The 55,771-nt window shown below is 70.1% G+C and carries 54 protein-coding genes and 3 tRNA genes (1 of these 57 cut by a window edge); 26 read left to right on the top strand and 31 right to left on the bottom strand.

Features of this window, described 5'->3' with window-relative positions:
- The 4 genes in view from pstC to phoU are tightly spaced (at most 55 nt apart) and all read left to right on the top strand, a layout consistent with a single transcriptional unit that may run on beyond the window.
- Positions 1-105, top strand: the 3' end of a protein-coding gene (gene pstC, locus ACOZ90_RS00285; RefSeq protein WP_422891635.1) for a phosphate ABC transporter permease subunit PstC. 864 nt of this gene lie to the left of the window's left edge; only the last 105 of its 969 coding nucleotides appear in the window; its start codon lies beyond the left edge, outside the window; the stop codon is at positions 103-105.
- Entirely contained in the window at positions 105-971 is an 867-nt protein-coding gene (gene pstA / locus ACOZ90_RS00280; protein ID WP_422891634.1) for a phosphate ABC transporter permease PstA, read from the top strand. Before pstC ends, pstA begins: the two co-directional genes overlap by 1 nt.
- Positions 972-1,026: 55 nt before the next feature.
- A complete protein-coding gene (gene pstB / locus ACOZ90_RS00275) occupies positions 1,027-1,815 on the top strand; it encodes a phosphate ABC transporter ATP-binding protein PstB (protein ID WP_422891989.1) in 789 nt (262 codons plus the stop codon).
- A gap of 21 nt (positions 1,816-1,836) precedes the next feature.
- Positions 1,837-2,541 carry a phosphate signaling complex protein PhoU gene (phoU, locus tag ACOZ90_RS00270; RefSeq protein ID WP_422891633.1) on the top strand — a complete coding sequence of 235 codons (705 nt, stop codon included), beginning with the start codon at positions 1,837-1,839 and terminating at the stop codon, positions 2,539-2,541.
- Positions 2,542-2,576: 35 nt separating this feature from the next.
- Here phoU and ACOZ90_RS00265 read toward each other — a convergent pair whose 3' ends face one another.
- Positions 2,577-3,131 (bottom strand): NUDIX hydrolase, encoded by a 555-nt coding sequence (locus ACOZ90_RS00265; protein ID WP_422891632.1) that lies wholly within the window; start codon positions 3,129-3,131, stop codon positions 2,577-2,579.
- Between the two features lie 177 nt (positions 3,132-3,308).
- Between ACOZ90_RS00265 and nhaC the strand changes: the two genes are divergently transcribed.
- The 5 genes from nhaC (at position 3,309) to ACOZ90_RS00240 (ending at position 7,717) form a co-directional block, all read left to right on the top strand.
- The gene (nhaC, locus tag ACOZ90_RS00260) at positions 3,309-4,796 is read left to right on the top strand and encodes a Na+/H+ antiporter NhaC (protein WP_422891631.1); all 1,488 of its coding nucleotides are present in this window, start codon (positions 3,309-3,311) and stop codon (positions 4,794-4,796) included.
- Positions 4,797-4,821: 25 nt separating this feature from the next.
- Positions 4,822-5,463, top strand: a complete 642-nt coding sequence (locus tag ACOZ90_RS00255) for a methylthioribulose 1-phosphate dehydratase (protein ID WP_422891630.1) — start codon at positions 4,822-4,824, stop codon at positions 5,461-5,463.
- Positions 5,464-5,552: 89 nt separating this feature from the next.
- On the top strand, positions 5,553-6,101 hold the full coding sequence (locus tag ACOZ90_RS00250) for a 1,2-dihydroxy-3-keto-5-methylthiopentene dioxygenase (protein WP_422891629.1): 549 nt from the start codon (positions 5,553-5,555) through the stop codon (positions 6,099-6,101).
- A 16-nt stretch (positions 6,102-6,117) separates the two neighbouring features.
- Entirely contained in the window at positions 6,118-6,810 is a 693-nt protein-coding gene (gene mtnC, locus ACOZ90_RS00245) for an acireductone synthase (RefSeq protein ID WP_422891628.1), read from the top strand.
- On the top strand, positions 6,794-7,717 hold the full coding sequence (locus tag ACOZ90_RS00240; RefSeq protein WP_422891627.1) for a C13 family peptidase: 924 nt from the start codon (positions 6,794-6,796) through the stop codon (positions 7,715-7,717). The genes mtnC and ACOZ90_RS00240 overlap by 17 nt, the downstream gene beginning before the upstream one ends.
- Before the next feature lie 39 nt (positions 7,718-7,756).
- Here the strand turns inward: ACOZ90_RS00240 and ACOZ90_RS00235 are convergent, their stop codons facing one another.
- Positions 7,757-9,298, bottom strand: a complete 1,542-nt coding sequence (locus ACOZ90_RS00235) for a calcineurin-like phosphoesterase C-terminal domain-containing protein (RefSeq protein WP_422891626.1) — start codon at positions 9,296-9,298, stop codon at positions 7,757-7,759.
- 166 nt (positions 9,299-9,464) lie between these two features.
- On the opposite strand from ACOZ90_RS00235, the gene ACOZ90_RS00230 reads away from it, so the two are divergent.
- Positions 9,465-11,246, top strand: coding sequence for a diguanylate cyclase (locus tag ACOZ90_RS00230; RefSeq protein WP_422891625.1), 1,782 nt, complete (start codon positions 9,465-9,467; stop codon positions 11,244-11,246).
- 8 nt (positions 11,247-11,254) lie between these two features.
- Here ACOZ90_RS00230 and hisIE read toward each other — a convergent pair whose 3' ends face one another.
- The 19 genes from hisIE to ACOZ90_RS00135 form a co-directional block, all read right to left on the bottom strand.
- Positions 11,255-11,872: a bifunctional phosphoribosyl-AMP cyclohydrolase/phosphoribosyl-ATP diphosphatase HisIE gene (hisIE, locus tag ACOZ90_RS00225; RefSeq protein WP_422891624.1), complete on the bottom strand. Its 618-nt coding sequence runs from the start codon at positions 11,870-11,872 to the stop codon at positions 11,255-11,257.
- Complete coding sequence (hisF, locus tag ACOZ90_RS00220) at positions 11,865-12,638, bottom strand: imidazole glycerol phosphate synthase subunit HisF (protein ID WP_422891623.1); 774 nt, start codon at positions 12,636-12,638, stop codon at positions 11,865-11,867. Before hisF ends, hisIE begins: the two co-directional genes overlap by 8 nt.
- Entirely contained in the window at positions 12,632-13,381 is a 750-nt protein-coding gene (gene hisA / locus ACOZ90_RS00215; protein WP_422891622.1) for a 1-(5-phosphoribosyl)-5-[(5-phosphoribosylamino)methylideneamino]imidazole-4-carboxamide isomerase, read from the bottom strand. The genes hisF and hisA overlap by 7 nt, the downstream gene beginning before the upstream one ends.
- On the bottom strand, positions 13,378-13,977 hold the full coding sequence (hisH, locus tag ACOZ90_RS00210; RefSeq protein ID WP_422891621.1) for an imidazole glycerol phosphate synthase subunit HisH: 600 nt from the start codon (positions 13,975-13,977) through the stop codon (positions 13,378-13,380). Before hisH ends, hisA begins: the two co-directional genes overlap by 4 nt.
- Positions 13,974-15,050, bottom strand: a complete 1,077-nt coding sequence (hisB, locus tag ACOZ90_RS00205) for a bifunctional histidinol-phosphatase/imidazoleglycerol-phosphate dehydratase HisB (protein WP_422891620.1) — start codon at positions 15,048-15,050, stop codon at positions 13,974-13,976. Before hisB ends, hisH begins: the two co-directional genes overlap by 4 nt.
- Positions 15,047-16,132 carry a histidinol-phosphate transaminase gene (gene hisC, locus ACOZ90_RS00200; protein ID WP_422891619.1) on the bottom strand — a complete coding sequence of 362 codons (1,086 nt, stop codon included), beginning with the start codon at positions 16,130-16,132 and terminating at the stop codon, positions 15,047-15,049. Before hisC ends, hisB begins: the two co-directional genes overlap by 4 nt.
- Positions 16,129-17,457, bottom strand: coding sequence for a histidinol dehydrogenase (gene hisD, locus ACOZ90_RS00195; RefSeq protein ID WP_422891618.1), 1,329 nt, complete (start codon positions 17,455-17,457; stop codon positions 16,129-16,131). Before hisD ends, hisC begins: the two co-directional genes overlap by 4 nt.
- Positions 17,454-18,368, bottom strand: a complete 915-nt coding sequence (gene hisG, locus ACOZ90_RS00190; protein ID WP_422891617.1) for an ATP phosphoribosyltransferase — start codon at positions 18,366-18,368, stop codon at positions 17,454-17,456. The genes hisD and hisG overlap by 4 nt, the downstream gene beginning before the upstream one ends.
- A gap of 10 nt (positions 18,369-18,378) precedes the next feature.
- Entirely contained in the window at positions 18,379-18,702 is a 324-nt protein-coding gene (locus ACOZ90_RS00185) for a YerC/YecD family TrpR-related protein (RefSeq protein WP_422891616.1), read from the bottom strand.
- Between the two features lie 113 nt (positions 18,703-18,815).
- Positions 18,816-20,723, bottom strand: a complete 1,908-nt coding sequence (locus ACOZ90_RS00180) for an HAL/PAL/TAL family ammonia-lyase (protein WP_422891615.1) — start codon at positions 20,721-20,723, stop codon at positions 18,816-18,818.
- Positions 20,720-22,132 (bottom strand): histidine--tRNA ligase, encoded by a 1,413-nt coding sequence (gene hisS / locus ACOZ90_RS00175; RefSeq protein ID WP_422891614.1) that lies wholly within the window; start codon positions 22,130-22,132, stop codon positions 20,720-20,722. The genes ACOZ90_RS00180 and hisS overlap by 4 nt, the downstream gene beginning before the upstream one ends.
- A gap of 123 nt (positions 22,133-22,255) precedes the next feature.
- Positions 22,256-22,332: transfer RNA gene (locus tag ACOZ90_RS00170), tRNA-Pro, on the bottom strand.
- A gap of 71 nt (positions 22,333-22,403) precedes the next feature.
- Entirely contained in the window at positions 22,404-23,702 is a 1,299-nt protein-coding gene (argH, locus tag ACOZ90_RS00165) for an argininosuccinate lyase (RefSeq protein ID WP_422891613.1), read from the bottom strand.
- A 51-nt stretch (positions 23,703-23,753) separates the two neighbouring features.
- Complete coding sequence (argC, locus tag ACOZ90_RS00160; RefSeq protein ID WP_422891612.1) at positions 23,754-24,710, bottom strand: N-acetyl-gamma-glutamyl-phosphate reductase; 957 nt, start codon at positions 24,708-24,710, stop codon at positions 23,754-23,756.
- Positions 24,707-26,032 (bottom strand): acetylglutamate kinase, encoded by a 1,326-nt coding sequence (locus ACOZ90_RS00155; RefSeq protein ID WP_422891611.1) that lies wholly within the window; start codon positions 26,030-26,032, stop codon positions 24,707-24,709. Before ACOZ90_RS00155 ends, argC begins: the two co-directional genes overlap by 4 nt.
- 3 nt (positions 26,033-26,035) lie before the next feature.
- Positions 26,036-27,139, bottom strand: coding sequence for an acetylornithine deacetylase (locus ACOZ90_RS00150; protein ID WP_422891610.1), 1,104 nt, complete (start codon positions 27,137-27,139; stop codon positions 26,036-26,038).
- Entirely contained in the window at positions 27,136-28,338 is a 1,203-nt protein-coding gene (locus ACOZ90_RS00145; RefSeq protein ID WP_422891609.1) for an argininosuccinate synthase, read from the bottom strand. The genes ACOZ90_RS00150 and ACOZ90_RS00145 overlap by 4 nt, the downstream gene beginning before the upstream one ends.
- A gap of 20 nt (positions 28,339-28,358) precedes the next feature.
- Positions 28,359-29,378: an N-acetylornithine carbamoyltransferase gene (locus ACOZ90_RS00140; RefSeq protein WP_422891608.1), complete on the bottom strand. Its 1,020-nt coding sequence runs from the start codon at positions 29,376-29,378 to the stop codon at positions 28,359-28,361.
- A gap of 233 nt (positions 29,379-29,611) precedes the next feature.
- The gene (locus ACOZ90_RS00135; protein ID WP_422891607.1) at positions 29,612-30,127 is read right to left on the bottom strand and encodes a hypothetical protein; all 516 of its coding nucleotides are present in this window, start codon (positions 30,125-30,127) and stop codon (positions 29,612-29,614) included.
- Between the two features lie 131 nt (positions 30,128-30,258).
- Here ACOZ90_RS00135 and cysS point away from each other — a divergent pair, with 131 nt between their 5' ends.
- The 3 genes from cysS (at position 30,259) to ACOZ90_RS00120 (ending at position 33,392) form a co-directional block, all read left to right on the top strand.
- The gene (cysS, locus tag ACOZ90_RS00130) at positions 30,259-31,632 is read left to right on the top strand and encodes a cysteine--tRNA ligase (RefSeq protein WP_422891606.1); all 1,374 of its coding nucleotides are present in this window, start codon (positions 30,259-30,261) and stop codon (positions 31,630-31,632) included.
- Between the two features lie 84 nt (positions 31,633-31,716).
- On the top strand, positions 31,717-32,160 hold the full coding sequence (locus ACOZ90_RS00125; RefSeq protein ID WP_422891605.1) for a SufE family protein: 444 nt from the start codon (positions 31,717-31,719) through the stop codon (positions 32,158-32,160).
- Complete coding sequence (locus ACOZ90_RS00120) at positions 32,157-33,392, top strand: MFS transporter (RefSeq protein WP_422891604.1); 1,236 nt, start codon at positions 32,157-32,159, stop codon at positions 33,390-33,392. Before ACOZ90_RS00125 ends, ACOZ90_RS00120 begins: the two co-directional genes overlap by 4 nt.
- A 402-nt stretch (positions 33,393-33,794) precedes the next feature.
- Here the strand turns inward: ACOZ90_RS00120 and dksA are convergent, their stop codons facing one another.
- Positions 33,795-34,826, bottom strand: a complete 1,032-nt coding sequence (gene dksA / locus ACOZ90_RS00115) for an RNA polymerase-binding protein DksA (RefSeq protein WP_422891603.1) — start codon at positions 34,824-34,826, stop codon at positions 33,795-33,797.
- A 109-nt stretch (positions 34,827-34,935) separates the two neighbouring features.
- Between dksA and yidD the strand changes: the two genes are divergently transcribed.
- The 3 genes from yidD to ACOZ90_RS00100 are packed head-to-tail and all read left to right on the top strand — an operon-like array spanning position 34,936 to position 37,408.
- Positions 34,936-35,187: a membrane protein insertion efficiency factor YidD gene (gene yidD / locus ACOZ90_RS00110; protein ID WP_422891602.1), complete on the top strand. Its 252-nt coding sequence runs from the start codon at positions 34,936-34,938 to the stop codon at positions 35,185-35,187.
- Positions 35,184-36,533 carry a dihydroorotase gene (locus ACOZ90_RS00105; RefSeq protein WP_422891601.1) on the top strand — a complete coding sequence of 450 codons (1,350 nt, stop codon included), beginning with the start codon at positions 35,184-35,186 and terminating at the stop codon, positions 36,531-36,533. The genes yidD and ACOZ90_RS00105 overlap by 4 nt, the downstream gene beginning before the upstream one ends.
- Positions 36,533-37,408: a M23 family metallopeptidase gene (locus ACOZ90_RS00100; RefSeq protein WP_422891600.1), complete on the top strand. Its 876-nt coding sequence runs from the start codon at positions 36,533-36,535 to the stop codon at positions 37,406-37,408. Before ACOZ90_RS00105 ends, ACOZ90_RS00100 begins: the two co-directional genes overlap by 1 nt.
- 21 nt (positions 37,409-37,429) lie before the next feature.
- Here the strand turns inward: ACOZ90_RS00100 and folE2 are convergent, their stop codons facing one another.
- The 6 genes from folE2 to efp form a co-directional block, all read right to left on the bottom strand.
- Positions 37,430-38,341 carry a GTP cyclohydrolase FolE2 gene (gene folE2, locus ACOZ90_RS00095; RefSeq protein WP_422891599.1) on the bottom strand — a complete coding sequence of 304 codons (912 nt, stop codon included), beginning with the start codon at positions 38,339-38,341 and terminating at the stop codon, positions 37,430-37,432.
- A gap of 99 nt (positions 38,342-38,440) precedes the next feature.
- Positions 38,441-39,118, bottom strand: a complete 678-nt coding sequence (locus tag ACOZ90_RS00090) for an isoprenoid biosynthesis enzyme family protein (protein ID WP_422891598.1) — start codon at positions 39,116-39,118, stop codon at positions 38,441-38,443.
- Positions 39,115-39,813, bottom strand: coding sequence for a phosphoglycolate phosphatase (locus ACOZ90_RS00085; protein ID WP_422891597.1), 699 nt, complete (start codon positions 39,811-39,813; stop codon positions 39,115-39,117). Before ACOZ90_RS00085 ends, ACOZ90_RS00090 begins: the two co-directional genes overlap by 4 nt.
- Positions 39,803-40,522: a bifunctional 2-polyprenyl-6-hydroxyphenol methylase/3-demethylubiquinol 3-O-methyltransferase UbiG gene (gene ubiG / locus ACOZ90_RS00080; protein WP_422891596.1), complete on the bottom strand. Its 720-nt coding sequence runs from the start codon at positions 40,520-40,522 to the stop codon at positions 39,803-39,805. Before ubiG ends, ACOZ90_RS00085 begins: the two co-directional genes overlap by 11 nt.
- Positions 40,519-41,859, bottom strand: a complete 1,341-nt coding sequence (locus tag ACOZ90_RS00075) for a TRZ/ATZ family hydrolase (protein ID WP_422891988.1) — start codon at positions 41,857-41,859, stop codon at positions 40,519-40,521. Before ACOZ90_RS00075 ends, ubiG begins: the two co-directional genes overlap by 4 nt.
- A 26-nt stretch (positions 41,860-41,885) precedes the next feature.
- Complete coding sequence (efp, locus tag ACOZ90_RS00070) at positions 41,886-42,452, bottom strand: elongation factor P (protein WP_422891595.1); 567 nt, start codon at positions 42,450-42,452, stop codon at positions 41,886-41,888.
- Between the two features lie 90 nt (positions 42,453-42,542).
- On the opposite strand from efp, the gene epmB reads away from it, so the two are divergent.
- The gene (gene epmB / locus ACOZ90_RS00065) at positions 42,543-43,547 is read left to right on the top strand and encodes an EF-P beta-lysylation protein EpmB (protein ID WP_422891594.1); all 1,005 of its coding nucleotides are present in this window, start codon (positions 42,543-42,545) and stop codon (positions 43,545-43,547) included.
- Between the two features lie 64 nt (positions 43,548-43,611).
- A complete protein-coding gene (locus ACOZ90_RS00060) occupies positions 43,612-45,690 on the top strand; it encodes an EAL domain-containing response regulator (RefSeq protein WP_422891593.1) in 2,079 nt (692 codons plus the stop codon).
- Positions 45,691-45,744: 54 nt separating this feature from the next.
- On the opposite strand, the gene htpX is transcribed toward ACOZ90_RS00060, so the two are convergent.
- Positions 45,745-46,638, bottom strand: a complete 894-nt coding sequence (gene htpX, locus ACOZ90_RS00055) for a protease HtpX (protein WP_422891592.1) — start codon at positions 46,636-46,638, stop codon at positions 45,745-45,747.
- Between the two features lie 104 nt (positions 46,639-46,742).
- Here htpX and gluQRS point away from each other — a divergent pair, with 104 nt between their 5' ends.
- The 4 genes from gluQRS to phbB (ACOZ90_RS00035) all read left to right on the top strand — a co-directional run bounded on the left by gluQRS (position 46,743) and on the right by phbB (ACOZ90_RS00035) (position 49,807).
- Positions 46,743-47,654 (top strand): tRNA glutamyl-Q(34) synthetase GluQRS, encoded by a 912-nt coding sequence (gene gluQRS, locus ACOZ90_RS00050; RefSeq protein WP_422891591.1) that lies wholly within the window; start codon positions 46,743-46,745, stop codon positions 47,652-47,654.
- Between the two features lie 57 nt (positions 47,655-47,711).
- Positions 47,712-48,452, top strand: coding sequence for a beta-ketoacyl-ACP reductase (gene phbB, locus ACOZ90_RS00045; protein WP_422891590.1), 741 nt, complete (start codon positions 47,712-47,714; stop codon positions 48,450-48,452).
- Positions 48,453-48,573: 121 nt separating this feature from the next.
- On the top strand, positions 48,574-49,053 hold the full coding sequence (gene phaR / locus ACOZ90_RS00040; RefSeq protein ID WP_422891589.1) for a polyhydroxyalkanoate synthesis repressor PhaR: 480 nt from the start codon (positions 48,574-48,576) through the stop codon (positions 49,051-49,053).
- A gap of 13 nt (positions 49,054-49,066) precedes the next feature.
- On the top strand, positions 49,067-49,807 hold the full coding sequence (gene phbB / locus ACOZ90_RS00035; RefSeq protein WP_422891588.1) for an acetoacetyl-CoA reductase: 741 nt from the start codon (positions 49,067-49,069) through the stop codon (positions 49,805-49,807).
- A 26-nt stretch (positions 49,808-49,833) separates the two neighbouring features.
- On the opposite strand, the gene ACOZ90_RS00030 is transcribed toward phbB (ACOZ90_RS00035), so the two are convergent.
- Together ACOZ90_RS00030 and ACOZ90_RS00025 are read right to left on the bottom strand one after the other, a co-directional pair.
- Complete coding sequence (locus ACOZ90_RS00030) at positions 49,834-50,724, bottom strand: M48 family metallopeptidase (protein WP_422891587.1); 891 nt, start codon at positions 50,722-50,724, stop codon at positions 49,834-49,836.
- 42 nt (positions 50,725-50,766) lie between these two features.
- Positions 50,767-52,614, bottom strand: coding sequence for an SUMF1/EgtB/PvdO family nonheme iron enzyme (locus ACOZ90_RS00025; protein ID WP_422891586.1), 1,848 nt, complete (start codon positions 52,612-52,614; stop codon positions 50,767-50,769).
- Positions 52,615-52,725: 111 nt separating this feature from the next.
- Here ACOZ90_RS00025 and rnd point away from each other — a divergent pair, with 111 nt between their 5' ends.
- From rnd to amaB, 4 genes are all read left to right on the top strand, one after another.
- Positions 52,726-53,808, top strand: coding sequence for a ribonuclease D (gene rnd, locus ACOZ90_RS00020; protein WP_422891585.1), 1,083 nt, complete (start codon positions 52,726-52,728; stop codon positions 53,806-53,808).
- A 50-nt stretch (positions 53,809-53,858) separates the two neighbouring features.
- Positions 53,859-53,934 (top strand) — tRNA-Ala (locus ACOZ90_RS00015).
- 106 nt (positions 53,935-54,040) lie between these two features.
- A tRNA-Arg gene (locus ACOZ90_RS00010) sits at positions 54,041-54,117 on the top strand.
- Between the two features lie 109 nt (positions 54,118-54,226).
- Entirely contained in the window at positions 54,227-55,759 is a 1,533-nt protein-coding gene (gene amaB, locus ACOZ90_RS00005) for an L-piperidine-6-carboxylate dehydrogenase (protein ID WP_422891584.1), read from the top strand.
- Positions 55,760-55,771 lie beyond the last annotated feature (12 nt).

The raw sequence follows: 55,771 nt of genomic DNA, 5'->3' as shown, positions 1-55,771 counted from the left end.
TCGGCGCTGCTGCTGCTGGGCTTCGTGCTGTTCGTGGTGACCTTCGTGGTGCTGGCCATCGCCCGGCTGATGCTGATGCGGCTGGCGCGCAAGGAGGGCAACTGATGTCCGCCACGGCCGACAGCCTGTACCGCCGGCGCCGCTTCGGCAACGCGTTCGCGATCATCATTTCCTGCCTGGCCGCCGGGTTCGGGCTGTTCTTCCTGGGCTGGATCCTGTGGACGCTGGTGAGCAAGGCCGCCGGCGGCATCAACCTCGACCTGTTCACCCAGATGACGCCGCCGCCGATGCAGGAAGGCGGCGGCCTGCTCAACGCCTTCTTCGGCAGCGCGGTGATGTGCGCGATGGCGATCGCCATCGGCACCCCGCTGGGCGTGGCCGCAGGCACCTGGCTGTCGGAGTACGGCCACGCGCGCAAGGCGGGCACGGTGGTGCGCTTCATCAACGACATCCTGCTGTCGGCACCGTCGATCGTGCTGGGCCTGTTCGTGTACACCCTGATCGTGATGCAGACCGGCGGCAACTTCTCGGCCCTGGCGGGCGCGATCGCGCTGGCCTTCATCGTGCTGCCGGTGGTGGTGCGCACCACCGACGAGATGCTGCGGCTGGTACCGGTGCAGATGCGCGAGGCGGCGCTGTCGCTGGGCGTGCCGCAGTGGAAGGTGATCGTGCAGGTGCTCTACCGCAGCGCCTCGGCGGGCATCGTCACCGGCATCCTGCTGGCGCTGGCACGCATCTCCGGCGAGACCGCCCCGCTGCTGTTCACCGCGTTCGGCAACCAGTACTGGAACACCGATATCATGCAGCCGATGGCCAGCGTGCCGGTGGTGATGTACCAGTACGCGGGCAGCCCCTACGAGTCCTGGCAGCAACTGGCCTGGGCCGGCGCCCTGGTGCTGACCACCTTCGTGCTGATCGTGAGCATCGGCGCGCGCGCCCTGCTGCTGCGCAACAAGATCTCCCATGACTGATTCGCTTCTGGAACCGGCAATGACCGACACCTCCGACAACCCTGCGCCGCGACGGATGGCCACGAGCGACCGTGACGTGCTGCCGCAGGCGCCGGTCAAGGTCTCCACGCGCAACCTGGACTTCCACTACGACAGCTTCCATGCGCTCAAGGGGATCAACCTCGACATCCCGGAAAAGCGGGTCACCGCGCTGATCGGCCCCTCCGGCTGCGGCAAGTCGACCCTGCTGCGGGTCTACAACCGGATCTACGCCCTGTATCCCAAGCAGGTGGCCAGCGGCGAGGTGCTGCTGGACGGCGAGAACATCCTCGCCCCCAAGTACCCGATGAACCGCCTGCGCAGCAAGGTCGGCATGGTGTTCCAGAAGCCGGTGCCGTTCCCGATGACGATCTACGAGAACATCGCCTACGCCATCCGCCACCACGAGAAGCTCTCGAAGAAGAAGATGGACGAGCGGGTCGAGCTGGCGCTAGGCCAGGCCGCGCTGTGGAACGAGGTGAAGGACAAGCTGGGCCAGAGCGCGCTGGGACTGTCCGGCGGCCAGCAGCAGCGCCTGTGCATCGCCCGCGCGGTGGCCCTGCGCCCGGACGTGCTGCTGCTCGACGAGCCGACCTCGGCGCTGGATCCGATCTCCACCAGCCGCATCGAGCAGCTGATCGAGGAGCTCAAGAACGACTACACCATCGTCATCGTCACCCACAACATGCAGCAGGCCGCGCGCGTGTCGGACTACACCGCATTCATGTACTTGGGCGACCTGATCGAGCACGATGAGACCCGCACCATCTTCTCCAATCCATCCCAGCAGCAGACCGAGGACTACATCACCGGCAGATTCGGTTGATGAGCCAGACAGGACAGGAACATGCCCAACCAGCCCCATGACCACATCGTGCGCAGCTACGACGAGGAGCGCACGCGCCTGAGGGACGAGATCCTGCGCATGGGCACGATGGCCGCCGCCCAGCTGGAGGCCGCGCTGGACGTCGTGGAACGCCGCGACGACGGCGCCGCCCGGCGGGTGATCGACAACGACGTGGCCATCGACGCGCTGGAAAAGGAAATCAGCGAAGACGTGATGAAGCTGGCCCTGCGCGGGCCGCTGGCGCGCGACCTGCGCGAGATCCTGGCCGCGCTGAGGGTGTCGTCCGACATCGAGCGCATCGGTGACTATGCCGCCAACGTGGCCAAGCGCTCGATCGCGCTCAACCAGTCCCCGGCGCTGCCGATCACCCGCGGCCTGAAGGGCCTGGTGCGCATCGCCACCCGCCAGCTGCGCGAGGTGCTGGTGGCCTATCGCGAGGGAGATGCCGAAGCCGCCCAGCAGATCCGCGAGGGCGACGCCGAGCTGGACCAGATGTACACCGGCCTGTTCCGCGAGCTGCTGACCTACATGATGGAGGACGCGCGCGCGATCACCCCGTGCACCCACCTGCTGTTCATGGCCAAGAACATCGAGCGCATCGGCGACCATGTGACCAACATCGCCGAGAACATCTGGTTCCTGGAGCACGGCGAGGAAGAGCTGCCGCCGCGCGAGAAGCGCGACGAGACCAACACCGTCGGCTGAAGGCCGCTCGCGGGGCGCAGGCTGTTTCCCGCCGCCTACCGGGCGAGCCACTTGCGCGCCATGCGGCGCAAGGAGGCGTCCATCGCCTGGTCTTCCGCGACACCGGCGATATCGCGCCATGCCAGGGCGTGCGATTCCTCGCTGACGATGGAGCGCTCATCCGTGCCCGCGCGCACCACGTAGCGCACGTCGTAGTGCCAGTGCGCCGGCACCCCCTTGTGTTCGGGGATCCAGTGCCGATCCAGGTCGAACACCACCGGCTCCAGCACCAGTCCCGACAGCCCGGTCTCCTCCTCCGCCTCGCGCAGCGCCACCCGCCCCAGGTCGCGGTCGCCGTCGGCATGGCCGCCCGGCTGCAGCCACAGGCCGAGCTTGCGGTGGTGGGTCAGCAGGGTGCGCCCGCCATCGGCGCTGACCAGCAGCGAGGAGGCGGTGAGGTGGCCTGCCAGGCGCTCGCGCACGTAGGGATCCTCGCGGGACTGCGTGAGCTCGATGAAATGGCCCACGCAGCCTGATTCGTCCGGCCAGCGGGCCCGGTAATCCAGCAGCGTGTCGATGAGCTGCTGGTGCGGGCTGACGGTGTGCTGCATGCCTTGGCGAGGCCTCGGAAGCCAGGGGAGCACCCATTATCGCCCCGCCGGTCAAGTGCCGGTCGCCGCTTGTGATCGCAGGCCCCCTTTGGCAAGGTACAGCGCTCTACCGCGAGGGGGAATTGGCATGCACTACGGGTTTGGCCGGGCCGGCCTCGGCGGACGGAAGCACCGCGCGTGAACCAGGCAAGCCGTCGGGATCCCAGCCTGCTGCAGGCACTCACCCCGCTGCTGTTCCTGGTGGTGGCGCTGGCCTGCGCCGTCTACCTGTACGCCGACGACGCCTCCTTCGGCGCCAACCAGGTCGGACTGATCCTGGCCACCGGCGTGGCCGCGCTGGTCGGCCTGCGCAACCACATCCCGTGGGAAGAGATCCAGGACAGCCTGGTGCACGGGGTGTCGGTGGCCGTGGTGCCGATCTTCATCCTGCTCTCGGTCGGCGCGCTGATCGGCACCTGGATCCTCAGCGGAACGGTGCCGATGCTGATCGTGTACGGCATGCAGCTGATGCACCCGGCTTACTTCTACCCGGCCACGTGCATCGTCTGCGCGATCGTGGCGCTGTCGATCGGCAGCTCCTGGACGGTCGCCGGCACCTTGGGCGTGGCCCTGATCGGGGTGGCCCAGGGCATGGACATGTCGCTGCCGATCACCGCCGGGGCGATCATCTCCGGCGCCTACTTCGGCGACAAGATGTCGCCGATCTCCGATACCACCATCATCGCCCCGGCCGCCGCAGGGGCCGAGCTGTTCGCCCACATCCGCCACCTGACCTGGACGACCTTCCCCAGCATGGCCATCGCGCTGGTGCTGTTCACGGTCATCGGCCTGAGCCAGGGCAGCGGCGGCAGCGCGGAGTTCGGCGGGCTGGCCGGCCAGCTGGCCACCCACTACACCCTGGGCTGGTACCTGCTGATCCCGATGGTGGTGGTGTTCGCGCTGGCGGTGCTGCGTTTCCCGGCCTATCCGACGATCATGATCGGGGCGCTGCTGGGCGGGGTGTTCGCGGTCGTGTTCCAGCCGGAGCTGGTGGTCGAACTGGCCGGCAACCCCGAGCTGTCCCGGCCGATGGCGCTGCTGTCCGGGGCCTGGATGGCGCTGTTCGAGGGCTACCAGTCGCAGACCGGCAATGCGGTGGTGGACGACCTGCTCACCCGCGGCGGCATGATCAGCATGCTCAATACGGTGTGGCTGATCATCTGCGCGCTGGGCTTCGGCGCGGTGATGGAGCGTACCGGGCTGCTGGAACGCATGGTGCGCAGCCTGCTGGCGAGGGTGAAGAGCACCGGCTCGCTGCTGGCCTCGACCATCACCACCGCCCTGGGCGCCAACATCGTGGCCGCCGACCAGTACATGGCGGTCGTGCTGCCCGGCCGCCTGTACCGGCCCGAGTTCAAGCGCCGGGGGCTGGATCCGGTGAACCTGTCGCGCGCGCTGGAGGACGGCGCCACCATCACCTCCCCGCTGGTGCCGTGGAACACCTGCGGCGCGTACATGGCCGCGACCCTGGGCGTGGCCACCTGGGACTACCTGCCCTATGCGTTCTTCAACCTGGCCGGGCCCGTGGTGGCGCTGATCATGGCCTATACCGGCTTCAAGGTGCTGCGGCTCAAGCCGGGCGACGGCAAGTCCGGGCAGCGCACGCCCGCGGCCGCCGCCGAGTGAGCCGCGCGGCGTTAGACTTGTGGCCATGAGCGCCCCTCCCTATGACACCCGGCTGCTGCGCGAGCGCACCGGCGAACTCATCGTCAACGTGCGCGAGCTGGCCGCGCAGGGCTGGACGCCGGCCACCAGCAGCAACTTCTCCCAGCGCCTGGACGAACGCCACGCCGCGATCACCGTCTCCGGCCGCGACAAGGGCAGGCTGAGCGAAAACGACATCATGGTCGTGGACTTCGACGGCAAGGCCGTCGGCAGCGACCACCGCCCCTCGGCCGAGACCCTGCTGCATACCCAGCTGTACCGCCGGCTGCCGGACGTGGGCTGTGTGCTGCATACCCATTCGCGCACCCAGACGGTGGCCTCACGCCTGTTCGCGGGCGCCGGCCAGGTGCGCCTGGCCGGATTCGAACTGCTCAAGGCCTTCAGCGGCAACACTACCCACGAGGCCGAAGTGATCGTGCCGGTACTGCCCAACAGCCAGGACATGCCGGTGCTTGCGGCCCGGGTCGACGCGCTGCTCGATGAGGGCCCGATGTGGGGCTACCTGATCGACGGCCACGGCCTGTACGCCTGGGGCCGGGATATGGCCGAGGCGCGCCGGCACCTGGACGCGTTCGATTTCCTGCTGGGCTGCGAGCTGGATCTGCGGCGGCTCACCGCCGGACGCTGAGGCAGCCGGACATTCAGCGGGCCGCATGTGCCGGGCGCGGGCATGCCTGATAATGTTGGGCTATCCACGCAGTCCCATGAGGCCAGGCCATGAGCCGACTTCGCATTTTCAACAACGACGCGCCCGATGCGCCCCTGCTGGTCAGCCATGACGGCGACGAGATCGCCCGCGAGCTGGAGCGCATCGGCGTCACCTTCGAGCGCTGGCAGGCCAGCGCGCCAATCGCCGCCGGTGCCAGCCAGGAGGAAGTGCTGGCGGCCTACCGCGCGGACGTGGACAGGCTCACGGCCGAGCGCGGCTTCACCACGGTCGACGTGATCAGCATTGCGCCGGACAACCCCCAGCGCGCGGAAATGCGGCGCAAGTTCCTCGACGAGCACTACCACAAGGAGGACGAGGTGCGCTTCTTCGTCGCCGGCTCGGGGCTGTTCACCCTGCACGTGGACGGCAAGGTGTACGAGATCGAGTGCGTCAAGGACGACCTGATCGCGGTGCCCGACGGCACCACCCACTGGTTCGACATGGGGCCGGAGCCGGACTTCGTCGCGATCCGGTTCTTCCAGCAGCCCGACGGCTGGGTCGGCCACTTCACCGGCTCGGACATCGCCCAGCGCTTCCCGCGCTACGGCGAGGCCTGAGCACGCGGAGGACGCAATGGCGCGCACGATCCTGACCGACATCGAAGGCACCACCAGCCCGGTCGCCTTCGTCAAGCAGGTGCTGTTTCCCTACGCCCGCCAGGAGATGCCCCGCTTCGTGCGCGTGCGCGGGCACGAGCCGGAGGTGCGCCGCTGGCTGGACGAAGTGGCCACCGAGCTCGGCGGCGTGTGCCAGGACGGAATGATCGCCGAGACCTTGCAGGGCTGGATCGAGCAGGATCTCAAGCACACCGCGCTCAAGGCCCTGCAGGGCATGCTGTGGGCCGACGGCTACCGCAACGGCGACTTCACCGCGCCGGTGTACCCGGATGTCGTCCGCCGCCTGCAGCAGTGGCACGAGCAGGGCCATCCGCTGGCGGTGTATTCGTCCGGCTCGGTGCCGTCGCAGGTGCTGTTCTTCACCCACTCCGACGCCGGCGACCTGAGCCCGCTGTTCTCGGCCTGGTTCGACACCGAAACCGGCGGCAAGCGCGAGTCGGCAAGCTATGCGCGCATCGCCCGGCGCCTGGACGTGGCGCCGGCGCAGGTGCTGTTCCTGTCCGACGTGGTGGCCGAACTGGACGCGGCGCGCGAGGCCGGCATGGGCACGGTGCTGCTGGATCGGCGCGGGGATTACCCGCAGCCGCGCACCGGCGAGGCCGCCGGCGGCCACCCGCGGGTCGAGTCCTTCGATGAAATCGATCCTTAGCTTCGGTCGCGCCTGGGGCGGGAGCCTCGTCCTCGCCGCCGCCGTGCTGTTCAGCAGTGCCGCGTCGGCCGAGGAAGAGACCGTTCCCGAGCGCGACCGGCGCCTGATCAGCCAGGCACTGGAGGCGATGCCGGCGCAGCGCCCCGGCCAGCCCGACCTGTACGTGGTCGGCTTTGCCGGTGACGGCAACGAGGACGTGTTCCGCAACGAGGTGCTGTACCTGGAGCAGCTGGTCAATACGCGCTTCCAGGCGCAGGGGCGGGTGATCGGCCTGGTCAACCACTTCGACAGCCTCGACGAGGAGGCGCCGCGGCCGCTGGCCACCCTCGACAACCTGGATCAGACGCTGGCCGGCATCGGCGAGGCGATGGATCCGGACGAGGATCTGCTGCTGCTGTTCATCACCACCCACGGCAGCGAGGATCACGAGCTGTACGTGGAGCTGCCGCCGCTGCTGGATGAAACCATCACCCCCGGGGCGCTTGCCGGCGCGCTCGAGGCATCGGGGATCCGCAACCGGGTGGTGGTGGTCTCGGCCTGTTTTTCGGGCGGGTTCCTTCCTGCCCTGCGCAGCCCGGACGCGCTGGTAATCACCGCCGCGCGCAAGGATCGCACCTCGTTCGGCTGCGGCGCCGCCTCGCATGTGACCTGGTTCGGCCAGGCCTGGCTGGTCGAAGCCCTCAACCACCACGACGATTTCATCCGCGCCTTCGGCGACGCCAAGCAGGAGGTCACCCGGCGCGAGCAGGCGGACGGCTACGACGCCTCCCACCCGCAGATGCACGTGGGCGAGCGGATCGGGCCGGTGCTGGATGCCTGGCGGTCCTCGATCGAGCCCGGCCCGGCGGTGGCCTATCCCTACCAGGCCCCGGCCGTGCCCGCTTCGGACGCTGCCGACGGGCCGTAGACCGGGCGCACGCGGCGTTTGCGGGGGCTTTGCCCCGTCCTACGGTTCGACTTTCGCCTCGATCAGCCGGTAGCGGGTCGACGCCCGCTGCTCGCCCTGCCAGAGGTCGAACGCGCGCACCTCGATCCGGTGCTCGCCTTCCTCCAGGCCGGTCGGCAGCGCGCCGCGCCACAGGTGGGTGGACGGCACCGCCTCGGGCGAGCGGTCGAAGCCGCGCAGCTCCGTGGCGAGGTCGTCGCGCACGTTTTCCACCACCAGCCGCGGATCCGGCGCCGCCACCTTGCGCATCGGCCGCCACTCGCCCTCCCCGACCCGGAATTCGACCCGGGTGTCTTCCAGCCCCATGTACACGTTGGCGTAGATGCCCCAGGCCGGGTACGCGCCGCGCCTGAGCGACCGCGGCGCATGCAGCGACATCGCATCGGTGAACCCGGGGTCGTCATCGCCGTGGTGGCCGGCGCGGTGCCAGGACAGCCGGTAGGCGCCGTCACCGTCGATCACCAGCCGGGCATGGCCGTTGGGCGTGCCATCCGACATGGTCGCGTCGGGAATGCCGTCGTCGCCCGCCGCGCCTGACCAGAACGCCCCGCTGGCCGCGCCGACGTTGAACTCATGCAGCGGCGCTTCGCCATGCCAGCCGCTGTCGGGCCCATGGAACACATGCTGGAGCTGGTGGCGGTGCCCGCTGAGCACCAGCACCTTGGGGAATCGCTGCAGCAGCCGGAACAGCCGCTCTCGATCAGCCGCGCGGAAGGTCTCGCGCTCCGCGGAGGTGTTGAACAGCGGGATATGCACCATCACCACGACCAGCCGGTCCGCGGACAGCGTCGGCAGCCAGGCTTCGAGGAATTCGAACTGGTCCTCGCGCAGGCCGCCCGTGTAGCCGCTGCCCCCGTCCGGGCGGTACACCACGTTGTCCAGTCCAACGAAGACCGCCTGGTCCTCCTCCCACGCAAACGTATCCGGCCCGTAGGCCTGGTGGAACGACCGCAGCGAATCACGGTCGGAGCCAGCGTCGAAATCCAGGTCGTGGTTGCCGGCCACGTGCAGCCACGGCACGTCCAGCGTGGTGGTCGCCTCTATGAGTGCCGGATACAGCGACGGGTCGTCGTTGGTGATGTCGCCCAGGCTCAGGCCCAGCCGTGCGCCGTGGCTGCCTGCGAGCGGCGCCACGATCGCGTCCCGGTAGTAACCGACCTCACGCATGTCGGCGGTCTGGGAGTCGCTGAACACCAGGACTTCCAGCGGCCCGTCCGCGTTGCCGGCGGCTGCCTCCAGCTCAAAATCGCAGCCGCGCCCGTCCGTGCCCGGGCGCCAGAAGTCGGGCAGCCCGTCCTCCCGCATCGGCACGCCGTGGCCGGCGGGCTTGATCATGAATACGGGGCCGGCGAGCGGCGATTGCAGCGTCCAGCGGCCGTCCAGGCCGGAAGTCGCCAGCTGCCGGCCATCGGAGATCCCGACGCCCTGCAAGGGATGAACGCCGCCGGCGTCCCGGACGCCCACGGAGCCTTGCAGGCATTGCGCGGCACCCGTGGCGGGGACTGCGAGCAGGAACAGCAACAACGGCCATGCGCGGCGCATACGGACGATCCAGGTTCGGGACTGGCCGCTGATTATGCCGGCCCATCATGCAAACACGGTTGCACTGGTCTATCTTTCGCGATTGGGGCGGCGTTCGCCCCGACCTGGGGGGGCGATGGACGGGAATCCAGCCGCGCAAGCACGCGCATGCATTGCCTGGATCGGCATGCTGGTGCTGCTGCTGTGCCCGGGCGCCCTCCACGCCCGGCCGGTGGAACTGCCCCCCGGCGCCGACCGCCTGACCCTCACCCCACACCTTCATTACCGCCAGGACAGCGAATCGGCCGGACGCATGCAGGACGCGTTCGTCCACGTGCGCGAGGGCCGGTTCAAGCCGGTTCCGGGCGGCAACGCCGCTTTTGGTTTCCAGCGCGGCGCGTTCTGGTTCCACGCCACGGTGGTCAACCGCAACCAGGACGAACAGCGCTGGCTGCTGGTGCAGGAATATCCGCTCAGCGACCGGCTCGATGTCTGGGTCCGGCACGCCGATGGGCGCATCCTGCACCAGGCCGGCGGTGACCACCTACCCTTCGACGTGCGCAGCGTGCGCTACCGGCACCCCAACTTCCGTCTCGACCTGCCGCCCGACGAGCCGGTGGACCTGCTGGTGCGGGTGGAAAGCGAAAGCTCGATGCAGGTGCCGCTGGAGTTGTACACCCCGGCGGCGTTCACCGAGCTCTCGCGCGACGCCCAGCTCGCCATCGGCCTGTACTACGGGATCCTGCTGGCACTGTTCTTCTACAACCTGGTGCTGTGGATCTCGCTGCGCGATCCCAGCTACTTCTGGTACCTGTTCCACATCACCGCGTTCGGCCTGGTGCTGTTCACCCTCAACGGGCTGGGTTTCGAGTACCTGTGGCCGAACTGGCCATGGCTTGCGGACAGGTCGGTGCCGCTGTCGATCTGCCTGGCGCTGATCGGCATGAACCAGTTCACCCGTACCTTCCTGGAGCTGCCGCAACGCTGGCCGGCCGGCAACGTCGCCAGCCTGACGGTGATCGGCTTTTTCGTATTCTTCGGCATCGCCTCGCTTTGGCTCCCCTACCGGATCGCAACGCCGATCGCATCGCTGGCGGTGCTGGTGGGGATCGCCTGGATCGTGGCTGCAACCGTTCGCGTGGTGCGCCTGGGTTACCGTCCGGCGCAGCTGCTGCTGCTGGCCTGGGGGATGTTCCTGCTCGGCACCGCCGTGTTCACCCTGCTCGCCTTCGGCGTGCTGCCCAAGAACTTCTTCACCGAGTACGGCGTGCAGATCGGCTCGGCGCTGGAGATGCTGCTGCTGTCGATTGCACTGGGCTACCGCTACGCATCGCTGCGCAACGAGAACGAGCGCATTGCCGGCGAAGCCAACGTCATGCTCGAGCGCAAAGTGGCCCAGCGCACGCAGGAAGTGCGCAACGCCCTGATGCAGCTGGAGGAGGCGCACGGGCGCCTGCGTGAATCCAGCCGCCGCGACGGCCTGACCGGGCTGTACAACCGCACCTGGTTCCATGAAGCGTTCGACCGCATGGTCGCTGACAGCCGGCAAAGCCGCCGCCCGGTGTCGTTGCTCATCGTGGACCTGGACCATTTCAAGGCCATCAACGACCGCCATGGCCACCTGGTCGGCGATGAAGCGCTGCGCTGGGCGGCGCGCCGGATCGACAGCGCGATGGACGAGCACGCGCTGCTGGCGCGATTCGGCGGCGAGGAGTTCGTGATCGCCCTGCCGGGCCATGACCTGTCCGCCGCCGTCGCCGTGGCCGAAGCGGTTCGCCAGGCCTTGGTCAGCGAACCGTGCCTGGCCCACGACCACGAGATCCGCATCAGCGCCAGCATCGGCGTGCATACCATCAATGCCGATGACATCGACGCCGTCGACGACGCCCTGGAGGTCGCCGACCGCGCCATGTATGCCGCCAAGGCCAACGGTCGCAACTGCGTGCGCACCTCGATCAGCGCCGCCTGAGCGGATCGTCAGCTTCGCCGTCCGGCCAGGGTGTCTTCAAGCTCGGCCAGGCCCAGGCCGCGCGCGCGCAGCAACACCAGCATGTGGTAGGCCAGGTCCGCTGCCTCCCCCAGCAACTGGGAGTCGTCTCCCGCGACGGCCGCCAGGGCGGTCTCCACGCCCTCCTCGCCCACCTTCTGGGCGACGCGCTGCACGCCCTGCTCGAACAGCCGCGTGGTGTAGCTTCCAGCCGGACGGCTGGCGTGGCGGCCGGCGACCAGGATGTCCAGCGCGGCAAGTCCGCTGGCGGGCGCCCCGGGGAAACAGCTGTCCGTGCCCAGATGGCAGGTCGGCCCGCGCGGCCGCGCCAGGACCAGCAGTGCGTCCGCATCGCAATCGGCGCGGATGCCTGCCAGCTCCAGCGCGTTGCCCGATGTCTCGCCCTTGGTCCACAGGCGCTGCCTGGAGCGGCTGAAGAAGGTCACCAGGCCAGTCTCCAGCGTGGTCGCCAGTGCGGCGCGGTCCATGTAGCCAAGCATCAGCACCCGGAGGGTGGCGGCGTCCTGGACCACCGCCGGCAGCAGGCCGCCCGCCTTCTCCCAGTCCAGTTTGGCGGTCCCGATGGCCCGCACGTCGTCGTCATTCATCCCGCACCTCGATGCCCCGCCCGTGCAAAACCTGCTTGAGCCCGCCGATGGACAGCGCCCCGCTGTGGAAGACGCTCGCGGCCAGCGCCCCGTCCACGTCGGCCTGTTCGAACACGTCGACGAAGTGCGTGGCCTCGCCTGCGCCGCCGGACGCCACCAGCGGCACCCGGCACACGTCCCGCACCGCCTTCAGCTGCGCGATGTCGTAGCCGTTGCGCACGCCGTCGCTGTCCATGCAGTTGAGGACGATCTCGCCCGCGCCCAGTTCCTGAGCGCGCACGACCCAGTCGAGGGTGCGCAGCGCCAGTTCGCGGGTAGCCGACGGATCCCCGGTATGGCTGCGCACCCGCCACTGGCCGTCGGCCTCGCGGATCGAATCGATGCCGACCACCACGCACTGCACGCCAAAGGCATCCGCCAGCTCCGACACCAGATGGGGGCGCTCCAGCGCCGGGGTGTTGATCGACACCTTGTCCGCCCCGGCGTGCAGCACCGCGCGCGCGGTGGCAACGTCGAGGATGCCGCCGGCGACGCAGAACGGGATATCGATCAGCGCCGACACCCGCTCCACCCAGCGATGGTCCACCGCCCGCCCTTCGGGGCTGGCGCCAATGTCGTAGAACACGAGCTCGTCGGCGCCCTGGTCCCGGTAGCGCAGCGCCAGCTCGGCAATGGCACCCATGTCCACGTGGTCCCGGAAGCGCACGCCCTTGACCACGCGGCCGCCGCGCACGTCCAGGCAGGGGATGATCCGCCGGGTCAGCATGCGCCGGCTCCCAGGGCCTCTGCCAGGTCCAGGCGCCCTTCCAGCAGTGCGCGCCCGAGCACGATGCCGGCGCAGCCTGCGGCGCGGGCCCTGGAAACATCGGCCCGGTCGGCGACGCCACCGGACGCCTGCACCTCCAGCCGGGGGGCGAGCACGCGCAGGTGTCCATAGAGTGCGAGGTTGGGGCCGGCCAGCATGCCGTCGCGATCTATGTCCGTGCTCAGCAGGTGGCACAGGCCGGCGTCGGCATAGCGGCGCACCATGTCATCCAGGCGCTGGCTGCCGGTTTCCGTCCAGCCGTGCACGGGCAGCCGCCAGACGCCTTCGCCGTCCAGCCGCGCATCCAGCGCCACGGTGATGCGATCGGCTCCGAAATGGCTGATCCAGGTGATGACGGCGTCGGGTTCGCGCACCGCCAGCGAGCCGACCACCACCCTGTCCGCCCCGGCTTCCAGGAGGCGCGCGACGTCGTCGCGCCCGCGCACGCCGCCGCCGGTCTGCACCTGCAGGCGGCCATCGCGGCGCAACTCCCGCAGCAGCGGCGCCAGCGTGTAGCCACCCTCGCGTGCGGCATCCAGGTCCACCAGGTGCAGCCAGCGGGCGCCCTGGTCGGCGTAGCGTCGCGCCAGCTCCAGGGGATCGCCGTCATAACGGGTTTCGCGCCCATAGTCGCCCTGCGCGAGCCTCACCACCCGGCCGCCGCGCACGTCGATGGCGGGATAGACCGTGAATGCGCCGCTCACGGCCCGGCCTCGATGAAGTTGCGCAGCAGGCGTGCACCGACCGCGCCGGAGCGCTCGGGGTGGAACTGGGCGCCGGCCACCCGGCCGCGCCGGACCACCGCCGCGAAGTTCGCGCCGTGCCGGCACGCCAGGTCGCAGTCGGCGGTGACCGGAGCCGCATAGCCGTGTACGAAGTACGCGAACGCGCCATCGGTGATGCCGCGGCCGAGCGCCGAGTCGCGCACGCGGTGGAGCCGGTTCCAGCCCATGTGGGGGACCCGCACGCCAGGCGCAGGCGCAAGCGGGCGCACCCGGCCCGGGAGCAGGCCAAGGCACGGCGTATCCCCTTCGGCGGAATGCTCGAACAGCACCTGCATGCCAACGCACACGCCCAGCAGCGGGGCCTGCAGCGTCCGCAACACGTCGGCCAGGCCGAGCTCGCCCAGCCGCCGCATCACGTTGGCCGCGGTGCTCACCCCCGGCAGGATCACCCGGTCCGCGGCGCGGATCACCCCGGCGTCGGCGCTCAGCACCGGCTCCACATCGAGCCGCAGCAATGCCTGGCGCAGCGAGCCAAGGTTGGCCCCGCCCGCGTCCACCAGCACCACCTTCATCACAGCGCTCCCTTGGTGCTGGGCAGCTCGACGCCTTCGCGACGGATCGCCTGGCGCAGCGCGCGCGCCAGCGCCTTGAACGACGCTTCCACCTTGTGGTGGTCGTTGTCGCCCCGCACCTGCAGGTGCAGGTTGAGTCCGGCGGCGTCGCACAGCGAGCGGAAGAAGTGCGGCACCATTTCGGTCGGCAGGTCTCCGACCCGCTCGCGCCTGAAGTCGCCCTCGAACACCAGCCAGGGCCGGCCGCTGAAATCCAGCGCGGCGCTGGCCAGTGCATCGTCCATCGGCAGGGTAAAGCCGTAGCGGTGGATGCCGCGCTTGTCGCCCAGCGCCTCGCGCAGTGCCTGGCCGAGCGCCAGCGCGGTGTCCTCGATGGTGTGGTGCTCGTCCACCTCGAGGTCGCCCCGGGTCTCCACCTCAAGCGCGAAACCGCCGTGCTTGCCGATCTGTTCGAGCATGTGGTCGAAGAACGGCAGCCCGGTGCGGATGCGCGGCTCGGCGGTACGGTCCAGGTCGACTTCCACCCTGACCCGGGTTTCGCGGGTATCGCGGCGCACGCTGGCCCGGCGCGGCGCGTCCGCCAGTTCATGCGCCACGCCGCTCCAGTCCCACTCCCCGCCGAATTGCGCGGTCTTCAGCTGAAACCCGCGGATCCCCATGTTGGCGGCGAACCCGATGTCGGTCGGCCGGTCGCCCACCATGGCCGAGCGCTCCAGGTCGATGCCGCGGTCACGAAGATAGTGCAATGCCAGGCCGATGCCGGGCTTGCGCGTGGGCAGGCTGGCCTCCGGCAGGCTGGTGTCGATGAGCACTTCGCGGAACCGGATGCCCTGGCTTTCGAACACCTGCATCATCAGCGCGTGCGGGCCATCGAAGGCCGACTGCGGGTAGAGACGGGTGCCGAGCCCGTCCTGGTTGCTGACGATGACGAATTCGTAGCCGGCATCGCGCAGCTTCAGCATCGCCGGGATCACGCCCTCGACGAACCGCAGCTTGTCGTACGAGTCGACCTGGAAATCCTCCGGCTCCTGGATCAGGGTGCCGTCGCGATCGACGAACAGGATGGGCGTGCTCATGCGTCCTCCCCGACCCGGGCCTGCAGCGTCTGCAGCACGCGGTCGTTCTGCTCCGGCGTGCCGATGGTGATCCGCAGCGCGTCGGCCAGGCCCGGCGTCGAACGCTGGTCGCGCACCACGATGCCGGCGCAACGCAGGCGCTCGAACGCGGCGGCGGCATCCTCCAGGCGCACCAGCAGGAAGTTGCCTTCCGATGGATACACGCGCTTCACGCCCCGCACTCCGGACAGCTGCGCCGCCATCCGCTCGCGCTCGCGTAGCACCTGCCCGATGTTGCCGGCGGTGCGCGCCAGTGCTTCTGGTTGCAGCGCCGCCAGGGCCATCTGCACGCACGGCGCGGGGACCGGGTACGGCGCCTGGCAGCGCCGCAGCACCGCTGCAAGCGCGGCACTGGCGATCACCGCCCCGATGCGCGCGCCCGCCAGCGCGTGCGCCTTGGACAGCGTGCGCAGGACCGCGATGTTCTCGTGTGCGTGCAGCAGCGTGGCGGCCGACGGCACGCGGGAGAATTCACCATAGGCCTCGTCCACCACCACCAGCGCCCGGCCCCGCAGCCGGCTGGCCAGCGTGGCGATGTCCTCGAGCGCCAGCGCGTTGCCGCTCGGGTTGCCGGGCGAACACAGGAACACCAGCCGGGCGCCACCTTCCAGCGCGGCCTGCGCCAGGCGGTCGAAGTCGACGGAGAAGCCGGCATCATCCTCCACCAGCGGCACCTCGCGCAGCGGCGCGCCCTGCAGCCGCGCCGCCACCGCGTACATGCCGAACACCGGCGGCGTGATCGCGACCGCGTCGCGGCCGGGCACGCACAGCGCCCGCACCAGCAGGTCGATCGCTTCGTCACTGCCGCGCCCGACCAGCAGTTGCTCCGGGGCGCAGCCATACAGCCCGGCCAGCGCCTCCACCAGCGCCCGGGGCTGAGGCTCCGGATAGCGGGTGCACAGCCCTTCGGGGTCGGCCGCTGAACGCCACGGCGACTCGTTGGCGTTGAGCCAGGTGTCAGCCTGCAGCGCCTGACTGCGCGCGGAGGCGTAGCCGGCGAAGCCGCGCAGGTCTTCACGCACCAGATCCAGGATCGCGTTCATGCGGTCTGCTCCAGGCGCAGCCGCACCGCGTTGGCATGCGCCTGCAGCCCCTCGGCTTCGGCGAGCGTGACCGCGCACGGCCCGATGCCGCCAATGCCCTGGGGCGTGGCCTCCTGCACGCTGATGAAGGTGCGGAAGCTGTCCACTCCCAAACCGCTCCAGGCGCGCGCCGCACCGTTGGTGGGCAGCACGTGGTTGGTGCCGCTGCAATAGTCACCCAGCGCCTCGGGGGTGTGGTCACCCAGGAACACCGAGCCGGCCGCCGCCACGCGCGGCAGCCAGGCGCGCGGATCGCGAACGGCCAGGATCAGGTGTTCGGGCGCGTAGGCGTTGCTGATCGTGAACGCATCCTGCAGCCCCTGGACCTTGACCAAGCGGGAGTTCGCCAGCGCTTGCGCTGCCACCTGTGCGCGCGGCAGCCGCGCGAGCTGGCGTGCAAGCTCATCCTCCACCGCATCCAGCAGCCCCTCGCTGTCGGACAGAAGCAGCACCTGCGAATCAGGCCCGTGCTCGGCCTGCGACAACAGGTCGGCGGCCACGAAAGCCGGGTTGGCACCGGCATCGGCGATCACCAGTACTTCGGATGGCCCGGCGGGCATGTCGATGGCAGCCACGCCGGTCCGTGCCAGCTGCTGCTTGGCCTCGGTGACCCATGCGTTGCCGGGACCGAACAGCTTGTCGCAGGCCGGCACTTCCGCCGTGCCCAGGGCCATGGCGGCGATCGCCTGGGCGCCGCCCAGTTTGAATATCCGGTCGACCCCGGCGAGCCGGGCGGCGACCAGCACGGCCGGATCGGCACTGCCGTCCGCACGTGGGGGCGTGCACATCACCACCTGCCCGCAGTCGGCCAGCCGCGCTGGCACGCCGAGCATCAGGGCGGTGGACGGCAGCGGTGCGCTACCGGCCGGCACGTAAAGGCCCACCCGCGCGATCGGCCGCACCATCCGTTCGCACCGCACCCCGGGGGCGGTTTCCACCGCATACGGCTGCGCCATGCCGGCCACGTGGAAGGCCTCGATGCGGGCCGCCGCTTCTGCCATCGCCGCGTGCAACGCCGGCGACACGGCGGCTTCGGCCTGGGCAAACTCATCCTCGCCAACCTCAAGGCGCGTCAGCGCAACGCCGTCCAGGCGCCGGGTGATGTCCCGCAGGGCGTCGTCGCCGCCGCGCCGCACTTCTTCCACCAGCCCGGCCACGGTGGCGCCCACGGCATCGGCCACGGCCTGCACCGGCCTGGCCAGCGCCCGCCCGCGCGCGGCCGGGTCCAGCCGGGCCCAGTCCAGGCGCTGTACCCGCGTCCCGCGCTCCTGCACCGGCGCGGTCATGCCAGGCTCCGTTCGACGGGAAGCACCATCAGGCCTCGCGCGCCGGCCTGGCGCAGGTCTTCCAGCCGCTGCCAGGTCATCGCTCCCCGGCAAAGCGTCTGCAGTGCCAGCGCATCGCGGCCATCCAGCTGCATCATCGTGGGCGGATCGGCGTCGGGCAGCAGCTTGAGTACTGCATCCAGCTGGCCCCTGTCCGCCTGGAACATCAGCAGGCGGCTGTCCTTGAGCCGCAGCACGCCCTGCATGCGCTGCAGCAGCTGATGCTGCAGGCGGCCGCGCACGCCGGCCGGCGGCTCGACCGGGCCGGCCAGGACCGATTCGCTCTCCAGCACCGACAGCACCGGCTTGAGCTGGTTGGCGGCCAGGGTGGCACCGCTGGACACGAGGTCGCACACCAGGTCCGCCTGCCCCAGCCGGGGGGCGATCTCCACGGATCCGGACAGCACCACCACCTCGGCTTCGATGCCCTGCCCTTGCAGCCACTCCCGCAGCAGCCAGGGATAGCTGGTGGCGATGCGCTTGCCCTGCAGCTGCCGCGGGCCCTGCCAGTCCCATGATTCGGGCACCGCGATCTCCAGCCTGCAGCCACCGAAGTCCAGCGCCAGCAGCTCGCGCGCGGCCTGCGGCTGGTCGCCGGCCTTGCGCCCGGCTGCCTGCTCGGCCAGCACGTTGCGGCCGACGATGCCCAGGTCGCAGACGCCCTCGGCCAGCAGGCCGGGAATGTCGTCGTCGCGAACCAACAGCAGGTCGATCGGCAGCGATTCGCCGTAGCAAAACAGGCGATCGCGGCTTTCGCGCCAGTCGAGCCCGCAGGATGCGAGCAGGGCGCGGGACGGCTCGCCGAGGCGGCCGCTTTTCTGGATGGCAATGCGCAAACGGTCGCGCACCGCCGCGGGGGCGGGTGGGCTCATGGCGAAAGGGTCAATGGGAGGGGACGAGGTGGGGCTGCAGGCGCACGGCCGCCGCATAGCCTCCAGCGCCGTACTCGATGGTCCGCGCGACGCGCCCGACGGTGGTCACGCTCACCCCGGTGCGCTCGTGGATCTCGCGATAGGGAATGTCCTGCAGCAGCAGCGGCACCACCCGCCAGCGGTCTGCCATCGCCTCCAGCTCGGCCGGCGTGCACAGGTCGCGCAGGAACGCTTCCATTTCGGCGGGGCTGTCGATGCTGGCAAACGCCTTGGCGAGCGCCTTCAACGAGGCGTTCGCATCCTGGGTCGGCCGGGGGTTGGGGCGCTGCTTCATTGCGACAATGTAATAACGCGCTATTACATTGTCAAGCGCCAATGCACGCATTCGCGCCCCCCTGCGGGGGCACGGGTACCTGCATGCAAAAAGGCCGGGTTGCCGGCCCCGGATCAGCCGCGCTCGCCTGCCTCTGCGCGGCGCGCCGCTTCCAGCAGCGTGCCCTGGGCCACGAGCCTGACCGCCTCGGCAACCTCGCCGTCCATCGCCCGGTCCCGATCCAGGAAGGCAATGCGCTCCCGCAGGGCCTGGTGGGCTGCCGACACCGCTGCACCGGGATGGAACGGTTCGGCGGCCGCGAGCTCGGCCCGCAACGCCTCCACTTCGTCCAGGAATCGCTGGCGGTCGCTGTGACCCTCGGGGGGGGCGCCCTGGACCTTGGCGGCGAAACCCGCCGCGTCGGTGTGGCGGGCCAGGTCGCGCGCGGCATTGATCATGTCGCGCCGCAGGTCCAGTGCCTGGGCCGCGGTGTACAACTCCAGCCCCAGCACCTTGCCCAGGTCGGCGACCATCGACAGCACGTGGCGCGCTTCATTGGCGCCCATGGACACGTGGTCCTCGGCGTTGGCGCTGGTCGGCACGGAATAGACGCTGGCCGGATGCGCGCGGGTGGCCAGGTCGTTGACGATGGCCGCGGCGGTGTACTGGACGATCATGTGGCCCGACTCGGTGCCATCCTCGTTGCCGATCAGGAACGGCGGCAGGCCGTCGCTGGTGGCCGGGTCCACGAGCTTGTTGAGCCGGCGCTCGGAGATCGAAGCCAGTACCGGGATCGCGGCCTTCACATAGCTCAGCGCCAGGGCCAGCGGCATGCCGTGGAAATGGCCGGCGGAGATCACCTGCTCCTCGACGTGCTCTGCCTGGCGGTCCGGGAACACCAGCGGGTTGTCGGTGACCGCGTTGAGTTCGATGTCGAGCACCCGGCGCGCCTGCGCGACCGCATCACGCACGGCGCCGTGCACTTGCGGGATGCAGCGCAGCGAATAGCTGTCCTGGGGCTGGTGCTTCTTGCCGCCGCGGAACGGCTTGAAGCGCTGGTAGAACTTCTCGCGCCCGTGGCGCTGGCTGGCCGGCACCCATTGCCAGCCGATGTCGAAGTTGAGGGCCTGGGCTTCGGGGGTGTCCCAGCTTTCCGGCAGCCACGGCAGGAATCTCGGGACCAGGTGGTAAGGAATGTCGGCCAGGGTGGAGCCTTCCAGCAACGCGCGCAGGCGCGCGGCGACCTCGACCTGCCCCGGGTGCGGGCGCAGCGCGTGCACCTGCCCGTCGAAGGCGCCCAGGCGGCCGGCGAAGGCGTCGATGGTCATCGCCGCGGCAAGGTCCGCCGTTTCGAGCAACCGCTCCAGCCGGTCCAGCGCAAGCACGCCCATGGCGAGCATCTGTGCGGTGCCGTTGTTGAGCGCCAGGCCCTCCTTGTACGACAGCTCGATGGGCTCGAGCCCGGCGTGACGCAGCGCGTCGGCGCCCGCCATGCGGCGGCCTTCCACGAACGCCTCGCCCCCACCCAGCAGCACGATCGCCAGGTGCGACAGCGGCGCCAGGTCTCCCGAGGCCCCCACCGACCCCAATTCGGGCACTACCGGCACCACGCCGGCGTTGAGCATCGCCGCCAGCGCCTGGAGCGTCTGCACGCGTATCCCCGAGTGGCCCTTGAGCAGTGTGTTGATGCGGATGCACAGCATCGCCCGCACCACCTCCGGCGCCATCGGCTCGCCAACGCACACCGCGTGGGTGAGGATCAGGTTCTGCTGCAGCTCGGCGTGAAGCGCGCGGCCCGAGGGCGTGGCGCCGGGCAGTTCGTCGCGCAGCGGGTGCGCGCCCAGCAGCTTGTCGGCGTTGCTGCCAAAGCCGGTGGAGACACCGTAGATCGGCTCTTCGAGGCGCACCTGCTCGGCCAGGAAGTCGGCCGCGCGCGCCACGAGTTCCAGTGCCCCGGGGTCAAGTTCGACCGAAGCACCGTTGGCGATGATCACCAGCTGCTCGCCGGTCAGTGAGGTGCCGTCAAGGCGGATGTGCTTCATGTCGCGGATCCGTTCGGGGAAGTGGAGGTCACCGGCCTTGCGCGCTGCACCCGGAGCTGCTCGCGCTCGACCTGCAGCGCGCTGGCCAGTTCGTCCTCGGCCAGTTCGAACTGCTCGCCACGACGCAGGTCCTTCACCGCCACCACGCCGCGGGCGGCTTCGTCGCCGCCGCGGATCACCACGAACCGGATCCCGGCGCGATCGGCGTATTGGAACTGGCGGGCCAGCTTGCGCGGCTCCAGCTGGGTCTCCACGTTCAATCCCGCGGCGCGCAGCTTCTGCGAGAGCGCCAGCGCGTGGTCCAGGCCCTCATCGTCGATCAGGGTCACCAGCACGTCGACCGAACTGTCCGCAAGCTCGACCAGCCCCGCCTCGCGCAGTTGCCAGAACAGCCGGGTGAGGCCAATCGAGATTCCCACGCCGGGCAGCTTCGACTTCGTGTAGTGGCTGGCCAGGTCGTCGTAGCGCCCGCCCGAGCAGATCGAGCCGATCTGCGAGTACTCGTCCAGGGTGGTCTCGTAGACCATGCCGGTGTAGTAGTCCAGGCCGCGGGCGATCGACAGGTTGATCGCGTAGTCGGTCTCCGGCACGCCCATCGCCCGGAGGCGTTCAAGCACGGCGCGCAGCTCATCGCGGCCCTCCTCGAACAGCGGCGAACCTGGCCCAAGCGCCTCCAGCTTCGCCAGCGCGTCATCGTGCCCGTTCGAGCGCACCTGCGAGAAAGCCATCAGCTTTTCCACCGCGTCGGCCGGCAGTTCGAAGCCTTCCCCGAGCAGGGTCTCGCGCACCGCGTCGGCGCCGCGCTTGTCCAGCTTGTCCAGCTCGCGCAGCACCAGCAGCTGGCGCTCGCCTTCGATACCCAGCCCTTCGAAATACCCGCGCAGCAGCTTGCGGTGGTTCATCCAGATGGTGAACCCGCCCAGCCCCAGCGCCTTGAACACCGCGTGGATCACCGCCGGGATCTCGGCGTCGTGGCGCGGCGAAAGCGAATCCTTGCCGATCACGTCGATGTCGCACTGGTAGAACTCGCGAAAGCGCCCGCGCTGGGCGCGCTCGCCGCGGTACACCCGCTGCATCTGGTAGCGGCGGAACGGGAACGCCAGGTCGTGCTCGTGCTCGGCCACGTAGCGTGCCAGCGGCACCGTCAGGTCGAAGCGCAGCGCCATGTCCGGCCGTCCACCGTCGGCTTTTTCCAGCGCACCGGTGGACTGCACGAAATACACCTGGCGCTCGGTCTCGCCGCCGGACTTGGTCAGCAGCACGTCCGACAGTTCGAACACCGGCGTCTCCACCGGCAGGAAGCCGAAGCCCTCGAAACTGCGGCGGATGGTGTCCAGCATGCGCTGGAAGGCGATCTGCTCGCGCGGCAGCAGTTCCATCACCCCGGGCGGGGTACGCGGCTTGATCAAGACAGGCTCCGAAGATACGGCGGAATGGGCCATTTTAGCCGTTCAGGCACCGCTCCCGCCCGTCTGCCCGGGCGACGGACAACAAAAAACCGGCCAGGGGCCGGTTCTTCGGTTCACCGCGATTGGTCGGGGAGACAGGATTCGAACCTGCGACCTCTACGTCCCGAACGTAGCGCTCTACCAGGCTGAGCTACACCCCGACGCGGGAAGCCGCACATTGTAATGGCGACGACTTCGGTGGGCAAGAGCCCCGGCATCCATCCGGGCAAGTTCAAGCATCCAGCGACGCCAGCCGCGCACGCAACACGTCCAGCCTCAGGTCTGCGGCGGCCCCCGGCGAAACCCGCGCCTCCAGGCTGCCGCGCGGAGTGCGTCCGGTGCCGGCGCTTTCCACCGACTGCGCCGCGGCGCGATAGGCGTCGCGGAACGGCACCCCCGCCGCGGCCTGCTCCACCGCCACGTCGGTGGCGTACATGCCGGCATCGACGGCGGCGGCCATCCGCTCCTGGTTCCAGTCCAGGTTACCGAGCAGCGCGGGCAGCAGCTCCAGCGCCGCCAGGCCGCGGCCGAAGCCGTGGAAGATCGCGCCCTTGCTGGCCTGCAGGTCGCGGTGGTAGCCCGAGGGCAGCGACAGCAGCTGCTCGATCTCGGTGCGTGCGGCCGCCACGCTCGCATGCACGGCGCGCATCAGCTCGATCACGTCGGGGTTGCGCTTGTTGGGCATGATCGAGCTGCCGGTGGTGTACTGCGCCGGCAGCGCGACGAAGCCGAACTCCGCGCTGGTGAACAGCGACAGATCCCAGGCCAGCCGGCGCAGGTCGAGCGTGGCCGAGCCCAGCGCCTCCAGCGCGGCCAGTTCGAACTTGCCACGCGAAAGCTGGGCGTAGACCGGGCTCACCTGCATGCGCGCAAACCCCAGCGCGGCGGTCGAATGGTCGCGATCCAGCGGCAGGTTCACCCCGTAGCCGGCCGCGGTGCCGAGCGGATTGCAGTCCACCAGCGCCAGCGTGTCCGCCGCGCGGCGGGCGTTGTCGATGAACGCCTCCGCCCAGCCCGCCCACCACATGCCGGCCGAGGACAGCACCGCCCGCTGCAGGTGGGTGTAGCCCGGCAGCGGCAGGCCGGCTTCCGCCTCGGCCCGATCCAGCGCGATCCGCGCGGTCTGCCGCGACAGCTCCGCCATCCGCTCCAGCTTCTCCTTCAGCCACAGCCGGGTGGCCACCAGCACCTGGTCGTTGCGGCTGCGGCCGGTGTGGATCTTCTTGCCGGCATCGCCCAGCCGCTCCACCAGCCGCGCCTCGATTGCCGAATGGCCGTCCTCGTAGCGCTCGTCGAGCACGAAGCCGCCGGCGGAAAAGTCCTTTGCCAGCCCGTCCAGCTCGTGCTCCAGCGCCTCCAGCTCGGCCGCCGACAGGATCCCGATCCGCTCCAGCCCCTGCGCGTGGGCGCGGCTGGCGCGGATGTCGTGGAGGAAGAACTCGCGATCCAGGATCACGTCGTCGCCGGCCAGGAAGGCCTGGATGCGGGCGTCGACTTCAACCCCGGGTTTTTGCCAAAGCAGATCACTCATGTCCTGTTCCTGTCATCAACATGGTCGTGCAGGAGCGCGCCATGCGCGCTCCTACACGGGGATGCCTTCGAGCTCCTTGAAGCCCAGGGCGAGGTTGAGGTTCTGCATGGCCTGGGTGGCCGCGCCCTTGAGCAGGTTGTCCAGGGTGGCGACCACCACCACCCGGCGCCCGCCCGGCGCAACGGTGAAGCCGCCCACCGCCACGCCATGGCGGCCGGCAATGCGGCTCACCCACGGCGCGTCCTCGAACACTTCCACCAGCGGCTCGCCCGCATAGTGCCTGCGGTACAGGCGCTCCACGGCGTCGCGCTCCATCGGCTCGCGCAGCCACAGGTTGACGGTCATGGTGATGCCGCGGAAGTGCGGCGCCACGTGCGGCATGAACTCCACCGGCACGCCCAGGTGCGCGGTCACCTCGCGCTCGTGGATGTGGTTGGCCAGCGCGTAGGGCATCAGGTTGTCCTGCAGCAGCGCCGGGTTGTTGCGATCCGAAGGCGTGGTGCCCGCACCCGAGTAGCCGGAGACGCCGAAGCACTGCGGCGGGCCGGCCAGCTGATCGAGCAGCGGCGCGATGGCAATCTGCATCGCGGTGGCGTAGCAGCCGGGGTTGGCGATGCGGGTGGCGCCGCGGATGGCGTCGCGGCCGCGCTCGGGCAGGCCGTACACCCACTGCGGATCAAAGCGGTGATCCGCGGACAGGTCGACGATGACCGTGCCGGGCACCTGCGCCTGGAGCGCCTCCACGAACGGCCCGCCCTTGTCGTTGGGCAGCGCCAGCACCACCGCATCGGCGCCCTGCCCGGCGACCGCGTCCGGTTCGAAGTTGCCGTAGCGCAGGTTCCCCGAAACGCCTTCCACGTGCGCCGAGACCGGCTGCCCGTCGAGCTCGCGCGAGGACACGAACGCCAGCTCCAGCCCCGGATGCGCCTCCACCAGGCGGATAAGCTCGGCCCCGGTATGCCCGCGCGCCCCGACGATGCCCACCGTCTTCGTAACCGCTGCGTTCACAGCTTCGCCTCCTCCAGGGTCGCCGGCCGCTGCATGGTGTGCTTGACGCAGGCCCGGATCACGTCGAAATCCTCCAGCCCGTACCAGAACGTCCGCCATGGGCCGTGCCGGAAGCAGCCGTCGGATTCGGCGTGGTAGAACTGGTTGACGCCGTTGCCCTGGCGCGAACGCCAGAACAGCTGCGGCGTTTCCTCGCGCATCACCTGCCACACCGCGCGCCCCAGGCCCTCGCCCTGGGCCTCGTCCAGCACCGCGAACTTGTCCAGGTAGGGCACGCCATCCACGTCGGCGAGGATCACCGCGGTGCGGTAGTTCTCGCTGACGTAGGCGCGCAGCAGCGGCGTGCGCTCGAAGTAGTCCGCCACCAGGGTGCGGCCGAAGCTGGACTCGATCAGCCCGCGCAGCCGCGGCAGATCCAGCTCGTCCCAGCGGGTGGCCCGCTGCACGCGCTCGCCGCGCCGCACCAGCGTGCCCGAACCCTTGTGGGTGAACAGCTCGCGCGCCAGCTCGGCCGGACGGGTGATCGACACCGACGACGACAGCGGCAGGTCGCCCAGCAGCTCATGGATCTGCTGGATCTTCAGGCGCATGCCGCCGTTGATCCATTCCTGCTCCATCAGGTCGTCGAACTCGGTGGACAGGTTGATCGAATCGATCACCCTGCCCTGCCGATCCAGCAGCCCGCCGGTTCCGGTCAGGAAAATGATCTTGTACGGCCGCAGCGCCCGCACCAGCTCGTTGGCGGACACGTCCGCGTTGACGTTGAGGATCTGCCCGGCGGGAGTTTCGCCCAGGCTGGCCAGCACCGGGATCGAACCGGCCTGCAGGCTGGCCTCGATCGGGGCCAGGTTCACCCGCCTGACTTCGCCCACCAGGCCCAGCGCGTCGCGATCCAGGTAATCGGCTTCGAACACGCCCCCGGTGATCGAGGTCGCGCGCGCGCCCACCTGCTGCAGCGCCTCCACCAGGGTGAGGTTGGAGGCCTGGAACACCCTGCGCACGATCGCCAGCGCCTCGGGCGTGGTCACCCGCATGCCGTCCACGGTGCGCTTTTCGATCCCCGCCGCCGCAAGCTCCGCATCCAGCTGCGGCCCGGCGCCGTGAACCACGATCGGGGTCAGCCCGACCTGCTGCAGGAAGGTCAGCGACGAGACCAGCGCCTCCAGGTCGTCGCGCAGCACCGCGCCGCCGACCTTGACCACCGCGAAGCGCTTGGCATCCAGCTGCGAGAAGCGCTTGAGGTACTGGTCGATCTCGCGGGCGCTGCCCATCGACGAGAGCAGCCGGATGATCGTCTGGCGGGTATTGGAATGGGCTTGCATGGGTCAGGCGCCCTCGCCGTTGATGATGCGTGACAGGGTGGATGCGTAGGTCTGCAGCTGATCCAGGGCGACCCACTCGTCGGCGGTGTGGGCCTGGGCGATGTCGCCCGGGCCGTACACCAGCGCGGTCATGCCGGCCTGCGAGAACAGCGAGGCCTCCGTCCAGAAATCCACCGCGTTGCCGATCGGCAGGCCCAGCGCGTCGGCCAGGTCGCGCGCCTGCAGCCTGCGCTCCTCGGCCCCGGCCACGCCGCCGGCGGGCAGCGGCGGGCCGCGGAAGGTTTCCTCGTAGCGCTCCAGGTCGCCCGGCGCCGCGAAGCCGCCGAACTGCGCGTGCAGGCCGTCCAGATCCTGCGAAGGCAGCGGCCGGAAGCCGAACCGCACCTCGGCCTCGGGCGCGATCACGTTGGCCTTGATGCCGCCTTGCACCCGGCCGATGTTGAAGCGCAGCCCGGTCATGCCGCCGAAGCGCTGGTGCCCCTGGCCGGCGGCGAAGTCCAGCGCCCGGGTGCCCCAGCGCATCGCCCGGTGCAGCGCGCTGGACTCCAGCGCCGCGGTGCCGGACGCATGCCCGGCCTCGCCGCGAAAGCGCGCCAGCACCGCCGAGATGCCCCGGTGCGCCAACACCGCCTGGCAGCCGGTCGGCTCGGCCACCACCACCTCGTCGTACGGCAATCCACGGGCAAGGAAGCCGGCGATGCAGCGCGGATCGTTGGCCTCTTCGTCGCTGGAGAACAGGAACGCGGCATCGCCGTCCCCGGCCTGGGCGGCGGTGATCAGGCCCGCGGCGGCGCCCTTGATGTCGCAGGCGCCCAGGCCGATGGCACGGCCGTCGCGCACCCGCAGGGTGAACGGATCCGCGCTCCAGTGCGGCGAATCCGGCACCGTGTCCAGGTGCACGTTGAACAGCCGCTTCGGCGTCCCCCGCACCGCCAGCAGGGAAACCGCGCCGTCACCGTGGTCGGTGACCTCGATCCCGAAGCCGGGCAGCTGCGCGCGGATGTAATCGAAGATCCCGCCGGTGCCGATCGCACGCGGCGGATTGCGGGTGTCGAACGACACCAGCGCCTGCAGGTGTTCCAGGGTGCGGCCCAGCGCTTCGTTCACCGGTTCACCTGCGCCCACAGCGTGCTGCTCATGCCGAACAGCTTGATGAAGCCCTCGGCCTCCTCCACGCCCCAGTCGGCCGACTGCGCGTAGGTGGCGCCGCTGCTGGCCAGGATATGCGGCGAGCGGATCGCGACCGCATCCACGCGCCCGCCCGTGCTGCGCAGCACGACCTCACCGTTGACCGTCGCCTGCGAGGAGGCCAGGAACGCCTCCAGGTCGGTCTTGAGCGGATCGTGGAAGAAGCCCTCGTACACCAGCTCCACCCACTTGCGCGCGACCTCGGGCTTGAAGCGGTTCTGGTGCTTGCTCAGCACCGCCTCCTCCAGCGCCCGGTGCGCGGTGAGCAGCGCCACCAGGCCCGGCGCCTCGTACACGATCCGGCCCTTGAGGCCGATCACGGTGTCACCGGTGTACATGCCCCGGCCCACGCCGTAGGACGCGAACAGCTTGTTGAGCCGGGCCAGGATCTCGTGGCCTTCAAGCGCGTTGCCGTCCAGTTCCACCGCCTCGCCGTGCTGGAAGCGCAGCGACACCGTCAGCGCTTCCTCCGGCCAGGCGCTGCGCGGCGCGCACCAGCCGCGCGCGCCCTTGCCCGGCTCGTCCCATTCGTCGATCTCGCCGCCCGACATGGTCACCCCGAGCAGGTTCTCGTTGATGGTGTAGGCCATCTGCCTGGCCTGCACGCCGAAGCCGCGCTCGGCCAGGTACGCCTGCTCGTAGGCGCGGGTCTGGGTGTGCTCCTTCTGGATCTCGCGGATCGGCGCCACCACCCGGTAGTCGCCCGAGGCCTTGACCGCCAGGTCGAAGCGCACCTGGTCGTTGCCCATGCCGGTGCAGCCGTGGGCGATGGCATTCGTGCCCAGCTCCTTCGCCCGCGCCAGCGCGGCATCGACGATCAGGTAGCGGTCCGACACCAGCAGCGGGTACTGGCCCTGGTAGCCCTCGCCCGCCCACACGAACGGCTTGACGAATCCGCCCCAGATCGCCGGCCCGCCATCTATGGTGAGGTGGCTGGCCACGCCCAGCTCTTCGGCGCGCTTCTCGATCGCCTCGCGCTCGGCGGCATCGACGCCGCCGGTGTCGGCGAACACGGTGTGCACGTTCCAGCCCTGCTCCTTCAGCCAGGGCACGCAGAAGCTGGTGTCCAGCCCGCCGGAGAAGGCGAGGACGATGTCTTTGGATTCGGAAGCGGTCATTTCAGTACTCGTGGGGGTCTTCAGGAATTGGTTTTTGCGAGCGCGGCCATCACCGCTTTCTGCACGTGCAGGCGGTTCTCGGCCTCGTTCACTGCGATGCAGGCGGGCGAATCCATCACCGCATCGGTGGCCTTGACGTTGCGCCGCAGCGGCAGGCAGTGGCTGAAGACCGCATTGTTGGTCAGCGCCATCTTGGCCTCGTCGACGATGAAGTGCCTGTAGCGTTCGCGAATGGGTTTCTCCGGCTCCCAGTTGCCGAAGTACGGCAGCGCGCCCCAGCTCTTGGCGTACACCACGTCGGCGCCGGCGTAGGCGCTCTCGATGTCGTGGCTGACGTCGAGCGAGCCGCCGCTCTCGGCCACGTTGTCGCGCGCCCACTGCATGTAGCGCTCGTCCAGCACGTAGTCCGCGGTCGGGCACAGCAGGGTCACGTCCATGCCCATGCGGGTGGCGATGGTCAGCGCCGAGTTGGCCACCGCGGTGTTGAGCGGTTTGGGATGGTACGTCCAGGTCAGCACGTACTTCTTCCCGCGCAGGTCGGGCGTGCCGAAGTGCTCCTGCAGCGCCAGCGCATGCGCCAGCTCCTGGCAGGGGTGGGTGATGGTTTCCATGTTGATCACCGGCACCGGCGAGTACTTCGCGAACGCCTTGAGCACCAGATCCTGGCGGTCATGCTGCCAGTCGACGAACTTCGGGAACGCGCGCACCCCGATCAGGTCCACGTAGCGCCCCAGCACCCGCGCGACCTCCGCGATGTGCTCCTCGGCGTCGCCGTCCATCACCGTGCCCGGCGCGAACTCGATCGGCCACGCGTCCTTGCCCGGCTGCAGCACGATCGCGTGCCCGCCCAGGTGGAAGGCGCCCAGCTCGAAGCTGGTGCGGGTGCGCATGGACGGGTTGAAGAACACCAGCGCGATCGAACGCCCGCGCAGGTGGTCGCCCAGCGGCTCGCGCTTGAAACGTGCGGCTTCGGCCAGCAGCGCGTCGATGCCGGCGCGCGACCAGTCCTGGGTATTGAGGAAGTGCCTGGGAAGGTTCATCGATGGAGTCCTTGGAAACGAAAAAACCCGGCGCCGGGGCCGGGTTCATGCATGAAACTCGAGATGGCGAGCTCCGGCTACCCAGCGCGTTGGCAGGCTTCCGGTCGGCGCGCGCGCGAGGTCATCCCCGCCGCCATGCGGGCGGAGGTCAGGATGCGGGCGTCGGCGCACAGCAGGTTCATTCGGACGATCTTCTCACGCGAAGGGCGGCACCACAAGCGGGCGCGGCGCGCTCACGGATCGGGGCTGACCACCGGGGTCACCGAGACCCGCACCCGCACCCGGTTGCCGGGGTCGTACGGCATCCGCGAGCGGTAGGTGACCCCGCGGTGCACGTAGTCCACGTCGTAGCCGATCGGGCGCCGGAACTCGCGCTCCACCGGCACCATCCGGCACTCGGCGCCGTCATGCGCGTCCTCTTCCCCGTCGTCTTCGGTCGGCGTGAGCACGTCGCGCACCGCGCCCACCACCCGCGACAGGCCGCGGCGCTCGGGCTCGCCGGCCACCGGACTGACCGGATCGCAGCGCTCGACCATGCTGGTGGCACGCAGGGTCTGGAACACCGGCTCGGCGGCCAGCACCCGGGCGAATTCGATCCTGACGTTTTCCTGCGGCGCTACGACCGGCGGCGGAGGCAGCGACAGTCCCTCCTCCTGCGCCGCATCGGCCGGCTCCTGCGCGACCACCCCACCCGCTGCGGCCAGCAGGGCGCAGGCGAGGAGACGCAATGGCAGGCGGGTTCGCGGCATCGGGCCCGGACGGCAGGATTGACCGGCAAGTTTAGGCGCTGGCCGCCAGCGGCTGCTGAACCGGCGCTGTCGTGATCGTTCCCCGGCCGATAGAATCGCGTTCCCCACCCTGCCCACGGCCGCATCACGCAATGAGCCTGCGCCTCTACAACTCTCTGACCCGCCGGATCGAGGCTTTCGAGGCGATCGACCCGGCGTGCCCGACGATGTACGTGTGCGGGCCCACGGTCTACAACTACGTGCACATCGGCAACGCGCGCGGGCCGGTGGTGTTCGGGGTGCTGGCCGACCTGCTGCGGCGCCGCCACGGCGCGCTGCGCTACGCCCGCAACATCACCGACATCGACGACAAGATCAACGCCGCCGCGGGCGAGGCCGGAGTGCCGATCTCCAACATCACCGGCCGCTTCACCGCCGCCTACCGCGAGGACATGGCCGCCCTTGGCGTCGCCCCGCCGGACATCGAACCGGAGGCGACCGCCCACGTCGGCGAGATCCTGGAGATGATCGGGCAGCTGGTGGAAAGCGGCCACGCCTACGCCGCCGAGGGCCACGTGCTGTTCGCCGTCGGCAGCTTCCCGGGCTACGGCAAGCTCTCGCGCCGCGACACCGACGAAATGCTGGCGGGCGCCCGCATCGACGTCGCTCCGTACAAGCGTGACCCGGGCGACTTCGTGCTGTGGAAACCCTCCAGTGACGACCTGCCCGGCTGGGATTCGCCCTGGGGCCGCGGCCGCCCGGGCTGGCACATCGAATGCTCGGCCATGGCCGCCGCCCACCTGGGCGAGACCATCGACATCCACGCCGGCGGCGTCGACCTGCAGTTCCCCCACCACGAGAACGAGATCGCCCAGAGCGAATGCGCCCACGGCGGACGCACCTTCGCCCGCTACTGGCTGCACAACGGCATGCTGACCCTGGGCGGCTCGAAGATGTCCAAGTCGGTGGGCAACATCGCCAAGGTGCGCGACCTGCTGGCCGAACACCCCGCCGAGGCCCTGCGCTACGCCCTGCTGTCGGCCCACTACCGGCAGCCGCTGGACTGGTCGGACGGGCTGATCGAACAGTCCGCACGCACCCTGGATCGCCTGTACGCCACCCTGCGCGACCTGGCGGACGTCGAGGCCGGGCCGGCAATCCCCGCGTCCATCGAAGCCGCGCTGGACGAAGACCTCAACACCCCGCAGGCGCTGGCCGACCTGGCGCGCCTCGCCGGCGAGGCGCGCAGGGCCGGCGACGAGGCCTCGCGCCGGACGGCCAAGGCCGCGCTGCTCGGTGCCGGGCTTGCACTGGGCCTGCTGCAGCAGGCGCCGGAAGCATGGTTCGCCGTCGTCGCCGCCGGCGACGACGACGCCCGCATCCAGACGCTGGTGGACGAGCGCAGCGAAGCCAAGAAGAACCGCGACTTCGCCCGCGCCGACGCCATCCGCGACCAGCTCGCCGCCGAAGGCATTGCCCTGGAGGACACCCCGCAGGGCGTGCGCTGGGTGCGCAAGCGCAGCTGAGCCCCGGCCGCGCGGGCAATACCGGCTTTCTGCGACAATAGCGGGCTTGATCCGAACCGCGGCCGCCCGGCCGCCGCCCGCGCAGTGACCGACTCCCCCTTCCCGCTCGAACCCACCCCCGACGCCGCCCAGGCCGCCATCCGCGACGAGTTCGCGTTCTTCGGCGACTGGTCGGAGCGCTACCAGTACCTGATCGACCTGGGCCGCAAGCTGCCCGCCTTCCCCGAGCAGGCCAGGGTCGAAGACAACCGCCTGCACGGCTGCCAGTCCATGGTCTGGATCGTCGCCTCCGGCGACGCCTCGCGGCTGGACTTCAGCGCCATCAGTGATTCGGCCATCGTCTCGGGCCTCATTTACCTCACCCTGCGGGTGTACTCGGGCCGCAGCGCCGAGGAAATCCTGGCCACCGAGCCCGGCTTCATCGCCGACATCGGCCTGGCCAAGCACCTGTCCCCGACCCGCAGCAACGGCCTGGCCGCCCTGCTGGCCTGGATCCGCGACCACGCCGCCAGCGCCGCCGGCAGGTGAACGCGGCCGCGGCCAGCCGCGCCGCACCGCTGCGCAACCGCAACTTCCGCGCCCTGCTGGGCTACCGGATCTGCACCATCCTGTCCTACCAGATGGTGGCGGTCACGGTCGGCTGGCACGTCTACGAGCTGACCCGCAACCCGTGGATGCTGGGCCTGATCGGCCTGGCCGAGGTGCTGCCCTACTTCTGCGTGGCCCCGTTCGCCGGCTACCTGGTCGACCACCTGCCGCGGCGCAGGCTGGGCATGGTCGCCTGCGCCGGCCTGGCCGTGACCCCGCTGCTGCTGGTCGCCATCACCCAGGGCTGGCTCGGCGACGGCGTATGGAAGATCTACGCCGCCATCGTCCTCACCGGCGCCGTGCGCTCCTTCCTCGGCCCGGTCTACAACGCGCTCTTCGCCCGGGTGCTGCCGCGCGAGCAGTTCGTGCACGGCGCCAGCCTGGGCAGCATCGTGTTCCAGTCGGCCATGGTGCTGGGGCCGGCGATTGGCGGCCTGCTGGTGGGCTGGGCCGGCATGAGCGTGGCCTACGGCCTGGCGGCAGGCTTCGCCCTGCTCGCGGTGCTCGCCCTGGCGCGGATGCAGGTGACCGAACCGGCGCCGCAGCTGCAGCGCGGGCCGGTGCTGGCCAGCATCGCCGAAGGCGCGCGGTTCGTGTTCGGCCACCAGATCCTGCTCGGCGCGCTCGCCCTGGACATGTTCGCGGTCCTGTTCGGCGGCGCCATCTCGCTGGCCCCTGCGTTCATCCGCGAAATCCTCGACTACGGCCCCGAAGGCCTCGGCATCCTGCGTGCCGCGCCCGCACTGGGCGCGGTGGCGATGGGCATCTGGCTCGCCCGCCGCCCGATCCAGCGCAACGCCGGCCGCGCCCTGCTGGTCGCGGTGGCGTGCTTCGGCCTGTGCATCATCGGCTTCGGGCTGTCCAAGGCGTTCTGGCTGTCGGCGTTCTTCCTGCTGCTTTCCGGCATGTGCGACGGGGTCTCGGTGGTGCTGCGCTCGACCATCATGCAGCTGGCCACCCCGGACGAGATGCGCGGGCGGGTGTCGTCGATCAACGGGCTGTTCGTGGGTTCGTCCAACGAGCTCGGCGCGTTCTATGCCGGCTCCATGGCGCGCTTGCTGGGTCTGGTGCCGGCGGTGGTGTTGGGTGGTTTTGTGACCATGAGCGTTGTCGCGACTACCGCCCTCAAGGCGCCGAAGCTGCGCAAGCTTGACCTGCGCGATCTTCGGTAGCTTCTCTGCTGCCATGTCCGGGCTTCGGTGGGACGCCGCGCCCTGCCGGCGGGGGTATCGCTTTTCGCGCGGCGGGACATCCTGTCCCGACGCGCGCGCAATACATCCATGTATTGCTTGTCGCGATACCCCCGCCGGCAGGTCACGGCTCACCCGACGTCGGGGACGGCTCTTCTTCCAAACGCCACAACGCGGTATCCGGGCCGTCGGGGCAGCCCTTGGCGGGACTGTCTGCGCCATGGATGGCGCAGGCAAGCCCCCATGGACGGATTTACGGCGTGTCCCGCCAAGGGCTGCCCCGACGGCCTGCCCGCGAACCCATGCCTCCGTCCCTCATCGGTCGAGGCGCACAAAAAAACCCCGCCGAAGCGGGGTTCTGTTTCGTAGCGGAAACCGGAAGCCTCAGTCGCCCATCTGCTTCTGCAGGTGCTCCCAGCGCTCCTGCGCATCGATGGTGCGCTCGGCCTGCGGACGCGCCTCCAGGCGCTCCAGGCCGATCTCCTCGCCCGTGTCCACGCAGTAACCGTAGTCACCCTCGTCCACCCGGCGGATGATGCTCTCGATCTTGCTGATCAGCTTGCGGTAACGGTCACGGGTGCGAAGCTCGAGCGCGTTCTCCGTCTCCCGGCTCGCGCGCTCCGCCTCGTCGCCCACGTCCCGCACCTCGTCGCGCAGGTTCTCGATCGTCTGCCGCGACTCCTCCACCAGCTCCTCGCGACGGGCCATCAGCTTCTGCCGGAAATACTCCAGCTGCAGCGGATTCATGTACTCCTCCGCCGCATCGGGCCTGTAACCCGACGGCAGGATCGGACGCCCCGTCTCCTTGTCAACCTTGTACGCCACTTCTTTGTACCTCTTCTTCGGTGCCGGCGCCGGTGCGCGGGAAGGAACCGCGACCGCGACCTTGGCACCCTTGCGGATCGGCGAAGGCGCGGCCGACGCGGCCTGGGCCCTGGTCGCCTTCTTCGCCGGCGCCGCCGCCTTCTTCTTCGCCGGCGCCTTGGCGGCAGGCTGCTTCACAGCCGCCTTCTTCGCCGGCGCCGACGTGCTCTTGACCGGCCCGGTCTTGGCCGGGGACTTCTTCACCGCGGCCTTCTTCACCGCAGGCTGTTTGGCGGGCGCCTTCGGCGCTGCCGTCTTGCTGGCGGCCGCAGCCTTCTTCAGCCCGACCTTCTTCACTGTAGCCTTCTTCACCGCGGCCTTCTTCACAGGCGCCTTGGCGGCTGCCTTTTTCGCGACGGCCTTCTTCACCGGGGTCTTCTTCACAGCCGCCTTCTTCGCCGGCGCCGCCTTCCTGGCCGGAGCCTTCTTCGCCACCGCCTTCTTTGCCGGCGTCCTGGCCGCGGCCGCCTTCTTCACCGCCGGCTTGCGGGCGGAAGTCTTCTTGGCGGGCGCCTTCTTGGCGGTCTTCTTGACGGTTTTCTTGGTGGCCACTGCTCAGGTTCCTGCTACGGATTCCCTTGGTGCGGGAAGGCGCGCTGTTATACCCTGCAAAGGCCGCAGCGGCAACCACGCCCCCTTTTTTTCCGCTGCCTTCAAAGCCGTGATCGACCGTTTCCTCATTTTCCTGCTGCGCCTGTACAAACGGCTGATCAGCCCCCTGCTCGGCCCCCGCTGCCGGTTCATCCCCAGCTGCTCCGAATACGCCATGACCGCCATCGGCCGCTACGGCGCGCTCAGGGGCGGCTGGATGGCCCTTCGCAGGATCGGGCGCTGCCACCCCCTGCACCCCGGCGGCCACGATCCCGTGCCCGACCCCCACCCCCACCCGCCCCGTACGGACAAGAACCCATGACAGACACCCTGATCGTCAACGCCCGCCTGGTGAACGAAGGCCGCGAATTCGACGGCGACCTGCGCATCCGCGGTGGCCGAATCGACGAAATCGGCAGCGGACTGACCGCCCGCGAGGGCGAAACCGTGGTCGACGCCGCCGGCCGGCGGCTGCTGCCCGGGATGATCGACGACCAGGTGCACTTCCGCGAGCCGGGCATGGAGTACAAGGCCGACATGGCCACCGAATCGGCGGCGGCGGTGGCCGGCGGGCTGACCAGCTTCATGGACATGCCCAACACCAGCCCACCCACCCTTGGCCGCGACGCGCTGGAGGACAAGTACGCCCGCGCCGCCGGCCGGGCGCGGGCCAACTTCGGCTTCTACATGGGCGCCAGCAACGACAACCTGGAGGACGTGCGCGCCATCGACCCGCGCACGACGCCGGGCCTGAAGGTGTTCATGGGCGCCTCCACCGGCAACATGCTGGTGGACGACCCGGACACCCTGGACGGGATCTTCCGCGACACCCCGGTGCCGATCATCACCCACTGCGAAGACACCCCGATGATCGACGCCGAGCTGGCGCGCTACCGGGAGCAGTACGGCGACGACATCCCGGCCCGCTGCCATCCGGACATCCGCTCGCGCGAGGCCTGCATCAAGTCCACCCGGCTGGCGCTGGAGCTGGCACGGCGCCATGGCACCCGGCTGCACGTGCTGCACATTTCCACCGCCGACGAGCTGGCGCTGTTCGAGCGCGGCCCGCTGGTCGACGCCGACGGCAGGGTGCGCAAGAAGATCACCGCCGAGACCTGCATCCACTTCCTGCGCTTCGCCCGCGAGGACTACGACCGCCTCGGCCACCAGATCAAGTGCAACCCGGCGATCAAGGACGCCTCCGACCGCGACGCCCTGCGCCGGGCCATCGCCGAGGACGTGATCGACGTGCTGGCCACCGACCACGCGCCGCACACCCTGCAGGAGAAGGACAATCCCTACGTGCGTGCCCCCAGCGGGCTGCCGCTGGTGCAGTTCGCGCTCAACGCCGCGCTGGAGTGCGTGCACGAGGGCCACTTCGACACCGCCACCGTGGTGCGCAAGTTCGCCCACGCCCCGGCGCAGCTGTTCGACGTGGCCGGGCGCGGCTTCCTGCGCGAGGGCTACTGGGCCGACCTGGTGCTGGTGGAGGACACGCCGTTCACCGTCACCCGCGAGCAGGTGCTCTCGCGCTGCGGCTGGTCGCCGTTCGAAGGCACCACCTTCCGCAGCCGGATCGCCTCGACCTGGGTCAACGGCCAGCTGGCCTGGGACGGCGAAGCGCTCGTGGGCGACGCGGGCGGGCGGCGGCTGGAGTTTGCCCGCTGATGCGTACGCTGCTGATGACCGCGGTGCTGGCCGCTGCCGCCGGTGCCTGTGCGGCCCACGCGCAGGCACATGCGCAGGCGTCCCGGCCCGCCAGCGGTGAACAGCCGCCGGCCGCGGCAGACGCCCGCATCGTGTTTCCGGCCAGCGTCCAGCAGGGCGCGATGGTGCTGGGCCGGGTTCCGCCGGGCAGCGCAGTCGAGTACGACGGCCGCAGCCTGCGGGTGACCGGGTACGGAAGCGTGGTCTTCGGCGTGGGGCGTGACGCCAGCGGGCCCGCGCGGGTCCTGGTGACCCGGCCGGACGGCGGCACGCAGGCGGTGGAAATCGCCGTCACCGCCCGCGACTGGCCGCTGCAACGGGTCGACGGGGTGCCTCCGGCCACGGTGGATCCGCCGGCGGCGCTGGCCGAGCGCATCCGCCGCGAGCAGGCGCTGGTGACGGCCGCGCGCGTGGACGACCGGCCGCTGACCGGATTCGCCCAGCATTTCGAACAGCCCGTCCAGGGGCGGATCAGCGGACGCTTCGGCCGCGCCCGGGTCTACAACGGCAAGCCCGGTTCTCCGCATTCGGGCATGGACATCGCCGCCCCGCAGGGCACCGCCATCCGGGCCCCGGCCGACGGCGTCATCACCCTGGCCGAGCCCGACCTCTACATCACCGGCGGCACCGTGCTGATCGACCACGGCCACGGCATCGGCTCCAACTTCCTGCACATGTCGCGCCTGGACGTGGCGGTGGGCGATGCGGTCAGGCAGGGCCAGGTGATCGGCGCGGTCGGCTCCACCGGCCGATCCACGGGGCCACACCTGCACTGGGGCATGACCTGGTTCGGCACCCGCATCGATCCGCAGCTGGTGCTTGAACGCCCCCGCTGAAGCCGGCGCGGCGAGGGGCGGCTAACCGCTGACCCGCGCCACCGCGTCGTGCGCGTGGAGGCTTTCGAAGTGCGCCACCCGGGCATCGAAGCGCGCCACCCGCTCGTCGGCCGACAGCACCGCCGCCACCCGCCGCGCCGCGTCCTCGCAGAACATCAGGTTGTCGGCGTTGAGCCGGGCGAACGCCTGCTCGTCCTCGCGCTTGACGGCGGTCTGCACCGGGGTTCCCAGCGCGTCCTCGATCGCATCCACCAGCGCGGCCAGCGGGATCTCGTCGAAGGACGGCTTCAGCTCCACCCGCACTTCGGCGCTGCTGCGCTGGGCGTGGGGCGTGGCCGCAAGCCCGCGTTCGGAAGCCAGCCACTCACCCACGGCCGCCGGTGACAGCGGGCGCGCTGCGGCGAAGTCGGCGGTGAAGCGCTCGGCGTTGGCCTGGCGCGACAGCGCCGCCGACGCCGGACAGGTGCTCGAATACTCCACCGAAAAGCCCAGCACCAGCTGGAAGTGGCCGTCGATGAGCGAGGCCTCCAGCTGCACCGGGTAGTTCTTCCAGCCGGAGTTGTCGCTGGCCAGCGCCGGGCGCCGCAGCAGGTGGTCGTAGCGCAGCACCACGCGCGCGGCGGTGGAAAGGCCGCGCTGCGACTCCACCAGATCCTGCAGCATCCGCCGCAGGCCGGCCGCGGTCATCGTTTCACCGGCAAACGCGTCCTGCACCCGCAGGTACAGCCGCGACATGTGGATGCCGCGCACGTCCGGCTTGCCCAGGTTCACCGACACGTCGGCCCGGGCCGGCACCTGGATCACGCCGCCCTGGCCATCCGCCAGCCTCAGCGGCAGCGCGATCCGCTCCATGCCCACCCAGTCCAGGGCGCGGGCGGCGAAGGCGGCGTCGTCGGCGACGTCGGGAAGTCTGGAAGCGGGGGATTGATCCATGGGGAACAGCCGGATTGAAGGGAGATTGGAACAACGGGAAGTTTAACTGCAGCGGGCCGAACGTCCGCGCAACGCTGCGTCCGGCATCGAAGCGATTGATCAGCCCGATCGCGCCGCGCGCCAGCTCATCGCCAGCACCCGCCAGCCCGGCAGCGCGGCCGGCTCTTGCCCGCGCGACAGCGCGCCGAGCCGGGCCCGCAGCAGCGCCGCGTGGATTCTGCGCACATGGGCCGCGGGCAGCCGGGAAGGCCAGTGCTCCAGCAGCCACGCGGTGTCCGCATCCGCGCCCGCCAGCAGCGCGCGCTCGCCGAGCAGCACGACGGCCGGCGCGTCCGCGTTCGCCGGGGCGGCAGGCTCGCGCCCGTCCTCGGCGACAAGCGCCGCGTCACAGGCCCACACCGCCGATCCCAGCCCGGCCAGCGCCGCGGCCGCCTCGGCAGCGGGCTGTCCACGGGTGCCCGGCAGCACGTTCAGCGCCCGCCCCAGCCGGCTCCAGGGCGCCGGCTGCCGCTGCAGCACTTCACCCAGCGGGTGCCGCCGCGCGCCCTTCTCCCAGCCTTCCAGTTCCTCATGCCACCAGGCCAGCTTGGCCAGCCCCGGGGTCGGGTCGGAGCCGCCCCACGCCGCCTCGTACAGCTCCTGCAGCAGCGTGAACCAGGCGTCCACGGCCGGCCGCCGGGCGGCGGGAACGAACACTTCGGCCACGTTCCACTCCGGCCACCGGGAACGCCACTTTTCGATGAAGCTCGCCGCGGTGCCCTTGCCCTCTTCGCTCATCGCGCGCCAGCCGTGGCCGGCCAGGCGGAGGGATCAAGCAGCTCCCGCACGTCTTCGGCCAGCACGTCGCCCTGCCAGGCCACCGGGTCGTCCTCGGCCAGGCGGTAACCCCACAGGGCCACCACCGACGGCATGCGGGCGGCGCGGGCGGCGATGATGTCGCGCTCGTCATCGCCCACGTAGACGCACTCGCCCGGCGCCACGCCCACCGCTTCGGCGGCGTGCAGCAGCGGCAGCGGATGCGGCTTGCGCTCGGCCAGGCTGTCGCCGCCCACCAGCACCGCGCAGCGCGACTGCCAGCCCAGCTGCGGCAGGATCTCGCGGGCCAGGGACTCGGGCTTGTTGGTGACGATGCCCCAGCTGGTGCCGGCCGCCTCCAGCGCCCCGAGCAGCTCTTCCACCCCGTCGAAGGGCCGGCTGTGGCGGCCCAGCTCCTGGCGGTAGATGTCCAGGAACTCGGGCACCAGATCGGGCAGCCGCTGCGGCAGGATCTCCGGGAACGCCACCGCCGACATCGCCCGCGCGCCCTTGGACACCACCGGCCGCAGCGCCTCCAGCGCCATCGGCCCGGCGCCGCGCGCGGCGCGCATGCGGTTGACCGTGGCGAGCATGTCCGGCGCGCTGTCGAGCAGGGTGCCGTCCAGGTCGAACAGCACCGCGGGCGGGAAACCGCCGCCGGTGGCCTCAGGCGCCATTGCCGGCGTCCGGCTTGAGCGCGCAGGCCAGGTAGTTGACGTCGGTGCGCGAGGACAGCCGCGCGGCGTTGCGCCACGGCATGTAGGCCATGCCGCTGACGTCCTCCAGCTGCAGCCCGGCCTCGCGCAGCCACGCCGCAAGCTCCGAGGGCTGGATGAAATCCTGGTAGGCGTGGGTGCCCCTGGGCAGCAGCCCGGCCACGTACTCCGCCCCGACGATGGCCAGCGCAAACGCCGCCGGGGTGCGGTTGAGGGTGGACAGGAACAGCCGGCCGCCCGGCTTGAGCAGCGTCGCGCAGGCCCGCAGGATCGCGCCCGGATCAGGCACGTGCTCAAGCATTTCCATGCAGGTGACGACGTCGAAGCTGGCGGGGCGTTCGGCCGCCAGCGCTTCCACCGCCTTGACCTGGTAATCGACCTCCACGCCGGACTCCAGCGCGTGCAGCCTGGCCACCCTGACCAGCTCCTCGGCCAGGTCGATCGCCGTCACCGAAGCGCCCTCGCCCGCCAGCGCCTCGCTGAGCAGGCCGCCGCCGCAGCCCACGTCCAGCGCCTCGGCGCCGCGCAGCGTGGCCCGATCGGCCACGTAGCCCAGCCGCACCGGGTTGAGCGCGTGCAGCGGCTTCTGCGGGCCCTGCGGATCCCACCAGCGGCTGGCCAGGGCGGCGAACTTGTCCAGTTCGGACTGGCGGAAATTGGCGGCGGTCACTTCAGCTGCACTCCGGCAATGCGCTCGCGCCACTGCCTGGCGTTGGCCACCAGGGCAGCGGTATCCATGTCGACCAGCTCGCGCCCGGCCAGCTTGCGGCGGCCGGCGATCCACACGTCGCTCACCTGGTGGCGGCCGGTGGCGTAGACCAGCTGCGAGAGCACGTTGTGCAGCGGCTGGGTCTCGATGGGGGAAAGATCCACCAGCGCCAGGTCGGCCTGCTTGCCGGGCTCGATCGAGCCCACCAGGTGGTCGAAGCCGATGGCCTTCGCTCCGCCCAGGGTGGCCGCGCGCAGGGCGCTGGCGGCGCTGAAGCCGGCCGCGTCCCTGGCCACCGCCTTGGCCAGCTGGGCCGCGGTACGGGTCTCGCCGAACATGTCCAGGTCGTTGTTGCTGGCGCAGCCGTCGGTGCCGATCGCCAGGTTCACCCCGGCCCGCTCCAGCGCGCACACCGGGCAGAAGCCGGAGGCCAGCTTGAGGTTGGATTCGGGGCAGTGCACCACCGACACCGCGCGCTCGGCGCACAGCTCGATCTCGGCCCGGGTCAGGTCGGTCATGTGCACCGCCACCAGCCGGTCGTTGACCAGCCCCAGCCGATCCAGGCGCGCGATCGGGCGCTGGCCGTACTGCTTCAGCGACTCCTCCACCTCCTGGGTGGTCTCGTGCAGGTGCAGGTGCACCGGCACGTCGAGCTGGTCGGCCAGCATGCGGATGCGCTCGAAGCTGGCGTCCTTGACCGTGTACGGGGCGTGCGGGACGAAGGCGGTGTCGATCAGCGCGTCGCCGCGCCACTGGTCGTGCACCTCGCCGGCCTTGTCGAAATACTCGTCGTCGCTGCCGGCCCAGGCGGTGGCGAAGTCGATCACCGGCAGGCCGACGCGGGCGCGGAAGCCGTGCTGCTTGTAGGTCGCCGCCTGCACGTCGGGGAAAAAGTAGTTCTCATTGACGCAGGTGGTGCCGCCGCGGAGCATCTCGGCGATCGACAGCGCCACCCCGTCGGCCACGAAGGCCGGCCCGATCACCGCGGCTTCGATCGGCCAGATGTGCTGGTTCAGCCACACCATCAGCGGCAGGTCGTCGGCAACCCCGCGCATCAGGGTCATCGGGTTGTGGGTGTGGGCGTTGACCAGGCCCGGGATCAGCACGCCGTCCGGGCGCGAGAGGGTTTCCTTCGGCGCGAAACGGGAGCGGGCCTCGGCGGCCGGCAGCACCGCCACGATTTCACCGTCGCGCACCGCCACCGCGTGGTCTTCGAGCACCACGCCGTGCGGTTCGACCGGCACGACGTGGCCGGCTTCGATCAGCAGGTCGACGGATTCGGGGGCGTGGTCGGTCATCGGCTCGTGGCGGTTGCTGGGCGTGATCACTTCACCCGGCTGACGTACTCGCCGGAGCGGGTGTCGACCTTGATCACTTCCTCCTGGCCGACGAACAGCGGCACCCGCACCACGGCGCCGGTCTCCAGGGTGGCCGGCTTGCCGCCGCCGCCGGAGGTGTCGCCGCGCACGCCCGGATCGGTCTCGGTGATCTGCAGCTCGACGAAGTTCGGCGGCACCACCTGGATCGGGTTGCCGTTCCACAGGGTGACCACGCACTCCTCCTCGCCCTTGAGCCACTTCTCCGCGCCGCCCATGCCGGCCGCGTCGGCCTGCACCTGCTCGAAGGTCTCCGGGTTCATGAAGTGCCAGTACTCGCCGTCGCTGTACAGGTACTGCATGTCGGTGTCGATCACGTCCGCGCCTTCCACCGAGTCGGTCGACTTCATGGTGATTTCCTGCACCCGGCCGGTGCGGATCTGGCGGTACTTCACCCGGGTGAAGGCCTGGCCCTTGCCCGGCTTGACGAAATCGGTGTCGGTGATGATCGCCGGTTCGCCGTTGACCAGGATCTTCATCCCGTTCTTGACGTCGTTCATGCCGTGGGTGGCCATACGGGTTGCTCCTGCGTTTGCCGCCGCGCGGGCGGATTGGAAAGGCGTGGGCCGCGCCGGGGCCGGCGGGCGACGGTAAACTAGCCGGACATGATACCCGCAGCACCCGTACCCATGCAGCCACGGCGCTGGCAGCAGGCCTGGCGCGAAGCCGTGCGCGACCCGCGCGAACTGCTCGCCATGCTGGGCCTGGAACAGGCGGGCCTGGCCATCTCCGACGCCGCGGCGGCGCAGTTCCCGCTGCGCGTGCCGCGCGGCTTCGTGGCCCGGATGCGGCACGGCGACCCCGCCGACCCGCTGCTGCGCCAGGTGCTGCCGCTGGACGATGAAATGCGCCCGGTTCCCGGCTTCACGGCCGACGCGGTGGGCGACGGCGCGGCCCGGGCCGGCCGCGGCCTGATCCGCAAGTACCGGGGCCGGGCCCTGCTGGTGGCCACCGGCAGCTGCGCGGTGAACTGCCGCTACTGCTTCCGGCGCCACTTCCCCTACGCCGAGGAAACCGCGGCGGCGGCGGGATGGCGCGAGGCCGTTGCCGCGATCGCCGAAGACCCCGGCATCGACGAGGTGATCCTGTCAGGCGGCGATCCGCTGTCGCTGGCCACCTCCAAGCTCGCCGAGCTCACCGACGCCCTGGCCGCGGCGCCGCAGCTGCGCCGCCTGCGCATCCACAGCCGCCTGCCGGTGGTGTTGCCCGAGCGCATCGATGACGAGCTGCTCGCCTGGCATCGTGCCCTGCCCTGGCCGGTGACCGTGGTGATCCACGCCAACCACGCCAACGAGTTCGACCCGTCCGTGGACGCGGCGATGGGCCGGCTGCGCGGGGCCGGCGCCACCGTGCTCAACCAGGCGGTGCTCCTGCGCGGCGTCAACGACGACGAAGACGCCCTGGCCGCGCTGTGTGAACGCGGCTTCGAGGCCGGCGTGCTGCCCTACTACCTGCACCAGCTGGATCGGGTGGCCGGCGCCGCCCATTTCGAGGTGCCCGACGCCCGCGCCCTGGAGCTGCACGCCACCCTGCGCGACCGCCTGTCCGGCTACCTGGTGCCCCGGCTGGTGCGCGAAGTGGCCGGAGATGGTTCCAAACGTCCACTTTGAGGCGCCCGGCATGGACGCGGCGCCACTGTCATGGCATAAGGCCCGGTGCATCGGGGGAGGGTAAATGGCGAAAAATCAGGACAACGCGCTGCGTCTGATGGTGGTCGACGACAGCATGGAAGACGCCGAGGCGATCGTCAGCACGCTGCGCAACGCCGGCATCGCCGTGCGCCCGCTGCGTCCCGCCACTTCCGAAGAACTGGCCGGGATGCTTGCCGGCCAGGGCATCGACATGGTGCTGGCCGCGGTGGACGCCACCGGGATCGCCCTGGAGGACGTTTCCCAGCAGCTGCTGGCCAGCGGAAAGGACGTGCCGCTGCTGGCGGTGACGGGCTCGATCGACAGCGAAACCTTCAAGTTCGCCCACGGCCACGGCGTACGCCGGATCGTGCTGCGCGACAACTCCCAGCTTCTGCTCGGCGCCGTGCGCGACGAGCGCAACGACCTGGATGCGCGGCGGGCGCTGCGCCGGCTGGAAGTCCGGATCCGTGAGACCGAACGCCGCTGCGATGCGCTGATCGACTCCTCCCGCGACCCCATCGCCTACATCCACGAGGGCATGCACATCCGCGCCAACGGCGCGTACCTGGAGATGTTCGGCTACGACTCGTTCGACGACGTGGAAGGCATCTCACTGCTGGACATGGTGGCGTCCCAGCACGTGGAGGAGTTCAAGGACCTGCTCAAGCGCATGGCCAAGGGCGAACCGCCGCCGGCCCGCCACGAGCTGGAGGCCCGCGACATCGAAGGCAACGGCTTCCCCGCTTCGATGGAGTTCACCCATGCCCAGTACGAGGGCGAGCCCTGCCTGCAGGTGATCTTCCGCCGCGAGGAGACCGACCCCGAGCTTGCCCGCCAGGTCGAAGAGCTGCGCCAGCGCGACCAGGTCACCGGCCTGCTGAACCGGCCCACCTTCCTGCGCAGGCTTGAAGACGCGGTCTCCAACGCGGCCGATGCAGGCGGACGGCACGGCCTGCTGATGATCGAACCGGACAACTACCAGAACCTGCTGCAGGAAATCGGCCTGGACGCGGCCGATGACCTGGCCCAGGCGGCTGCCGAGCTCCTGCTCGCCTGCGTGGGCGAAGGAGCCGTGACCGCCCGCTACTCCGAGCACCGGCTCGCGGTGCTGGTTCCAGACGCCGACTACGGCGTCACCACGGAGCTGGCCAAACAGCTGCTGGCCGCCTTCTCCGGCAATATGTTCCACGTCGGCCGGCACTCGGTCGTGATCACCGTCAGCATCGGCGGCGTGCAGATCGGCGAAAAGATCGCCAGCGTCAGCCAGGTGCTGGCAAAGGCCGACGAGGGGGTACACACCGCCGCCGGCGTTGGCGGCAACCGCCACGAGATCTTCGACCCCGGCGCAGTCGACCGCGCGGAAGAGGAGCACGTCCAGGCCTGGGTCGCACGCCTTCGCGACGCGCTGGACAACAACGGCTTCGTCCTCCACTACCAGCCGGTGATCAGCCTGCACGGTGACAGCGGCGCGGTCTACGAGTCGTTGCTGCGGCTGGACGACGGTAAAGGCGAGCTGGTCAAGCCGCTCGAATTCCTGCAGATCGCCGAAGAGCAGGGCCTGCTGTGGGAGATCGACCACCACGTGGTCGGCCGTGCCATCGCCAGGATCGGCGAACGCATGAAGGCGGACAAACCCACCACGCTGCTGGTCAAGATCAGCCAGGCCTCGCTGCACGACGACAGCCTGGTGCGCTACATCGGCGAACAGCTGGCCCAGCACGGCGTGCCGGGCGAGTACCTGGTGCTGCAGCTGCCAGAAGCCAAGGTGTTCACCCACCTCAAGGCCGTCCGCGACTTCGCCGAGGCAATCGGCAAGTACGACTGCCGCCTGGCCCTGTCGCAGTTCGGCGTCGGCCTGGATTCGTTCCAGCTGCTCTCGCACCTGCAGCCGCACCTGCTCAAGCTCGATCGCAGCTTCAGCGAGGAGCTGGCGCAGAACGCCGACAACCAGCAGCGCGTGAACGAGATCGCGACCAAGGCGCGCGAGATGGGGATCCGCACCGTGGTCGAGCACATCCAGGATGCGGCCAGCATGTCGATCCTGTTCGGCGCCGGAGTCGACTATGCGCAGGGCAACTTCCTGGCCGGCACCGGCCCGGAGATGACCTACGACTTCGATTAGGAGCGCGCCGTGCGCGCTCCTGGCCCGGGATCGGAACAGCGGGTTCCCGGGCCGTCAGGCCCTGATCGTCATGCCCGACTTCACCGAGGCATTGCGCAGGGTGGCGATGCGCTCTTCCAGCGGCGGGTGGCTCATCAGCAGCTTCTTCAGCCCGGCGCCCACGCCGCCGCTGATGCCGAACGCGGCCACCTGCTTGGGCAGGGTGTTCTGGCCGTAGGTCTGGTTCAGGCGCTCCAGCGCGGCGATCATCTTCTCCCGGCCCGCCAGCTCGGCGCCGCCGGCATCGGCGCGGAACTCGCGCCGGCGCGAGAACCACATCGCGATCATGCTGGCGAACAGGCCGAACACCATGTCCAGCACGAACACCACCGCGAAATAGCCGATCCCCCCGCCCGAGTCGCGGCCGCCGCTCAGGTAGTTGTCCACCACCCGGCCGACGATGCGCGCCAGGAAGATCACGAAGGTGTTGAGCACGCCCTGCAGCAGGGCCATGGTGACCATGTCGCCGTTGGCCACGTGGGCCACCTCGTGGGCCAGCACCGCCTCCGCCTCGTCGCGGGTCATCGCCCGCAGCAGGCCGGTGGACACCGCGACCAGCGAGTTGTCGCGGCGCGCGCCGGTGGCGAAGGCGTTGATTTCCGGGGCGTCGTAGATCGCCACCTCCGGCATGCCGATGCCGGCCTCGCGGGCCTGGCGCTGCACGGTGGCCAGCAGCCACTGCTCGCCTTCGTTGCGCGGCTGGGTGATGACGTGGGCGCCGGTGGCGCGCTTGGCCGACCATTTCGACATGGCCAGTGAAATGAACGCGCCGCCGAAGCCGAACACGGCCGCGAACATCAGCAGCCCGGCGTTGGTGGCCGGATCGATGCCGAAGATGGCCATGACGATGCTGACCAGCGCCAGCACGGCGAGGTTGGTGGCGAGGAACAGGGCTACGCGCTTGAACATGGGGCTTTCGGCTCCGGGGAATGGAAGTGCCCGCGCTGATGGCGGGGCATGCCGCTGAATTATGTACGCACGAAGTGAATTTCAAGTTGCGCGATACTGATCCGATGCCGCCCGCACCCGCCCCCTACCGTGGCCGCTTCGCCCCCTCGCCCACCGGGCCGCTGCACTTCGGCTCGCTGCTGGCCGCCCTGGGCAGCTGGCTGCTGGCCCGCCGCGCCGGCGGCGAATGGCTGGTGCGGATCGAGGATCTGGATCCGCCGCGCGAAGTCCCCGGCGCCGCCCGGGCTCAGCTGCGCAGCCTGCATGCCTTCGGCCTGGTGCCGGACGGCGAGGTCATGTTCCAGAGCACCCGCGGCGAGGCCTACCAGGCGGCGCTGGATCAGCTGGTCGCGTCGGGAGATGCCTTCACCTGCCACTGCAGCCGATCCGACCTGGCCGGCGGGGGCGGCATCCACCGCGCCTGCGTGGCCGGCCGGCGGCGCCCCGACCCCGCGGTGCGGCTGCGGGTGCCGGACGGCACCACGGCCGGTTTCGAGGATCTGCTGCGGGGGCCGATCCGGCAGCGCCTGGACACGGAGGTCGGCGATTTCGTCCTGCGCCGTGCCGACGGCCCCTGGGCCTACCAGCTCGCGGTGGTGGTGGACGACGCCGCCCAGGGCATCACCCAGGTGGTTCGCGGCGCGGATCTGCTTGATTCGACCGCCCGCCAGGTCTTCCTGCAGCAGCGGCTGGGGCTGCCGACCCCCGAGTACGCCCACCTGCCCGTCGCCCTGGATGCCGATGGCGCCAAGCTGTCCAAGTCGCTCCATGCGCTGCCGGTGGGCGACGCCGACCCCGTTCCCGCCCTGCGCGCCGCCTGGGCCGCCCTGGGCCAGGAGCCCGCGCCGCTTGCGGGACTGCTCTCGCCACAGTCGCTGCTGGCCGCCGCCCTGTGCGCATTCGACCCGGAACTGCTGCTGGCCGCTCCGCCCACGTTCGCCGCAGCGCACAACACACCAGTCATCCGGCGTGCATAGAATCGGGTGGCATGCGCACTTTGCGCACCAGCCCACCACTCCCGGAGAGAAATGGACATGAGCACACGCGTGGCACTGGTTACCGGCGGCACCGGCGGCATCGGCACCGCCATCTGCAAGCGGCTCATCGACGCCGGCCACAAGGTGGCGACCAACTACCGCAACAAGGAAAAGACCCGCGCCTGGCAGGAAAAGATGAAGGCCGACGGCTACGACGTCACCGTCGTGCGCGGCGACATCTCCAGCCCCGAAGAAGCCGAAGCGATGGTGCGCCAGGTCGAAGAGGCGCTGGGTCCGGTCGACATCCTGGTCAACAACGCCGGCATCACCCGCGACGGCACCTTCCACAAGATGGCCGCCGAACAGTGGCACGACGTGATCAACACCAACCTCAACTCGGTGTTCAACGTCACCCGGCCGGTGATCAACGGCATGCGCGACCGCAAGTGGGGCCGGGTGGTGCAGATCAGCTCGATCAACGGCCAGAAGGGCCAGTACGGCCAGGCGAACTACGCCGCCGCCAAGGCCGGCATGCACGGCTTCACCATCTCCCTGGCGCAGGAGAACGCGCGCCACGGCATCACCGTCAATACCGTGTCGCCCGGCTACATCGGCACCGACATGGTGATGGCCGTGCCCGAGGCGGTGCGCGAGAAGATCGTCGCCCAGATCCCCACCGGACGCCTGGGTACGCCGGAGGAAATCGCCTACGCGGTGGCCTTCTTCCTGCCCGAGGAGGCGGCCTGGATCACCGGCGCCAACCTGTCCGCCAACGGCGGCCAGTACATGGGCTGGTAGCCGCCGCCGGGATGTCCGCGCCGGCGGCCGGACATCCCCTCGCGGGGCGCCGCTTCAACTTGCAAGCACCCGATGGCTGCGCCATGCTGCGTGGCAACAACCGCTTCAGGGTGCCCGCTCAATGAGCTCCGTCCGCGTCATCAAGAAGTATCCGAACCGCCGCCTCTACGACACCGAGATCTCCAGCTACATCACCATCGAAGATGTCCGCCAGCTGATCGTGGACGGCGAGGAATTCGAGGTGCTCGACGCCAAGACCGGCGCCGACCTGACCCGCCAGGTGCTGCTGCAGATCATCTCCGAGCACGAGCAGGAAGGCAGCCCTATCCTCTCGACCCGGCTGCTGAGCCAGATCATCCGTTTCTACGGCGACTCGATGCAGGGATTCATGGGCAGCTACCTGGATCAGTCCATGCAGGCCTTCATGGATCAGCAGCACCAGTTCCGCAAGCAGATGGGCGGCATGCTCGACCAGACGCCGTGGGCGATGATGAACAAGCTCACCGAGCGCAACCTGGAAATGTGGCAGGAATTCCAGCAGAACCTGACCGGCAGCGTCGGCCAGAAGCCTTCGGGCGACGACGACAAACGCGGACGCTGAGGCGGAGGATCCCATGGACAAGCGCATTGCCGTCGTCACCGGCGGCACAGGCGGTCTCGGCACCGCGATCTGCATTTCCCTGGCCCGCGCGGGCCGCAGCGTGATCGCCGCCGACCTGGGCGGCAACGACGAGCGGCTCGAAGCGTTCCGCGGCGAGGTCGACGGCCTGGACATCGGCTTCGCGGCGCTGGACGTCTCCGACTTCGACGCCTGCGCCGCCTTCGTGGCGGACACCGAGCGCGAGCGCGGCTCGCTCGACATCCTGGTCAACGCCGCCGGCATCACCCGCGACGTCACCCTGCGCAAGATGGATCGCGAGCAGTGGCAGCAGGTGATCGACGTGAACCTGGGCGGCGTGTTCAACATGTGCCAGCCTGTGGTGGCGGGCATGACCACGCGCGGCTTCGGGCGGGTGGTCAACATCAGCTCGGTGAACGGCCAGACCGGCCAGTTCGGCCAGGCCAACTACTCGGCCGCCAAGGCCGGCATGCACGGCTTCACCATGGCCATGGCGCGCGAAGTCGCGCGCAAGGGCGTGACCGTGAACTCGATTTCCCCCGGCTACTGCGAGACGGCGCTGGTCAAGGCGATGCCGCAGGAGATCCTCGACGGCATCGTCGGCAAGGTGCCGGTGGGGCGGCTCGGGCGGCCGGATGAGATCGCCCGCGCGGTGGAGTTCCTCACCGCCGACGACGCCGGCTTCATCACCGGCGCCAACCTGCCCGTCAACGGCGGGCTGTTCATCAGCTTCTGAGCCGGGCGTCGGGGCCTGGCCCCGACCTACCGGGCCTGTTCGCAGAAGCGCTCGCGGTATTCGAGCGCCTTGGGCATGAGCGCCTCCAGGTTCGCGATGCGGGTGGCCGAGCTGGGGTGGGTGGAGGCAAACTCCGGCGGCGCCTGCCCGCCGCTGCCCTGCCCCATGCGCTGCCACAGCGGCACCGACTCGCGCGGATCGAAGCACGCCGCCGCGGCCAGCATCAGCCCGACCTCGTCGGCCTCGGTCTCGTGCTTGCGCGCGTACGGCAGCAGGTAGCCGTAGCCCATGGCCGCCATCACCATCTGCTGCTGCTGCGGATCCATGCCGCTGAAGGCGCCGGCAGCCTGGCCGATCTGGCTCAGCCGCTGCTGGGCCATGCGCTGGGCGCCGTGGCGCAGCACCGCGTGGGCGATCTCGTGGCCCATCACCACCGCCATCGCGTCCTCGTTCTGCGCCACCGGCACCAGGCCGGTATAGACGGCCATCTTGCCGCCAGGCAGGGCGAACGCGTTGGCCTGGTCGGAGTCGATCACGTTCACTTCCCAGTCGAAATCCGCTGAAAAGCGCGTGGGCTCCATGCCGTGCTCGGCCGCCAGCGCGGCCTCCACCACCTCGACCTTGGCCACCAGGCGCTCGGCGATGTTGCGGATCTCGCGCGAGATGGTCGCGTCCGGATCCACCCACCGCTCCTGCTGCAGGATCTGCTGGTAGGCCTGCAGGCCCAGTGCCTTCTCATCCTCGGTCGACAGGTTGCGGTCGATCAGCACGTTCTCGCCGGTCACCGGATCCACGCTCTGGTTGGAATACCAGTACCAGGCGCCGTAGGCGATGAACGCCAGCAGCACCCATATCCGCAGTCCGCCCCCACGACGCCGGGCCGGACGCCCCTGGCCAGTATCCGGTTGCTGCCTCATCACGCTTCTCCGCAGGCTGTGGCGCCGGGGCGCCGGGAACGATCAAAGCTCGCGAACCACCCTGAAGCCGATCCGCGCATTGGTAGTGTCGCGGGCGGCCGGCGCCCGCCATGACGAGCGGGTCTGGTCGGGCGAACTGGCCCAGGCGCCACCGCGGATGACGAACATGCGGCAGCCCGGGTTGACCCAGGCCGCGGCGTCACGGGGGGCCCTTCGATAGTTGTCATGCCAGCAGTCGGCGACCCACTCGCTTACGTTACCGGCAAGATCGTGCACGCCCCATGCATTGGGCGTGAAGCTCCCCGCCGATGCCGGCCCCCAATGACCGTCCCCGTAGCCGTCGAACGCATTGCTCCAGCTGCGCCCGCCCTCCGAGCGATCCTGCTCGCCGGTGAAATTGCCCGAACCTTCCCGGGGGCTGCCCTCCCCCCACGGAAACGGCGTGGCCGAGCCGGCCCGCACGACGTATTCGAACTCCGCCTCGCTGGGCAGCCGGTAGCGGCGCCCGGTCTGCTCCGACAGCCACTCCACGTAGGCCTGCGCATCCTCGGCGCTCACGTGCAGCACCGGCATGGCATCGTCCGCCCGCCGCCCCGCATAGTCCGAGCGCCAGTCCACGTTGCTGCTGCGGACGAAGTTGCCGCTGCGCTCGTCCCAGGCCATCGAAAAGCCGCGCCGGGACGCCCGCGTCTGGTGGTCGGTGGCGTTCACGAAGCGGCGGAACTCGCCCACGGTGGTCTCGGTCATGGCCATGGCAAAGCCACGCTCGAAGCGGATGTTGCGCTGCGGCCGCTCCTGGTCGGTGGAACCGTCCTCGTCCTCGGGCGCGCCCATGGTGAAAGCCCCGTGCGGCACCACCACCATGCGCGGCCCGCGGCCACCGGTTTCCAGCGCGTCGGTGAACACCTGGCCCGGGCGGAACAGCCCGTAGTGCACGGCCAGGTCGATCCGCTCGCGCAGCTCGGCGGCGTCGGGATCCCCGGGGTCGGCGATGCGCAGCAGGTCGCCCAGGATCTCGCGCGCGCGCGCGATGCCGTCGAACTGGCCCAGTGCCGCCACGCCCTGGTCGCGCAGGCGCGCGATCCGGCCCTCGCGCAGGCGCGCGACCCGCGCGCGCGCATCCGGCACCGTGGCGCTCTCGGGCCGGATCTGTCCGGCGTGTTCCAGCCACCGGGCCGCGGTCTCGAAATCGTCCTCGTCCGCGGCATCCTCGGCGCGCCGAATCAGGGCGCTTTCCACCGCGGCCAGGTTCTGCATCGCGCGCGGCTGGCCCGGCGACAGCTCCAGCGCCCTGCGCAGGATGGCCAGCGCGCCGCCGCCGGTTTCGCCATAGCGACCGGCCTGCATCTCCTGCTCGGCCTGGCGGTTGAGCTCCCACAGCTGCTCGGCCAGATCCACCCGCTGCAGGTAGCCCTCGACCGCATCTCCGTCGGGCCATACCGCGCGCGCCACCGCCGCCACCCGGCGCGCTTCGCGCAGGGCCACGATGTCCTCGCCGGCCTCGGCCAGCGCCGCGTCGCCCATCGCCAGCACGCGCTCCCGGGAGCGCTCCAGGCCGGCCCGGGCTTCTTCGTCATCGGCGTCACGATCCAGCAGCGCCAGGTACAGCGGAATCGCCGAATCGCCGTCGTCGAACAGGCGATCCTGCTCCAGCGCCACCTCCGCCTGCTCGCGCACCTCGCCGGCCGTCTCCTCTTCCCCGTCCAGCTCGACCTGCGGCCGGCTCCAGGTCAGGCTGGCCGCCTCGCTGTCGTCACCGCTGATGGTGACGCTGCCCGAGGACACCCGTCCCTCCACGGCATCCACGGGCGCCTGGTCACCGCCATCGTCACGGCAGCCTGCACCCAGCAGCGCGATCAGGATGACGGTGGCAAGTACAGGCAGACGCAAACGGAGGTCTCGACAACAGGCTCGAACCGCGACGGTAGGGCGCGGTGCGGAGACCGTCAATCCGCCGCGAAGCGGTTCCGGCGCAACTTCGACCTGCTAACCTGCCGCCCCATGTCCGAATCCAAACCGATCTGGATCACCGATCCCGCCGTGCTGCAGCGGCACCTGGCCAGCAACCCGGCGCAGGTCGGGCTGGATACCGAATTCATCCGCGAGCGCACCTACTGGCCGCAGCTGGCCCTGGTGCAGCTGGCCATCGGCGATGACATCCTGCTGGTCGATCCGCTGGAACCGGGAATCACCGACGCCCTGCGCCCGCTGCTGCTGGACACGTCCATCACCAAAGTGATGCACAGTGCCGGGGAAGACCTGGTGGCCTTCCACCACGCCTGTGGCGCAGTGCCGGCGCCGCTGTTCGACACCCAGGTGGCCGCGGCGCTCACCGGCATCGCCGCCGGGATGGGCTACCAGCGGCTGGTCAGCGAACTGGTCGGGGTGGATCTGCCCAAGGGCGAGACCCGCTCGGACTGGCTCAAGCGCCCGCTGCGCCCCGCCCAGCTCGAATACGCGGCCGACGACGTCCGCCACCTGGCCGCCCTGCACGAGCGGCTGTCCCGGGCCCTGGAAGACTCCGGGCGCACGGAATGGTTCGAAGAAGACTGCGCGCGCATGCTCGCCACCGCCGAAAACGGCGCCGAGCGCTGGCCGCACCTGTCGTTTCGCGCCAGCCAGTACCTGGACGAGGCCGCGCGCACGCGCCTGCTGCGCCTGCTGCGCTGGCGCGAGGAGCACGCCCGCGAGCGCGACCGTCCGCGCAGCTGGGTGCTGGACAACGAGCTGGCTTCCGACCTGGCGCGCAACCCGCCCGCCGACCGGAACGCCCTGCAGCAGGTCCTCGACGCCCGCCCGAAAGCGCCGCGCAAGCTCGCCGCGCAGATCTGGAGCGCGCTGGACACCCCGCTTCCCGACGAAGACCAGGCGCCGCCGCCCCCCGCCGCCGAGGCAGACCGCAAGCAGGTTCGCCAGCTGCAGGACGCGGTCGCCGCGCACGGCGCCAGGCTGGGTCTGCCCGACGGCGTACTCGCCTCGCGCCGGAAGCTGGAGCAGCTGCTGGAAACCGGCCAATGGCCCGAATCCCTGGGCGGATGGCGCCGGGCCGAGCTTGAACCGGTGCTCACCCCGCTGCTGCCGTAACGCTTGCCCGCGGCCGCGTCGGCCGTATAATGCACCCCTCTCGATTCAACGGGGCCATAGCTCAGCTGGGAGAGCGCGTCGTTCGCAATGACGAGGTCGGCGGTTCGATCCCGCCTGGCTCCACCAAGATCCAAACGCAAGCCCCGGGCGCCCCACGGCCCCGGGGCTTTTCGTTTGGCTCCGGACATGCGGTTGGGAAACCGGCGACTCCATGCGAAAATGGCGCGATCACGGCCCCGTAGCTCAGCTGGATAGAGCGACGCCCTCCTAAGGCGTAGGTCGCACGTTCGAATCGTGCCGGGGTCGCCAAGTCCACATGTCCGATCGACCACACCACGGCCGTCGCAGCCGTGCCGCAGGCACGCATGGCGGCGTCCATCAACATGCCCCCCGTCGATCCCAATCGCAGGAGTCCTCAATGCCCCATCCCGTACTCACCGCCCTCGGCCTGAACGACAGCGAATCCGGCACCTACCTCGGCAACGGCGAGTGGTCGAAGGCCACCGGCGCCGGCGTGCTGGAGCCGATCAACCCGAGCAGCGGCGACGTGCTGTCGAAGGTGCAGGCCACCACCGCCGAGGATTACGAGACCGTGATCACCCGCGCCCAGGAGGCGTTCAAGACCTGGCGCACCACCCCCGCCCCGCTGCGCGGCGAAGCCGTTCGCCTGTGCGCCAACGCCCTGCGCGAGCACAAGGACGCGCTGGGTTCGCTGGTTGCCCTGGAAATGGGCAAGTCCAAGCCCGAGGGCGACGGCGAGGTGCAGGAGATGATCGACATCGGCGACTTCGCCGTCGGCCTCTCGCGCCAGCTGTACGGCCTGACCATGCACTCCGAGCGCCCCGGCCACCGCATGTACGAGCAGTGGCACCCGCTGGGCGTGGTCGGCATCATCTCCGCCTTCAACTTCCCGGTCGCGGTGTGGGCCTGGAACGCGCTGGTGGCCGCCGCCTGCGGCAACATCTGCGTGTGGAAGCCCTCGGCCAAGACCCCGCTGTCGGCCATCGCCTCGATCCGGATCTGCAACGAAGCCCTGAAGAAGGGCGGCTTCCCGGACATCTTCTTCCTGATCAACGACGCCGGCAACGAGCTGGCCGAGCAGTTCGTCGATGACCGCCGCGTCAACCTGGTCAGCTTCACCGGCTCGACCAAGGTCGGCCGCCACGTCGGCGAGCGCGTGGCCCGCCGCCTGGGCCGTTCGCTGCTGGAGCTGGGCGGCAACAACGCCATGATCGTGGATGAGACCGCCGACCTGAAGCTGGCGATCCCGGCCATCGCCTTCGGCGCCGTCGGCACCGCCGGCCAGCGCTGCACCACCACCCGCCGCGCCTTCATCCACGAGTCAATCTACGACGACGTGCTGGAGAAGCTGGTGGCCGCCTACAAGCAGGTGGAAACGAAGATCGGCGACCCGATCGACCCGGCCAACCTGATGGGCCCGCTCAACAGCCCCGAGGGCGTGCAGGCCTACCTGGACGCGATCGAAAAGGCCAGGGCGGCCGGCGGCACCGTCGCCACCGGCGGCGAAAAGCTCGACCGCAAGGGCAACTTCGTGCTGCCGACCATCATTACCGGCCTGACCAACGACGCCGAGATCGTGCAGACCGAGACCTTCGCCCCGATCCTGTACGTGATGAAGTTCAGCGACCTGGACGAGGCCATCGCGATGCAGAACGACGTCCCGCAGGGCCTGTCCTCGGCGATCTTCACCGAGAGCCTGAAGGCCTCGGAGAAGTTCCTCTCGGCGGCCGGCTCGGACTGCGGCATCGCCAACGTCAACATCGGCACCTCGGGCGCGGAAATCGGCGGCGCCTTCGGCGGCGAGAAGGACACCGGCGGCGGCCGCGAGTCGGGTTCGGACGCGTGGCGCGCCTACATGCGCCGCCAGACCAATACCATCAACTACTCCGACGACCTGCCGCTGGCCCAGGGCATCAAGTTCGACCTGTAACAGACCGGCGCG

This window comes from Luteimonas dalianensis (assembly GCF_049339425.1).
Taxonomy (GTDB): domain Bacteria; phylum Pseudomonadota; class Gammaproteobacteria; order Xanthomonadales; family Xanthomonadaceae; genus Luteimonas; species Luteimonas dalianensis.
This window is presented reverse-complemented; position numbering and strand designations above follow the sequence as displayed.

Coding starts and splice junctions, on each gene's coding strand:
- pstA (WP_422891634.1), top strand. CDS start 105: ATGTCCGCCACGGCCGACAGCCTGTACCGCCGGCGCCGCTTCGGCAAC.
- pstB (WP_422891989.1), top strand. CDS start 1,027: ATGGCCACGAGCGACCGTGACGTGCTGCCGCAGGCGCCGGTCAAGGTC.
- phoU (WP_422891633.1), top strand. CDS start 1,837: ATGCCCAACCAGCCCCATGACCACATCGTGCGCAGCTACGACGAGGAG.
- ACOZ90_RS00265 (WP_422891632.1), bottom strand. CDS start 3,131: ATGCAGCACACCGTCAGCCCGCACCAGCAGCTCATCGACACGCTGCTG.
- ACOZ90_RS00255 (WP_422891630.1), top strand. CDS start 4,822: ATGAGCGCCCCTCCCTATGACACCCGGCTGCTGCGCGAGCGCACCGGC.
- ACOZ90_RS00250 (WP_422891629.1), top strand. CDS start 5,553: ATGAGCCGACTTCGCATTTTCAACAACGACGCGCCCGATGCGCCCCTG.
- mtnC (WP_422891628.1), top strand. CDS start 6,118: ATGGCGCGCACGATCCTGACCGACATCGAAGGCACCACCAGCCCGGTC.
- ACOZ90_RS00240 (WP_422891627.1), top strand. CDS start 6,794: ATGAAATCGATCCTTAGCTTCGGTCGCGCCTGGGGCGGGAGCCTCGTC.
- ACOZ90_RS00235 (WP_422891626.1), bottom strand. CDS start 9,298: ATGCGCCGCGCATGGCCGTTGTTGCTGTTCCTGCTCGCAGTCCCCGCC.
- ACOZ90_RS00230 (WP_422891625.1), top strand. CDS start 9,465: ATGCTGGTGCTGCTGCTGTGCCCGGGCGCCCTCCACGCCCGGCCGGTG.
- hisIE (WP_422891624.1), bottom strand. CDS start 11,872: ATGAATGACGACGACGTGCGGGCCATCGGGACCGCCAAACTGGACTGG.
- hisF (WP_422891623.1), bottom strand. CDS start 12,638: ATGCTGACCCGGCGGATCATCCCCTGCCTGGACGTGCGCGGCGGCCGC.
- hisB (WP_422891620.1), bottom strand. CDS start 15,050: ATGAGCACGCCCATCCTGTTCGTCGATCGCGACGGCACCCTGATCCAG.
- hisC (WP_422891619.1), bottom strand. CDS start 16,132: ATGAACGCGATCCTGGATCTGGTGCGTGAAGACCTGCGCGGCTTCGCC.
- hisD (WP_422891618.1), bottom strand. CDS start 17,457: ATGACCGCGCCGGTGCAGGAGCGCGGGACGCGGGTACAGCGCCTGGAC.
- hisG (WP_422891617.1), bottom strand. CDS start 18,368: ATGAGCCCACCCGCCCCCGCGGCGGTGCGCGACCGTTTGCGCATTGCC.
- ACOZ90_RS00185 (WP_422891616.1), bottom strand. CDS start 18,702: ATGAAGCAGCGCCCCAACCCCCGGCCGACCCAGGATGCGAACGCCTCG.
- ACOZ90_RS00180 (WP_422891615.1), bottom strand. CDS start 20,723: ATGAAGCACATCCGCCTTGACGGCACCTCACTGACCGGCGAGCAGCTG.
- argH (WP_422891613.1), bottom strand. CDS start 23,702: ATGAGTGATCTGCTTTGGCAAAAACCCGGGGTTGAAGTCGACGCCCGC.
- ACOZ90_RS00155 (WP_422891611.1), bottom strand. CDS start 26,032: ATGCAAGCCCATTCCAATACCCGCCAGACGATCATCCGGCTGCTCTCG.
- ACOZ90_RS00145 (WP_422891609.1), bottom strand. CDS start 28,338: ATGACCGCTTCCGAATCCAAAGACATCGTCCTCGCCTTCTCCGGCGGG.
- ACOZ90_RS00140 (WP_422891608.1), bottom strand. CDS start 29,378: ATGAACCTTCCCAGGCACTTCCTCAATACCCAGGACTGGTCGCGCGCC.
- ACOZ90_RS00135 (WP_422891607.1), bottom strand. CDS start 30,127: ATGCCGCGAACCCGCCTGCCATTGCGTCTCCTCGCCTGCGCCCTGCTG.
- cysS (WP_422891606.1), top strand. CDS start 30,259: ATGAGCCTGCGCCTCTACAACTCTCTGACCCGCCGGATCGAGGCTTTC.
- ACOZ90_RS00105 (WP_422891601.1), top strand. CDS start 35,184: ATGACAGACACCCTGATCGTCAACGCCCGCCTGGTGAACGAAGGCCGC.
- ACOZ90_RS00100 (WP_422891600.1), top strand. CDS start 36,533: ATGCGTACGCTGCTGATGACCGCGGTGCTGGCCGCTGCCGCCGGTGCC.
- folE2 (WP_422891599.1), bottom strand. CDS start 38,341: ATGGATCAATCCCCCGCTTCCAGACTTCCCGACGTCGCCGACGACGCC.
- ACOZ90_RS00090 (WP_422891598.1), bottom strand. CDS start 39,118: ATGAGCGAAGAGGGCAAGGGCACCGCGGCGAGCTTCATCGAAAAGTGG.
- ACOZ90_RS00085 (WP_422891597.1), bottom strand. CDS start 39,813: ATGGCGCCTGAGGCCACCGGCGGCGGTTTCCCGCCCGCGGTGCTGTTC.
- ACOZ90_RS00075 (WP_422891988.1), bottom strand. CDS start 41,859: ATGACCGACCACGCCCCCGAATCCGTCGACCTGCTGATCGAAGCCGGC.
- efp (WP_422891595.1), bottom strand. CDS start 42,452: ATGGCCACCCACGGCATGAACGACGTCAAGAACGGGATGAAGATCCTG.
- epmB (WP_422891594.1), top strand. CDS start 42,543: ATGATACCCGCAGCACCCGTACCCATGCAGCCACGGCGCTGGCAGCAG.
- ACOZ90_RS00060 (WP_422891593.1), top strand. CDS start 43,612: ATGGCGAAAAATCAGGACAACGCGCTGCGTCTGATGGTGGTCGACGAC.
- htpX (WP_422891592.1), bottom strand. CDS start 46,638: ATGTTCAAGCGCGTAGCCCTGTTCCTCGCCACCAACCTCGCCGTGCTG.
- gluQRS (WP_422891591.1), top strand. CDS start 46,743: ATGCCGCCCGCACCCGCCCCCTACCGTGGCCGCTTCGCCCCCTCGCCC.
- phbB (WP_422891590.1), top strand. CDS start 47,712: ATGAGCACACGCGTGGCACTGGTTACCGGCGGCACCGGCGGCATCGGC.
- phaR (WP_422891589.1), top strand. CDS start 48,574: ATGAGCTCCGTCCGCGTCATCAAGAAGTATCCGAACCGCCGCCTCTAC.
- phbB (WP_422891588.1), top strand. CDS start 49,067: ATGGACAAGCGCATTGCCGTCGTCACCGGCGGCACAGGCGGTCTCGGC.
- ACOZ90_RS00030 (WP_422891587.1), bottom strand. CDS start 50,724: ATGAGGCAGCAACCGGATACTGGCCAGGGGCGTCCGGCCCGGCGTCGT.
- rnd (WP_422891585.1), top strand. CDS start 52,726: ATGTCCGAATCCAAACCGATCTGGATCACCGATCCCGCCGTGCTGCAG.
- amaB (WP_422891584.1), top strand. CDS start 54,227: ATGCCCCATCCCGTACTCACCGCCCTCGGCCTGAACGACAGCGAATCC.